The organism is Bradyrhizobium sp. AUGA SZCCT0158, assembly GCF_018130065.1.
In the GTDB taxonomy this organism is placed as follows: domain Bacteria; phylum Pseudomonadota; class Alphaproteobacteria; order Rhizobiales; family Xanthobacteraceae; genus Bradyrhizobium.
In genome coordinates, this window is sequence record NZ_JAFCME010000001.1 from 112923 (window position 1) to 170593 (window position 57671).

50 protein-coding genes and 3 pseudogenes (2 of these 53 cut by a window edge) are annotated in these 57671 nt (G+C 62.6%); 23 read left to right on the forward strand and 30 right to left on the reverse strand.

Annotated elements, in window-relative coordinates; translation table 11 throughout:
* On the forward strand, nt 1–3502 hold the 3' portion of the coding sequence (locus JQ574_RS00570; protein WP_212295486.1) for a BTAD domain-containing putative transcriptional regulator. 500 nt of this gene lie to the left of the window's left edge; 3502 of the gene's 4002 nt are visible here — the last part of the coding sequence; the start codon falls outside the window, past its left edge; its stop codon occupies nt 3500–3502.
* A 243-nt stretch (nt 3503–3745) separates the two neighbouring features.
* Here the strand turns inward: JQ574_RS00570 and JQ574_RS00575 are convergent, their stop codons facing one another.
* From JQ574_RS00575 to JQ574_RS00585, 3 genes are all read right to left on the reverse strand, one after another.
* Nucleotides 3746–4402: a nucleoside hydrolase gene (locus JQ574_RS00575; protein ID WP_212208360.1), complete on the reverse strand. Its 657-nt coding sequence runs from the start codon at nt 4400–4402 to the stop codon at nt 3746–3748.
* Nucleotides 4403–4667: 265 nt separating this feature from the next.
* Nucleotides 4668–6476: a cytochrome P450 gene (locus JQ574_RS00580; protein WP_212208359.1), complete on the reverse strand. Its 1809-nt coding sequence runs from the start codon at nt 6474–6476 to the stop codon at nt 4668–4670.
* A 25-nt stretch (nt 6477–6501) separates the two neighbouring features.
* Nucleotides 6502–6669 carry a hypothetical protein gene (locus JQ574_RS00585; protein ID WP_212208358.1) on the reverse strand — a complete coding sequence of 56 codons (168 nt, stop codon included), beginning with the start codon at nt 6667–6669 and terminating at the stop codon, nt 6502–6504.
* Nucleotides 6670–6820: 151 nt separating this feature from the next.
* Between JQ574_RS00585 and JQ574_RS00590 the strand changes: the two genes are divergently transcribed.
* A complete protein-coding gene (locus tag JQ574_RS00590; protein ID WP_212208357.1) occupies nt 6821–7045 on the forward strand; it encodes a hypothetical protein in 225 nt (74 codons plus the stop codon).
* A 286-nt stretch (nt 7046–7331) separates the two neighbouring features.
* Here the strand turns inward: JQ574_RS00590 and JQ574_RS00595 are convergent, their stop codons facing one another.
* The 8 genes from JQ574_RS00595 to urtA form a co-directional block, all read right to left on the reverse strand.
* The gene (locus tag JQ574_RS00595; protein ID WP_212208356.1) at nt 7332–8372 is read right to left on the reverse strand and encodes an aliphatic amidase; all 1041 of its coding nucleotides are present in this window, start codon (nt 8370–8372) and stop codon (nt 7332–7334) included.
* Between the two features lie 43 nt (nt 8373–8415).
* A complete protein-coding gene (locus JQ574_RS00600; protein WP_212208355.1) occupies nt 8416–8757 on the reverse strand; it encodes a zinc ribbon domain-containing protein in 342 nt (113 codons plus the stop codon).
* A gap of 90 nt (nt 8758–8847) precedes the next feature.
* On the reverse strand, nt 8848–10077 hold the full coding sequence (fmdA, locus tag JQ574_RS00605; RefSeq protein ID WP_212208354.1) for a formamidase: 1230 nt from the start codon (nt 10075–10077) through the stop codon (nt 8848–8850).
* A gap of 37 nt (nt 10078–10114) precedes the next feature.
* Nucleotides 10115–10804 (reverse strand): urea ABC transporter ATP-binding subunit UrtE, encoded by a 690-nt coding sequence (gene urtE / locus JQ574_RS00610; RefSeq protein ID WP_212383161.1) that lies wholly within the window; start codon nt 10802–10804, stop codon nt 10115–10117.
* 70 nt (nt 10805–10874) lie between these two features.
* On the reverse strand, nt 10875–11630 hold the full coding sequence (gene urtD, locus JQ574_RS00615; protein WP_212208352.1) for an urea ABC transporter ATP-binding protein UrtD: 756 nt from the start codon (nt 11628–11630) through the stop codon (nt 10875–10877).
* Between the two features lie 124 nt (nt 11631–11754).
* Nucleotides 11755–12903: an urea ABC transporter permease subunit UrtC gene (gene urtC, locus JQ574_RS00620; RefSeq protein ID WP_212208351.1), complete on the reverse strand. Its 1149-nt coding sequence runs from the start codon at nt 12901–12903 to the stop codon at nt 11755–11757.
* 18 nt (nt 12904–12921) lie between these two features.
* Nucleotides 12922–13848: an urea ABC transporter permease subunit UrtB gene (urtB, locus tag JQ574_RS00625; protein ID WP_212208350.1), complete on the reverse strand. Its 927-nt coding sequence runs from the start codon at nt 13846–13848 to the stop codon at nt 12922–12924.
* Between the two features lie 137 nt (nt 13849–13985).
* On the reverse strand, nt 13986–15245 hold the full coding sequence (gene urtA / locus JQ574_RS00630) for an urea ABC transporter substrate-binding protein (RefSeq protein WP_212208349.1): 1260 nt from the start codon (nt 15243–15245) through the stop codon (nt 13986–13988).
* A gap of 198 nt (nt 15246–15443) precedes the next feature.
* Here urtA and JQ574_RS00635 point away from each other — a divergent pair, with 198 nt between their 5' ends.
* Nucleotides 15444–18815: an ATP-binding protein gene (locus tag JQ574_RS00635; protein ID WP_212208348.1), complete on the forward strand. Its 3372-nt coding sequence runs from the start codon at nt 15444–15446 to the stop codon at nt 18813–18815.
* Nucleotides 18805–19734 carry a response regulator transcription factor gene (locus JQ574_RS00640; RefSeq protein WP_212208347.1) on the forward strand — a complete coding sequence of 310 codons (930 nt, stop codon included), beginning with the start codon at nt 18805–18807 and terminating at the stop codon, nt 19732–19734. Before JQ574_RS00635 ends, JQ574_RS00640 begins: the two co-directional genes overlap by 11 nt.
* A 3-nt stretch (nt 19735–19737) precedes the next feature.
* Here JQ574_RS00640 and JQ574_RS00645 read toward each other — a convergent pair.
* Together JQ574_RS00645 and JQ574_RS00650 are read right to left on the reverse strand one after the other, a co-directional pair.
* Nucleotides 19738–20078, reverse strand: a pseudogene (locus tag JQ574_RS00645) (PfkB family carbohydrate kinase); the annotation flags it as partial.
* 3 nt (nt 20079–20081) lie between these two features.
* Nucleotides 20082–20831 (reverse strand): annotated as a pseudogene (locus JQ574_RS00650) (FGGY-family carbohydrate kinase); the annotation flags it as partial.
* Between JQ574_RS00650 and JQ574_RS00655 the strand changes: the two are divergent.
* A pseudogene (locus tag JQ574_RS00655) lies at nt 20829–21032 on the forward strand (YciI family protein); the annotation flags it as partial. The pseudogenes JQ574_RS00650 and JQ574_RS00655 sit on opposite strands and share 3 nt — an antisense overlap.
* A 270-nt stretch (nt 21033–21302) precedes the next feature.
* Here the strand turns inward: JQ574_RS00655 and JQ574_RS00660 are convergent.
* Entirely contained in the window at nt 21303–21938 is a 636-nt protein-coding gene (locus JQ574_RS00660; protein ID WP_212208343.1) for a TetR/AcrR family transcriptional regulator, read from the reverse strand.
* A gap of 234 nt (nt 21939–22172) precedes the next feature.
* On the opposite strand from JQ574_RS00660, the gene JQ574_RS00665 reads away from it, so the two are divergent.
* Genes JQ574_RS00665 through JQ574_RS00695 form a run of 7 tightly spaced genes read left to right on the forward strand, consistent with a single transcriptional unit; the run spans nt 22173 to nt 30184 of the window.
* On the forward strand, nt 22173–23486 hold the full coding sequence (locus JQ574_RS00665; protein WP_212208342.1) for an NAD(P)/FAD-dependent oxidoreductase: 1314 nt from the start codon (nt 22173–22175) through the stop codon (nt 23484–23486).
* A gap of 5 nt (nt 23487–23491) precedes the next feature.
* Nucleotides 23492–24346 carry an ABC transporter ATP-binding protein gene (locus tag JQ574_RS00670; RefSeq protein ID WP_249119001.1) on the forward strand — a complete coding sequence of 285 codons (855 nt, stop codon included), beginning with the start codon at nt 23492–23494 and terminating at the stop codon, nt 24344–24346.
* Complete coding sequence (locus JQ574_RS00675) at nt 24343–25137, forward strand: ABC transporter ATP-binding protein (RefSeq protein ID WP_212208341.1); 795 nt, start codon at nt 24343–24345, stop codon at nt 25135–25137. Before JQ574_RS00670 ends, JQ574_RS00675 begins: the two co-directional genes overlap by 4 nt.
* A complete protein-coding gene (locus JQ574_RS00680; protein ID WP_212208340.1) occupies nt 25137–27071 on the forward strand; it encodes a long-chain fatty acid--CoA ligase in 1935 nt (644 codons plus the stop codon). Before JQ574_RS00675 ends, JQ574_RS00680 begins: the two co-directional genes overlap by 1 nt.
* On the forward strand, nt 27071–27943 hold the full coding sequence (locus JQ574_RS00685) for a branched-chain amino acid ABC transporter permease (RefSeq protein WP_212208339.1): 873 nt from the start codon (nt 27071–27073) through the stop codon (nt 27941–27943). Before JQ574_RS00680 ends, JQ574_RS00685 begins: the two co-directional genes overlap by 1 nt.
* Nucleotide 27944: 1 nt before the next feature.
* Complete coding sequence (locus tag JQ574_RS00690) at nt 27945–28991, forward strand: branched-chain amino acid ABC transporter permease (RefSeq protein WP_212208338.1); 1047 nt, start codon at nt 27945–27947, stop codon at nt 28989–28991.
* A gap of 32 nt (nt 28992–29023) precedes the next feature.
* Nucleotides 29024–30184: an ABC transporter substrate-binding protein gene (locus JQ574_RS00695; RefSeq protein ID WP_212208337.1), complete on the forward strand. Its 1161-nt coding sequence runs from the start codon at nt 29024–29026 to the stop codon at nt 30182–30184.
* A 195-nt stretch (nt 30185–30379) separates the two neighbouring features.
* Here JQ574_RS00695 and JQ574_RS00700 read toward each other — a convergent pair whose 3' ends face one another.
* From JQ574_RS00700 to JQ574_RS00725, 6 genes are all read right to left on the reverse strand, one after another.
* Nucleotides 30380–31573 carry an acyl-CoA dehydrogenase family protein gene (locus JQ574_RS00700; protein WP_212208336.1) on the reverse strand — a complete coding sequence of 398 codons (1194 nt, stop codon included), beginning with the start codon at nt 31571–31573 and terminating at the stop codon, nt 30380–30382.
* On the reverse strand, nt 31570–32508 hold the full coding sequence (locus JQ574_RS00705; RefSeq protein ID WP_212208335.1) for an alpha/beta hydrolase: 939 nt from the start codon (nt 32506–32508) through the stop codon (nt 31570–31572). The genes JQ574_RS00700 and JQ574_RS00705 overlap by 4 nt, the downstream gene beginning before the upstream one ends.
* Nucleotide 32509: 1 nt before the next feature.
* On the reverse strand, nt 32510–33268 hold the full coding sequence (locus JQ574_RS00710; protein WP_212208334.1) for an SDR family oxidoreductase: 759 nt from the start codon (nt 33266–33268) through the stop codon (nt 32510–32512).
* 3 nt (nt 33269–33271) lie between these two features.
* On the reverse strand, nt 33272–34066 hold the full coding sequence (locus tag JQ574_RS00715; RefSeq protein ID WP_212208333.1) for an enoyl-CoA hydratase/isomerase family protein: 795 nt from the start codon (nt 34064–34066) through the stop codon (nt 33272–33274).
* Nucleotides 34067–34153: 87 nt separating this feature from the next.
* Nucleotides 34154–34648, reverse strand: coding sequence for an aromatic-ring-hydroxylating dioxygenase subunit beta (locus JQ574_RS00720; RefSeq protein ID WP_212208332.1), 495 nt, complete (start codon nt 34646–34648; stop codon nt 34154–34156).
* Nucleotides 34648–35907, reverse strand: coding sequence for a Rieske 2Fe-2S domain-containing protein (locus JQ574_RS00725; RefSeq protein WP_212208331.1), 1260 nt, complete (start codon nt 35905–35907; stop codon nt 34648–34650). Before JQ574_RS00725 ends, JQ574_RS00720 begins: the two co-directional genes overlap by 1 nt.
* Nucleotides 35908–36073: 166 nt before the next feature.
* Between JQ574_RS00725 and JQ574_RS00730 the strand changes: the two genes are divergently transcribed.
* The gene (locus JQ574_RS00730; protein WP_212208330.1) at nt 36074–37261 is read left to right on the forward strand and encodes an enoyl-CoA hydratase-related protein; all 1188 of its coding nucleotides are present in this window, start codon (nt 36074–36076) and stop codon (nt 37259–37261) included.
* A 758-nt stretch (nt 37262–38019) separates the two neighbouring features.
* On the opposite strand, the gene JQ574_RS00735 is transcribed toward JQ574_RS00730, so the two are convergent.
* The 3 genes from JQ574_RS00735 to JQ574_RS00745 form a co-directional block, all read right to left on the reverse strand.
* The gene (locus JQ574_RS00735; protein ID WP_212208329.1) at nt 38020–39237 is read right to left on the reverse strand and encodes an ABC transporter substrate-binding protein; all 1218 of its coding nucleotides are present in this window, start codon (nt 39235–39237) and stop codon (nt 38020–38022) included.
* A gap of 148 nt (nt 39238–39385) precedes the next feature.
* Nucleotides 39386–39784 (reverse strand): hypothetical protein, encoded by a 399-nt coding sequence (locus tag JQ574_RS00740; protein WP_212208328.1) that lies wholly within the window; start codon nt 39782–39784, stop codon nt 39386–39388.
* A gap of 104 nt (nt 39785–39888) precedes the next feature.
* On the reverse strand, nt 39889–40884 hold the full coding sequence (locus JQ574_RS00745; RefSeq protein WP_212208327.1) for an amidohydrolase family protein: 996 nt from the start codon (nt 40882–40884) through the stop codon (nt 39889–39891).
* A gap of 207 nt (nt 40885–41091) precedes the next feature.
* Here JQ574_RS00745 and JQ574_RS00750 point away from each other — a divergent pair, with 207 nt between their 5' ends.
* The 9 genes from JQ574_RS00750 to JQ574_RS00790 all read left to right on the forward strand — a co-directional run bounded on the left by JQ574_RS00750 (nt 41092) and on the right by JQ574_RS00790 (nt 48438).
* Complete coding sequence (locus JQ574_RS00750) at nt 41092–42303, forward strand: NAD(P)/FAD-dependent oxidoreductase (RefSeq protein WP_212208326.1); 1212 nt, start codon at nt 41092–41094, stop codon at nt 42301–42303.
* Between the two features lie 31 nt (nt 42304–42334).
* Complete coding sequence (locus JQ574_RS00755; protein WP_212208325.1) at nt 42335–43606, forward strand: Rieske 2Fe-2S domain-containing protein; 1272 nt, start codon at nt 42335–42337, stop codon at nt 43604–43606.
* Entirely contained in the window at nt 43603–44109 is a 507-nt protein-coding gene (locus JQ574_RS00760) for an aromatic-ring-hydroxylating dioxygenase subunit beta (RefSeq protein WP_212208324.1), read from the forward strand. Before JQ574_RS00755 ends, JQ574_RS00760 begins: the two co-directional genes overlap by 4 nt.
* Before the next feature lie 14 nt (nt 44110–44123).
* Complete coding sequence (locus JQ574_RS00765) at nt 44124–44885, forward strand: SDR family oxidoreductase (RefSeq protein ID WP_212208323.1); 762 nt, start codon at nt 44124–44126, stop codon at nt 44883–44885.
* A gap of 8 nt (nt 44886–44893) precedes the next feature.
* The gene (locus JQ574_RS00770; protein ID WP_212208322.1) at nt 44894–45208 is read left to right on the forward strand and encodes a non-heme iron oxygenase ferredoxin subunit; all 315 of its coding nucleotides are present in this window, start codon (nt 44894–44896) and stop codon (nt 45206–45208) included.
* 2 nt (nt 45209–45210) lie between these two features.
* Entirely contained in the window at nt 45211–45894 is a 684-nt protein-coding gene (locus JQ574_RS00775; RefSeq protein ID WP_212208321.1) for a TetR/AcrR family transcriptional regulator, read from the forward strand.
* Nucleotides 45891–46787, forward strand: coding sequence for a VOC family protein (locus JQ574_RS00780; protein WP_212208320.1), 897 nt, complete (start codon nt 45891–45893; stop codon nt 46785–46787). The genes JQ574_RS00775 and JQ574_RS00780 overlap by 4 nt, the downstream gene beginning before the upstream one ends.
* Nucleotides 46784–47644, forward strand: a complete 861-nt coding sequence (locus JQ574_RS00785) for a VOC family protein (protein ID WP_212208319.1) — start codon at nt 46784–46786, stop codon at nt 47642–47644. The genes JQ574_RS00780 and JQ574_RS00785 overlap by 4 nt, the downstream gene beginning before the upstream one ends.
* Before the next feature lie 86 nt (nt 47645–47730).
* Nucleotides 47731–48438, forward strand: a complete 708-nt coding sequence (locus tag JQ574_RS00790; protein WP_409410578.1) for an SDR family oxidoreductase — start codon at nt 47731–47733, stop codon at nt 48436–48438.
* 29 nt (nt 48439–48467) lie between these two features.
* Here JQ574_RS00790 and JQ574_RS00795 read toward each other — a convergent pair whose 3' ends face one another.
* The 5 genes from JQ574_RS00795 to JQ574_RS00815 all read right to left on the reverse strand — a co-directional run bounded on the left by JQ574_RS00795 (nt 48468) and on the right by JQ574_RS00815 (nt 54687).
* Nucleotides 48468–49436, reverse strand: coding sequence for a tripartite tricarboxylate transporter substrate binding protein (locus JQ574_RS00795; protein ID WP_212208317.1), 969 nt, complete (start codon nt 49434–49436; stop codon nt 48468–48470).
* 62 nt (nt 49437–49498) lie between these two features.
* On the reverse strand, nt 49499–50704 hold the full coding sequence (locus tag JQ574_RS00800) for a CaiB/BaiF CoA-transferase family protein (RefSeq protein ID WP_212208316.1): 1206 nt from the start codon (nt 50702–50704) through the stop codon (nt 49499–49501).
* Between the two features lie 12 nt (nt 50705–50716).
* Nucleotides 50717–52915, reverse strand: coding sequence for an acyl-CoA dehydrogenase (locus tag JQ574_RS00805; protein ID WP_249119003.1), 2199 nt, complete (start codon nt 52913–52915; stop codon nt 50717–50719).
* Nucleotides 52916–52960: 45 nt separating this feature from the next.
* Nucleotides 52961–53770, reverse strand: a complete 810-nt coding sequence (locus JQ574_RS00810; RefSeq protein ID WP_312014616.1) for an enoyl-CoA hydratase-related protein — start codon at nt 53768–53770, stop codon at nt 52961–52963.
* Nucleotides 53771–53820: 50 nt separating this feature from the next.
* Nucleotides 53821–54687: a FadR/GntR family transcriptional regulator gene (locus JQ574_RS00815; protein ID WP_212208314.1), complete on the reverse strand. Its 867-nt coding sequence runs from the start codon at nt 54685–54687 to the stop codon at nt 53821–53823.
* Nucleotides 54688–54769: 82 nt separating this feature from the next.
* Between JQ574_RS00815 and JQ574_RS00820 the strand changes: the two genes are divergently transcribed.
* The gene (locus JQ574_RS00820) at nt 54770–55909 is read left to right on the forward strand and encodes an acyl-CoA dehydrogenase family protein (protein ID WP_212208313.1); all 1140 of its coding nucleotides are present in this window, start codon (nt 54770–54772) and stop codon (nt 55907–55909) included.
* On the opposite strand, the gene JQ574_RS00825 is transcribed toward JQ574_RS00820, so the two are convergent.
* A complete protein-coding gene (locus JQ574_RS00825) occupies nt 55910–57061 on the reverse strand; it encodes a CaiB/BaiF CoA-transferase family protein (protein WP_312014615.1) in 1152 nt (383 codons plus the stop codon).
* Nucleotides 57062–57077: 16 nt separating this feature from the next.
* Nucleotides 57078–57671: the 3' portion of a nitroreductase gene (locus JQ574_RS00830; protein ID WP_212208312.1), read on the reverse strand. 93 nt of this gene lie beyond the right edge of the window; 594 of the gene's 687 nt are visible here — the last part of the coding sequence; the start codon falls outside the window, past its right edge; its stop codon occupies nt 57078–57080.

The following is a 57671-nucleotide window of genomic DNA, read 5'->3' on the forward strand; positions in this document are numbered from 1 at the left end:
GCTGGCCGCCGGCCGCGCCGAACAGGCTCTGAAGGCCGGCCAGCGCGCCATCGTACTCAACGACATGCGCGAAGACGCCCATCGGCTGATCGTTCGGGCGCTGGCCGCCACGGGACGCAAGGCCGAGGCGCTCAAGCATTACCAGGACCTCGTTGCACTGCTCAGGCGCGAGCTGAACACCGAGCCCGATGCGGCGACCAGGTCGCTCGTCGCCGGGTTACGCAGCACGCAATCGGCAAGCGGATCGCCCGCCGTCAGGGAGATCGCCAATCCCCCGCTGCCGGCGGTGACGGAGCTGCCTATTGCCGATATGAGGGACAACCCCGAGCAGGAGATCGGCGCCGAGAGCGCCATACCGCTGAGCAATTCGCCATCGGCTGCGGCGGCGTTTGGCTCGGGCAGTTCCGAGCGACGACAGCTCACGATCATGGCGTGCAACATCGTCGATTCGATGGCTCTCTCGGCACGTCTCGACCCCGAGCACATGCGGGAACTGGTCACGGCTTTCCACGAGGCGATCGACGATGTGGTGTCGCGCTTCGATGGATTTGTCGCCCAGTATCTCGGTGATGGCGCGCTGGTCTATTTCGGCTACCCTGCGGCCGATGAGCATGACACGGAGCAGGCCGTGCGCGCCGGCCTTGCGATCCTGGACACCGTCCGCACGCTAAAGGCTGGTTCCGGCGTACCCCTTCAGGCGCGTATCGGCATCGCCACCGGATTGGTCGTCGTCGGCGAGCAGCTCGGGACTGGCGATATCGCAAAGCGCGTTGCGATCGGCGGGACGCCGAACCTGGCGGCGAGGCTGCAGGCCGCGGCACCGCCGGGCGAGGTCGTTATTGCGGCCAGCACGTGGCGGCTGGTCGGGCGGATGTTCGACTGCCACGCCTTGGCGGCGATCGACATGGAGGGCCTGCCGCAGCCGGTCGAGGCGTGGCAGGTGCGCGGCGAAGCCGCCGGCGTCAGCCGCTTCGAGGCGCGTCGCTCCCGTGCGCAGTCCGCACTGGTCGGCCGGCAGGAGGAGATCGAGCTGCTGCTGCGCCGCTGGGATCAGGCCAAGCTCGGCGAAGGGCGGGTCGTGCTGCTCTCCGGAGAGCCCGGCATCGGCAAGTCGCGGATTTCTGAAACCCTGCTGGTCAGGCTCGAGGGCGAGCCGCATGCTCGACTTCGCTATTTCTGTTCTCCACACCATACGCAGAGCCCGCTCTACCCGTTGATTACGCAGCTCGAGCAGGCTGCGGGATTTGAGCCAGGCAGCGACCCCAGCGCGAAGTTCGACAAATTGGAGGCCCTGCTCAGGCCGACGGCGAAAAACCTGCGCCGCGACGTGGCGCTGATCGCCGAACTGTTGGGGGTGCCAGCGGACGAGCGCTATCCGGCCCCGGAGGTCGGCCCGCAGCAGAAGCGGGAGATGACCCTCACCGCGATTCTCGATCAACTCGTCGGCGCCGCGGCGCAGGGCGCCGTGCTGATCCTCGTCGAGGACGCCCACTGGATTGATCCGACATCACAGGATTTGCTCGAACGGATGGTTGCCCGTGCCGCCGGCCTGCCGGTACTGCTGGTAGTCACGGGGCGGCCGGAGCTTCGGCCGAACTGGGTCGGTGAACCGCATGTGTCGATGCTGCCCTTGAACCGCCTCGGCCGTCGCGACAGCGCCGGCATCATTGCCGGCGTCGCCAGGGACAAGGCGCTGCCCGACGCGGTCGTCGATCAGGTCCTCGCGCGCGCAGATGGCGTGCCGCTGTTCATCGAGGAACTGACCAGCGCGCTGATCGAGAGCGGCGTCCTGCGCGAGACCGACGAGGGCTATGCGCTCGACGGGCCGCTGCCGGAACTCGCCATTCCAGCGACGCTGCAGGCATCGCTGGTGGCGCGCCTCGATCGCCTCGCCGCGGTCAAGGACGTGGCGCAGATCGGCGCCGCTATCGGAAGGGAGTTCTCCCACGAGATGATCGCCGCGGTGTCAGCCATGACCCCGATCGATCTCGACGCGGCGCTCGAGCGGCTGACGGCATCTGGTCTCATCTTTCGCAGCGGTTCGCCTCCGATAGCAACTTACTCGTTCAAACATGCACTGGTGCAGGACGCCGCCTACGCCACCTTGGTCAAGAACCGGCGGCAGTTGTTGCACGCGCGCATTGTTAAGGCGCTGGAAGACCGGCTCCCCGAAACTGCCGTGTCGCAACCGGAAATTCTGGCGCATCATTGCGCGGAAGCGCTCCTCGTCGAGCCGGCCATCGGATATTGGCAAAAGGCTGGTGAACGCGCGCTACGGGGCGCAGCCATGATCGAGGCGGTCAAGCACTTGACGCACGGGATGAACCTGATTCCGAGATTGCCTGCCGGTCCCGCGCGTGATCGCAAAGAGCTAGGAGTTTGCTTGGCGCTCGCGCGAGCCACTTATTCGGTTAAAGGGCCCTGTGAGGAAACGTTACGACTGTTCTCCCGCGCCCGTGATCTGCTCGATGAGAGCGCCACTCTGGACGAGCGGATGAGCGCTTTGACAGGCCTTTGGCGCGTCGAATCCAACAGGGGACGCCACGTTGCCGCACGCGAGTTGGCCCGGCAGTCTGTTGCGGCGGTCGTGCACTGTCAAAGCGACGAGATGCTGGGTCGCGCAAATCTAAGTACGGGCGTAACGCTGTGTTGGATGGGGATGTTCGCCGAAGCGCGACGCTGCCTGGAGCAGGCGATCGATCAATACGCAGTCGGTCGTGAGCCCACGACGAATGTTACCTTGTTTGGTGCGGGTAACGCACAGTCGATCCTTGGACTGACGCTTTGGCCGCTGGGATACCCGGAGCAGGCTCTCCAGGCCTCGGCCCATGGGCTCTCCATAGCTCGCGAAAGCGGACATGCGGCGGCCGTAAGTATCGCCCTGGTTAGCGCCGCGCAGTTGGAGGCAGCAGTGGCGAGCTGTTCAGAGGCCGCCCACGTCGACGAAGCCGTCGCTCACTGCGCCAAGCACTACAAGGCGTACGAACCTTGGGCGCGGTTCTATTCTGGCATCCTAATGTCTCGCCGAGGCGATCCACGAGACGGGATTGAGGTCATGCAAGCGGCCAAGACAGCCGAGAGAGAATTTGACGTCAAGCTGGGCGCGGCGATGCGTCTTGGGCATCTGGCTACCGCTCACGCAAGCGTCGGAGCATTGGATGGCTCGCTCGACTTGCTCGACCAGGCAATCATGATGGTAGAGAAGACACAGGAACGACTGTTCGAGGCTGAGCTCCATCGCCGGCGCGGTGAAGTGCTCCTTGAGCTGGGGATGACGGGAGACGGTGAGTCGGCGCTGTTGCGGGCGTTAGTGGTCGCGCGTAACCAGCATGCGCGCATGTGGGAACTCCGCGCCGCCACGAGCTTGGCACGCCTATGGGATAAGCGAGGCCGCCGCGCCGAAGCGCGTGAACTGCTGGCCCCCGTCTATAGTTGGTTTACCGAAGGCTTCGATATGCGCGATCTCATAGAGGCCAAAGTGCTGCTCGGCGATTTGGCGTAGGCTCAACTGGACAATCTCCACGACAGTACTCGGTATGCCATGTCGAGGTCGATGGACTCCGCATGAGTGCGGTCGGGCCCATCTGGTGCTCAGGTAATAGGATGACGCTGCCGTTGGAAGGGTCGATGCAAATCGGATGTCGCTCTGTGGTGAATATGCGAGGGGCGAGCACACACAGTGCGCCAAGCTGATCATAAAGACCCTCGGTCGCGCCTGGATTTTTCGCTGTTACTTGCTCTTCGATTAATCGGAATAAAATCTTGCAAAGGGCCCCTTATCCCTCAGGCCGGCCAGGAAACCTGGCGGACTCTTCGCCTGCTCGCATGTTTCCAACGGAATAAGAATTGTGTTCAAAAACGAATTGATCGTTAAGCCGGCGGCTTTTGGGTCGCTGCGAAAATTGAACTCGCCGGTCTTGAATGCTCCACCAACGACTAAGAGATGGCCGACCTTCCTCATATCGTCCGGGCTCCGCTGAACAGCTTTGGCGATGTTCGTCAGCGGGCCTGTCGCAAGGATCGTCAAAGACGGTCCAAACTGGTTCGCGGCTGACAGGATGAAATCGACGGCATTGTCCGGACTCAATGGCCCCATGTCGGGTAAATTCTGCAGGATTGAACTCGGTTGCGCGGGAGAAGGAAGTTTTCCACTCCATGGTGACATCGATTGATCGGAGCCGGAATAGACCTTGAGCGAAGGTTTGCCGCAATATGCGGTCAGGCGTCTCGCGTTCTCTGTGCTTTGACTGAGTGTGCCATTGCCGTATACCGTGGTTACGCCGATTACATTGGGACCGCCGATCTTAGCGAGCAAAAGGACCAGCGCGAGTGCGTCGTCCCAGCCCGGATCGCAATCGATCAATACTGCGGAAAGATTGATTTCAGGCTCATTGATAAGCATAAGCGGCTTTCCAGGCAAGACTGAAACAGGGGTTACATGCGGTGCGCGCATGGTAGCGCCCAAGTCAGCGAAACTTGGAACCAAGTCAACTGCGAAGTCAAACCCAAGAGCGTGAGCGGATTGGCCATCGGTGTGCTCTCATGAGGCTGAGTTGAACAGGACGTGATCCTGCCGATTGGATCGGATGCCTGCGTCATATGCCGCGACGCGCGCAGCTCCTGGACACCAACTTCCACCGTACGTGGGTGTCAGTAGCGCAATTAAGTCAAGGCGCGGCGCTGAGCCGTGCCGGGCATCCGATGGCGGGATCGCGATTGAGTCTCAACGCGCCATCAGCGAATTGGCTAATCATGTGCTCGATACCTGCTTCGCGCCTGCTCGCGACCTGCCGTGGAACGAGCCGCACCGGCACCGCGGAGGGCGTTACCGAGACCGTGGCCGAAAAGGTCACGGCGACGTCGGACATCGGGACCAGTTCGAACTCCCGAAGCACCGCGCTCAGGAAGTATGTCAGCAGGTACTCCGCCTGGTGGCGCCCGATGCAGTGACGTGCTCCCGCGCCAAACGGCATGGCACTCGCGATGGACTCTGCGGGCCGCTCGCCGCCTGGTCCCGCGGCGAAACGGCACGGGTTGAACAGGCGCGCGTCCGCGAAGAATGCCTCGTTCAGGCCCACAGCCGTCTTCATCCACATCACGTTCGTCTTGGCCGGGATACTGATGCCCTCCACCTCCATTGACCGGGTCTCGGAGATCTTCGAACTGAACGGAACAGGCGGAAAGAGGCGCATCGTTTCGTGGAGGACGTTCAGCACGAAGGGATCCCCTGCACGCTTGCCCGCGTCTCCTGCCTGAAGCACCCGGGCTCGGGCCTCGTCCTGCACATCCGGGTTGCGGGAAAGCAGATAGAGCGCCTGGGCCATCGTATAGCTCATGGCGTCGGTGCCGCCTGCGACGAGCGAGATCAACTCTTCGACGCACTCCTCGTGGCTCCAGCTGGCCTTGCCGCCTGACGGAGCGAGCTTCAGGTTGACGAGCCTTCCCAGCGCATCCTCACGCGGCCCTTCGCCCTCTCCCGGCTTCAAACGCCGTTGCAGCCGCCGCTCCAACGCAGCCTCAAGATGGTCGAAGAGGTAGCGATATGCGGTTCTCGCCCGGCCTGCCCGGACCGGGAAGAGCCCTCGTACGAAGAAAGGATGAAACGCCCGGAAGCTGATCGCTTCCTCGAGCTCTCCGATCGCCGCCAAATACGCCGAGAGGTCGGTCCGCTGCTCCCACTCCTCGCCGCAGAGGAAAGAACCCAGGCTATTGGCGCTCCAGTGATGCAGGTCCGCCTTAAGGCTGCCATGCCGCGTGTTGCCGGATCGCCAGGTCCGAAGGTAGAGCGTCGAAACCTCCTCCAGGCGGCAAGCCCCCTGCTGTACCGCCTTCGGCGTAAAGTGCGGGTTCATCTGCTGGCGATGCGCCGTGTGCCTCTCCCCCCGCTTCAGTCCCATCAGACTTCGGGCAAGCACGGTGTTGTCGGCGACCCGGTTCGAATCCATATCCTTCTGCCCGAGCTCCTTCGGCGCGACGGAAAGCGAGACGAACGGCGTGTTACCCCAAGCCATGTGGACCCTCACTACCGGACCGCACAACCGATGCAATTCCACCAGAGCCCGATCGCGGGCGCCATGTTCGTGGAGCAGCAGAGATCTGAGACTACCCAGGAAGAACGAAGGCTTCGGACCGGGAATGTGGGCGTATCGCCGAAACTCGCGCCACCGGAGAGCCACACAAAGAGCCAGCAGCCCAATTGGCGCCAGCGCTGCGAAGAACCAGGGTTGGCGAAAGGACAAGCCGGCCGCGATGGCTAAACCGGAGGCAACGAGCACGATGGCAACTGCGAAGCCATAGATGAATTCGTATGACTTCAGAAGGCCTACCGTGTTCTTCATTGCCGGGTCGCCGCAGCGAAGAAGCGCTTCAAGCCGATTCCGGCCGGAAGAATGGTCACGACAGCGACAGTGTGATGCGGGCGCATGATCGTCGTCCGATTTTTGAGACGGGATATCCGTCACATCGTCGGGCGACATCACTCGAAGCCTGTCGTTGCCGGCGTTAGCCCGGCGTGACAGCGGCGTTACTTTTTGCCCGGAAAACCGGGAAAAGTGCAGAACCCGCCTTCTGAGCATTCTTTCTGATTGAAGGCGCCAGAAATCGATCCACCACCGCCGGCGCAAGGCCGCGCCGTCGGCAGATCGATTGTGGCGCGATCGATACGCTCATCGCGCCTCCTACCCCGCCTTTTCACGGGGCTTCGGGCAGAAGTAACGCTTCCGTAACACCCGACTAACGTCAGCGACGACGGCGACAGGCTTCAATTGGTGTCACGCAATGATGTGCCGGGACGTCCCGGTCGCAAAATCGGAGTACCACCATGCGCGCCTATCTACAGTTCGAATCAGGCAACGATCATCTGCGCCCCGGTGCGATCTTCAGCCTGCCTGCCACGTGGTGGCAGCGAGTCTGTTTCAGGGCAGAGTTGCGCGCGGATCTCAGAGACAAGCCCGATTTTCTCCGAGATATCGGCATCGGCCTGCACGAAGCGCAAGCCGAAGCTTCACGGTTTTTCTGGGAACCTTTATTGCTGAAGCACCGATAGTTGGCCTGCTCGCGCTGGTTGTTGCTAGATATTCTTTGATCTCCCGGTGCACACATCGTGCACACGCGACCTTCTAACCAATTGAAAAAGCTAAACTCTCGTTCCAGTCCATCATGGGGAAGTTTGAGCTAGGTCCAGCCAGCGGGAGCCACTCAGATCTAACATCTTCACCCAACGTTCGCTTTGCGCACCGCTCGGACCTGTCAAAGCAATTGGAAGCTTTTGCCGCGAGCGTTAGAATCGTTGCTGATACTTAGTGATCTTGCATGCCGAGCACGCGCAAGGCCTAGTAATTCGTTGCAGTCTTCTCGTTCGGAATCCCCTCGATCGGACATTCGGAAGTGCCCGCGGTCGGGCGCGTCATTGCCTCGACCATTTCTCGTGTGCCTTCGGGATCGGCGATCCACTTCGAGTAGAAGTCGTAAGGACAGGCCGCCAGGCCCTTCGCGCTTTCGCCGGAATTGATCATGCCGGTGTAGCCCCGATGGACCAGCTTGTAGAGGTGGTTCTGCGACTGGTTGTTGCGGCGGGCGTCGCGGATCAGGTTCTTCGACAGCGCCGCGTACTGGATGCCGTATTCCTCTTCGCCGGTCTCACCCAAGGTGCGGCCGTCGAAGCCGATGATCGCGGAATGACCGAAATAGGAATATACGCCGTCGAAACCGGCGGCATTGGCGACCGCGACGTAGACGTTGTTCGCCCAGGCCATCGCCTTGGAAATCAACACCTGCTGCTCCTTGGCCGGATACATGTAGCCCTGGCAGCGCACGATCAACTCGGCGCCCTTCATGGCGCAGTCGCGCCAGATCTCGGGGAAATTGCCGTCGTCGCAGATGATCAGGCTGACTTTCAGTCCTTTCGGACCGTCGGACACATAGGTGCAATTGCCGGGATACCAGCCTTCGATCGGCACCCAGGGCATGATCTTGCGGTACTTCTGGACGATCTCGCCCTTGTCGTTCATTAGGATCAGGGTGTTGTACGGCGCCTTGTGCGGATGCTCCTCGTGACGCTCGCCGGTCAGCGAGAACACGCCCCACACTTTCGCCTTGCGGCAGGCTTCGGCGAAGATCGCGGTTTCCTCGCCCGGCACGACGGAGGCGGTCTCGTACATCTCCTTGGAGTCGTACATGATGCCGTGGGTGGAATATTCCGGAAAGATCACGAGATCCATGCCCGGCAGGCCAAGCTTCATGCCCACCACCATGTCGGCGATCTTGCGGGCGTTGTCGAGCACCTCGGCCTTGGTATGCAGGCGCGGCATTTTATAATTGACGACGGCTACGCCGACTGTGTCGTTGCTCGAGGAAATGTCACCGTGAAGCATGGGTTCGCCTCTCCTGTTCTTGTTCAACTCTGCCGTGGAGGCATCAGTGACTGATCATCCACGGCCGCGCGGTCGGGAAACTCTTGGCGCCGCTTCTGGTCTGCTTCATCGGCCGCGCCGGTTTCTTGCTCGAACAGCAGCCGCAGCCGGGGCCGTGCGAGGCCTTGTACTGGTCGAGCGTCTTGGGCGCGTTGGCGCTGCGTTCGTTGGTGGCGTGGGCCTTGCGCTTGTCCGACGGCATGCAGAAGAACGCCGGCGCTGTGAGGATCACGCGCGGCGACTCGGTTTCGCATTGCGGGCAGTCCTGCGGCGCGTCGCATTCGGCCATCGGCCGCATGTCGGTGAACGGGCCGCAATCGTTGCAGAGATATTCGTAGACCGGCATTGCACAATCCTTAGCGCTGGCTCGTCGAGGGTGCACGGCGGATACGGGGCGGCGAATACGCCGCCGTCCCGTATCCGTCTCGCGCAGGGATTACTTGTCCTGTGACAGCGGCATCTGGATGTCGCCCTTGATGTGTTTGATCGGGCCCACTGAGGACGGCATGATGTCGAAGTCGAAAATCTCCGTCGGCAGCCACAGGGTGGCGCAGGCGTTCGGCACGTCGACGACGCCGGAGATGTGGCCCTGACACGGCGCTGTACCCAGGATCGAATAGGCCTGCGCGCCGGAGTAGCCGAACTTCTTCAGGTACTCGATCGCGTTCAGGCAGGCCTGCCGATAGGCGATGTGCACGTCGAGATAGTGCTGCTTGCCTTGCTCGTCGACCGAGATGCCTTCGAAGATCAGGTAGTCCTTGTAGTTCGGCGTGATCGGCGACGGCTTGAACACGGGATTCTTGATGCCGTACTTGGCAACGCCGTCCTTGATCACATCGACCTTGATGTGCAGCCAGCCGGCCATTTCGATCGCGCCGCAGAAGGTGATCTCGCCGTCGCCCTGGCTGAAATGCAGATCGCCCATCGAGAGACCGCCGCCCGGCACATAGACCGGGAAGTAGATCTTCGAGCCGCGCGACAAATCCTTGATGTCGCAATTGCCGCCATGCTCGCGCGGCGGCACGGTGCGGGCGCCCTCGGCGGCAATCTTGGCCTTGATATCGCCCTTGGCCTGACCGGCATGCGTGGTCGGCGCGAAGGGCGGGTTGGCGAGGCCCGGTACGCGGGTCGGATTGGTCGCGATCAACTCGGCTTCACGCGCATTCCAGGTCGCCAGCATTTTCGGATCGGGCAGGCAGCCGATCAGGCCGGGATGAATGAGGCCGGCAAAGTTGACGCCGGGGATGTGGCGCGACGACGTATAGAGGCCCTTGATGTCCCAGATCGATTTCTGCGCCAGCGGGAAGTGATCAGTCAGGAAGCCGCCGCCGTTTTTCTTGGAGAAGAAGCCGTTGAAACCCCACAGGCTTTCCTTCAGCGGCCCGACGTCGAGCAGATCGACCACCAGCAAATCGCCGGGCTCGGCGCCCTTGACGCCGATCGGGCCGGACAGGAAATGCACGATCGACAGATCGATGTCGCGCACGTCGTCGGCGGAATCATTGTTCTTGATGAAGCCGCCGGTCCAGTCGACGGTCTCGATAATGAAGTCGTCGCCTGGGCTGACCCATTCGACGATCGGGATCTCGGGGTGCCAGCGGTTGTGAATCTTGTCGTTTTCGTAGGCCGACTTCGAAAGATCGACCTTGATCAGTGTATCTGGCATTGCAGGCTCCCCTTTTCTACAGACTTCAGGCTACGGTTCAGACGGACAGATATTTCGAGATCTGCGCGGCATCGACATCGTCGCGCGGATCGTCGCGGACGATCTCGCCGTTTTCGATGACGAGCACGCGGTCGGCGACATCAAGCGCAAAACTCAGCACCTGTTCGGAGACCACGATTGACAGGCCGCGCTCGTCGCGGATGCGCTTTAAGGTGCGCGCCATGTCCTTGATGATCGACGGCTGGATGCCTTCGGTCGGCTCGTCCAGCAGCAGCACCTTCGGCTTGGTCGCCAGCGCGCGGGCAATCGCGAGTTGCTGCTGCTGTCCGCCGGAGAGGTTGCCGCCACGGCGGTCCTTCATTTCCAGCAGCACCGGAAACAGCTCGTAGATATCTTCCGGCACGTTCCGCTCGCCGGACACGACCAGACCGGTCTCGATGTTCTCCTTTACCGTCATGGTGGAGAAGATCATGCGGCCCTGCGGAACGTAAGCCAGACCCCTGGCGACGCGTTCATAGCTGTGCAGCTTGCTGAGCTCGGTGCCTTGCATGGTCACCGAACCGCTCTTGGCCGGCAGGATGCCCATCAGCGATTTCATCAGCGTGGTCTTGCCCATGCCGTTGCGGCCCATGATCGCAACGATTTCGTTGGGAGCGACCGACACGTTGAGCCCGTGCAGCACCTCGCTCTGGCCGTAGGCGACATGCAGATCCGAAATTGCCAGCATCGACAGGAGCTCCTTGTTCCTTGCGCTTGATCTAGTCCGGAAACCGGACGCCACTTTCCGGGATCATGCGCTAATGGCCCAGATAGACTTCGATGACCTTCGGATCATTCTTGACGTGCTCCATGGTGCCTTCCGACAGGATCCGGCCCTGGTGCAGCACCGTGACCTTGTGGGCGATATCCTCGACGAACTTCATGTCGTGCTCGATCACCAGCACCGAGCGACCCTTGATGATGCGGTTGAGTAGTTCGGCGGTCTTGGCCCGCTCGCTGACGCTCATGCCGGCTACCGGCTCGTCGAGCATCAAGAGGTCCGGGTCCTGGATCAGCAGCATGCCGATCTCGAGCCATTGTTTCTGGCCGTGGCTGAGTTCATCGGCATAGGTGTCGAGGCGATCCTTCAGGAAGATCATCTCGGCAACTTCCTCGACGCGGTCGCGCACCGCGGCGTCGCGCTGGAAAGCGAGCGAGCCGAACACGGTGCGGCCGCGCGGGTAGGAAATCTCCAGATTCTCGAACACCGTGAGATCGACGAATACCGACGGCGTCTGGAACTTGCGGCCGACGCCGGTCTGCACGATCTGGTTCTCCTTCATCCGGGTCAGTTCCTGACCACGAAACTGGATCGAACCCGACGTCGCCTTGGTCTTGCCGCAGATCAGATCGAGCACCGTGGTCTTGCCTGCGCCGTTGGGGCCGATGATGACCCGGATCTCGTTCTCCTCGACATAGAAGGAGAGATCGTTGACCGCCTTGAAGCCGTCAAAGGACACCGTCAGCGCCTCGACCGCGAGCAGGAATTCCTTAGGCTGGTGACCGATGAGCATGATCTATCTCCTCATTCCGCCAATGTGGCATCGGCAACCGGGGTGACCGATGAGCATGACCTAGTTCCTCATTCTGCCAGTGCGGCATCGGCAACCGGGATGACCGATAAGCATGATGATTTCCTCATTCCGCCGGGGCGCCGTCGGCGACCGAACCGTCGGTCCATGCCTTGGCGGGTTTTGGCTTGCGCCACGTCAGCAGCCGATCGATGCGAGGCTGAACGTAGTCCGCCCAGATCCCGGACAGGCCGTTCGGGAACGCCAGCACCACCGCGATGAACAGTCCGCCGAGGCCGAACAGCCAGAGTTGCGGGAATGATTCCGAAAGGCCGGTCTTGGCGACGTTCACCAGCAGCGAACCCCACACCGCGCCGAAGATCGACATCCGTCCGCCGACCGCCGTGTAGATCACCATCTCGATCGACGGTACGATGCCGACAAAGGACGGCGACATGAAACCGACATTGAGCGCGAACATGGCGCCGCCGATCGCGGCGAAGATCGCCGCCATGCAGAAGGCAAAGATCTTGAAGTTGGCGACGCTGTAGCCGGAGAAGCGGACGCGGTCTTCCTGTTCGCGCATCGCTACCAGGATGCGACCGAGCTTGGTCAGACGGATGAACTGCGCGAGCAGGATGCAGCCGAACAGCAGGAACACTTCGAAGAAGTAGAGCATGACCTTGGCATGATCCGGCCGGATGTCCCATCCCTTCAGGGTACGCAGATCGGTCATGCCGTTGATGCCGCCGGTATAGCCCTGCTGCCCGACGATCAGAATGGTCAGGATGGCTGCAACGGCTTGCGTGATGATCGCGAAATAGGTACCGCCGACGCGGCGCTTGAACATCGCGGTGCCGATGATCAGGGCGAACAGGCCGGGCACCAGGATGATGGCGAGAATGGTAAGGGTGAGACTGTGGAACGGCTGCCAGAACAGGGGCAGCGAGGTGATCTGATTCCAGTCCATGAAATCGGGAATGCCGGGGGTGGACTGGATCTTGGTGTTTTCGACGCTGGAGGCTTCCAGCTTGAGGAACATCGCCATGCAGTAGCCGCCGAGGCCGAAGAACACCCCCTGCCCCAGGCTCAGAATGCCGCCATAGCCCCAGCAGAGCACCAGCCCGATCCCGACGAAGGCGTAGGTCAGGTATTTGGCGACCAGGTTGAGGCGAAACACATCCAGCGACAGCGGCAGGATCACGAACAGCAGGGCGGCCAGAGCAACGAAACCGATGAGCTCGGATCGATTGAAAAAGCGTGAGTTGATGATCATAACCGTGCCTGCTTTTTGTTATTTGCGGACCTTGAGGGCGAACAACCCCTGCGGCCGCAGCATCAGAATTCCGACAATGGCGAGCAGCGTCAGCACCTTCGCCATCGACCCCGACATGAAGAATTCGAGCGTCGACTGCGTCTGCGAGATCGAGAAGGCCGATGCGATGGTGCCGATCAGGCTGGCGGCGCCGCCGAACACGACCACGAGGAAGGTATCGACGATGTAGAGCTGGCCGGAGGTCGGCCCAGTCGAGCCGATCATGGTAAAGGCGCTGCCGGCGACGCCGGCGATGCCGCAACCGAGACCGAAGGTGTAGCGGTCGACCTTCTCGGTGTTGATGCCGACCGCGCCGGCCATGATGCGGTTCTGCACGACGGCGCGGACCTGGCGCCCCCAGCGCGACTTGTACATGATCCAGGCCACCGCGACCGTGATCATCACGGTAAGACACATGACGAAGATGCCGTTGATCGGGACTTCGATGGTGTCGGTGATCTGCTTGGAGCCGAGCATCCACTGCGGCAGCTCGACGCCGACTTCGCGCGCGCCGAATACCGAGCGATAGGTCTGCTGCAGGATGAGGCTGAGGCCCCAGGTCGCCAGCAGCGTATCCAGCGGGCGCTTGTAAAGGTGGCGTATCAGCCCCCATTCGACCAGCATGCCGAGCGCGCCGGAGGCTATGAAAGCGAGCACCATGGCGAGAAAGAAGTAGCCGGGAAACAGCGCCGGCAGGTAGTGCTGAAAGGCACTGGAGGTGAGCCAGGTAACGTAGGCGCCGAGGATCATGAACTCGCCATGGGCCATGTTGATGACGCCCATCTGGCCGAAGATGATGGCAAGCCCAAGCGCCATCAGCACATAGACGGAAAACAGGATCAGGCCCGCAAAGCCCTGCATGACGAAAATGGAGCCCAGATCGCCAATCGAGTAGTCGCCGAACATCGATGCTTCTCCGTCAGGGAAGTCCCGCGTCGCGAGCAGGTTCGCGACGCGGGGGTGTTGGGCGCGGATTGACGGTCCACGCCAGGGAGACTCGTGAGAGAGACTCTTGGGGAATCGCGGGAGGTGTCCGCGAGCCTTTATTGATAGCCCTTGGGGAACGGATCCGGCTGGATCAGGTCAGCGGTCTCGAACACCATGTCGAACTGTCCGTCCAGCTTGGCCTTGCCGACGCGGGTCTTCGACCACAGATGGTGGTTTTCGTGGATCCGGACATAGCCTTCCGGCGCACCCTTGAACTCGATGCCGGGCGAAGCCGCCGCGACCTTGTCGACGTCGAAGGAACCGGCCTTCTCGACCGTCGCTTTCCACAGCCACGGACCGAGATAAGCAGCCTGCGTCACGTCGCCGATGACCGTCTTGTCGCCCCACATCTTCTTGAACGCGGCAACGAACTTTTCGTTGTTCTCGTTCTTCAGCGACTGGAAGTACTTCATGCAGGCGTAGGCGCCGGCGATGTTCTCGCCGCCGATGCCGTCGATCTCGTCCTCGGTCACCGAGATGGTCAGAAGGGTCTGCTTCGACAGGTCGATGCCGGCAGCCTTGAGTTGCTTGTAGAACGCGACGTTCGAACCGCCGACGACGTCGGTAAAGATCACGTCGGGCTTGGTCAGCTTAAGTTTGTTGATGACAGAGTTGAACTGAGTGTGGCCGAGCGGGAAGTATTCCTCGCCGACGACCTTCAGCTTCAGGAAGTTCTCGATGTGCTTGCGCGCGATCTTGTTCGAGGTTCGCGGCCAGATGTAGTCGGAGCCGATGAAGTAGAACGATTTGGCATTCTTCTCCTTGGTGATCCAGTCGATGCCGGCGAGAATTTGCTGGGTCGCTTCCTGCCCGGTGTAGATCACGTTCTTGGACTGCTCGAGCCCTTCATAGAAGGTCGGGTAATAGAGCATGCCATTGTACTGCTCCATCACCGGCAGCACCGCCTTGCGCGACGCCGAGGTCCAGCAGCCCATGATCGAGGCCACCTTGTCGTTGACCAGCAACTTCTTGGCCTTCTCCGCAAAAGTCGGCCAGTCGCTGGCGCCGTCTTCCTGGATGATCTTGATCTTGCGGCTAAGCACACCGCCCATGGCGTTGATCTGCTCGATGGCGAGCTTTTCGGCCTGAATCGAACCGGTTTCGGAGATCGCCATCGTGCCGGTGGCGGAATGCAGGATGCCGACCGTCACTTCGGTGTCGGTAACGGCCAATCCCGTGGTGTTGACCGCCGCAGTCGGCGGCCCGGCGCCGAATGCTAAGCGCGGCAGCAGCGCCATCGCCGGCAAGGCTGCCGCTCCCATCAGCAGTTTACGTCGCAGCGGGGACTGCAGGCCCCGTTTGATTTCGTCTGACATCAGCACCCCATTTTGTTCGAGAACGCACTTGTTGGTGAGGCAAGGATGCTCAATTTTGTGCACTGCACAGATACGCAAGATTGCGTATACTGCACCGCAAAATAGCGACGTAGGTTTTGGTACGGAGTTTGCGGTACGCAATTTGCAGACGATTGATGAGCCCCGAAGGCTCGGTCGTCAGCGGTCAGGAGCAACAAAGTGGCAGGGCGGCAGCGGATTGACCGCGTCAGACGCCAATATAATCAGTGGGTTGCCAACCAGACGCTGGAAGACTACGCGCTGCGATTCACCGCCAAGAGCGCGCGGCGATGGTCCGCCGCCCGCGTCGCCAACACGGCACTCGGCGCCATCTCCTTCCTCGCGCTGGAAGCAATCGGCGGCACCATTACGCTGAACTACGGCGTCACCAATGCGGTCGCCGCCATTCTGGTCGTCAGCGTCGTCATCTTCCTTTGCGGACTGCCGATTGCCTATCACGCCGCCAAATGCGGCATCGACATCGACCTGCTGACCCGCGGGGCCGGTTTCGGTTATATCGGATCGACTATCACATCGCTGATCTATGCCTCCTTCACCTTCATCTTTTTCGCGCTCGAGGCGGTCATTCTCGCCAGCGCACTGGAGATGTGCTTCGGCATCCCGCGCCCGATCGGCTATCTCATCAGCGCCGTCGTCATCATTCCCCTGGTGACGTACGGCATCACTTTGATCAGCCGCTTCCAACTGTGGACGCAGCCGATCTGGATCATCCTGCACATCCTCCCCTTTGTCGCGATCGCCTACGCCAACCCGCAGTCGTTCACGGAGTGGCGGAAATTCTCCGGCGAGCATGGCGACGCCGCCGGGAACCTCGATCTGCTGTTGTTCGGCACCGCCGCCTCGGTGGTGTTTTCGCTGGTGGCGCAGATCGGCGAACAGGTCGACTTCCTGCGGTTTCTGCCGCGCGACCGTCGGACCTCGCGGACGTCGTGGTGGATCGCGATGCTCAGCGCCGGCCCCGGCTGGATCATCTTCGGCGCGCTCAAACTGCTGCTGGGTTCGTTCCTCGCCTATTTCGCGCTCAGCCACGGCGTTTCCACCGAGCATGCCGCCGAGCCCGCGCATATGTATCTCGAGGGGTTCCGTTATGTGCTGTCGCAGCCCGATCTGGTGCTCGCGCTGACCGGCACCTTCGTCATTCTCTCGCAGATCAAGATCAACGTCACCAACGCCTATGCCGGCTCGATCGCCTGGTCGAATTTCTTCTCGCGGCTGACCCACAGCCATCCCGGCCGCGTGGTCTGGCTCGTCTTCAACGTGCTGGTCGCGCTGCTGCTGATGGAAATCGGCGTCTACAAGGCGCTGGAGCAGACGCTGGCGCTTTATTCCAACGTCGCCATCGCCTGGGTCGGCGCGCTGGTCGCTGATCTCGTCGTCAACAAGCCGCTCGGCTTGCGTCCGCAGCACATCGAGTTCAAGCGCGCGCATCTCTACGACATCAATCCGGTCGGCGTCGGCGCGATGACGATCGCGACCATCGTTTCCATCAGTACGTTCTACGGCCTGTTCGGGCCGACGCCGAAGGCGCTGTCGCCTTTCGTCGCGCTAGCGGTCGCCTTTGTCACCGCGCCGCTGATCGCCTGGGCGACCGACGGCAAGTATTACATCGCGCGCAAGCCGAAGCGGAGCTGGCAGAACCTCGAAGCCATCCAGTGCTGCATCTGCGAGCATTCGTTCGAACCCGAGGACATGGCGTCCTGCCCGGCCTATGCCGGCCCGATCTGCTCGCTGTGCTGTTCGCTGGACGCGCGCTGCCACGATCTCTGCAAACCGCATGCGCGGATTCAGGCGCAGGTCTCCGAGGCGCTGGGCAAGGTGCTGCCCGAGCCGATCTATGCCCGGATCAACTCCCAGGTTGGGCACTATCTCGGCGTGTTCGCGGTTTCCGCAGGACTGGTCGGGTTGACGCTTGCGCTGATTTACCTGCAGACGTCTGCCACGATTCCCCTCGACGACCTCCAGCTATCCGATGTGCTCTGGAAGGTGTTCTTCGCGCTCACGATCATCATCGGCGTGGTGGCCTGGCTGTTCGTGCTGGCGCAGCAAAGCCGCCGCGCGGCGGAAGCGGAAACCCGACGGCAGACCACATTGCTGATTCAGGAAATCGACGCGCACAAGCGTACTGATGCCGAGTTGCAGCGTGCCAAGGAAGTCGCCGAATCCGCCAATCTGGCCAAGAGCCGCTACGTGGTCGGGTTGAGCCACGAGCTGCGCTCGCCCCTCAACGCCATCAGCGGCTATGCTCAGTTGCTGGAACAGGACTCCAGCCTCAACACAAAACCGCGCGATCAGGTGCGCGTGGTCCGCCGCAGCGCCGATCATTTGTCGGGGCTGATCGACGGTATTCTGGACATCTCCAAGATCGAAGCCGGCCGGCTGTACCTGTCGCGCGACGAAGTGCGGTTGAGCGATTTCCTCGATCAGCTGGTCGGGATGTTCCGCCTGCAAGCCACCGCCAAGGGTATCGATTTTGTTTTCAAGCGGCCGGCGGTGCTGCCGGTCGTGGTCTTTGCCGACGAGAAGCGGTTGCGCCAGATCCTGATCAATCTATTGGCGAACGCCATCAAGTTCACGCAGGCCGGCAGCGTGCTGTTCGTGGTGCATTACCGCAGTCCGGTGGCGGAGTTCGAGGTGATCGACACCGGCCCGGGCATACGGGCCGACGACCTCGAACGCATCTTCGCGCCGTTCGAACGCGGCGCGCTCGGCATCTCCCAGCCACAGACCGGAACCGGTCTTGGCCTGACCATCAGCCGGCTGCTTGCCGGCGTCATGGGCGGCGACATCAAGGTCACCAGCACGGTCGGGACCGGCAGCAACTTCCGCATGAAGATCCTGCTTTCGGAAGTCACCAACCCGACGCGGATTGCGCCGGTCGGGGCGCCGATCTTCGGCTATCACGGCCCGCGCAAAACGATCCTGATCACCGACGACGATCCAACCCATCGCGACCTCCTGCGCGAGGTCTTGACGCCGCTCGGCTTCATCCTGCTCAGCGCGCCCGATGGCCCCGGCTGTCTGGAGTTAGCGCAGCATTGCCGGCCCGATCTGTTTCTGCTCGACATCTCGATGGCCGGCATGGACGGCTGGACCGTCGCGGAAACCCTGCGCAAGACCGGCCATCATCAAGCGCGCATCCTGATGGTGTCGGCGAGCGCGCTGGAGGCACATGGCGCGCCGCTGGCGCAGCCCTTCCACGACGGCTATCTGATGAAGCCGATTGATATTCCGCGGCTGCTGGAAACCATTCGCCAACTACTCAAGCTCGACTGGGAATATGAGGTCGACCAGATCGCCGTTCCGAACTGGAAGCCCGAGACCGGTTCGCGGCCATCGGTGAAGCACGTCGAGGAACTCATTGGACTCGGGCAATTGGGTTACATCCGCGCCATCCAGGTCAAGCTCGACGAGATCGGCAACGATCATCCGGAACATGCCGATTTCGTCGCGCAAATGCGTTCACTGATCGACCGCTTCGATCTCGATCAATATATGGCGACCCTGAAGACGCTGCACAGCTATGATCATTGAGCAAAAAAAGCGCGACGTCGCCCTCGTCGTCGACGATTCCCCGGAAACCCTGCGGCTGCTCACCGACGCGCTCGACGGCGCGGGCATGACGGTCATGGTCGCGCTCGACGGCGCCTCGGCGATGCGGATCGTCGATCAGATCACGCCTGACATCGTGCTGCTCGACGCGGTCATGCCGGGCATGGACGGCTTTGAGACCTGCAGACGGCTGAAGCGCGATGCGGGCCTCGTCAACGTTCCCATCATCTTCATGACGGGCCTGGCTGAAACCGAGCACATCGTCCGCGGCCTGGAGGCCGGCGGCGTGGACTACGTGACAAAGCCGATCGCCATCGAGGAGATGCTGGCGCGAATTCGCGTTCACCTGGCCAACGCGCGGATGACCCAGAGCGCCCGGGCGGCGCTCGATGTGTCCGGCCGCTATCTGCTCGCGGTGAACAGCACCGGCAAGATCATGTGGGCGACGCCGCAGGCGCAGAAGCTATTGTCCGATACGCTTCGCGCCGACACCGACGACGATTTCGTGTTGCCGGATCCGGTGCCGCAATGGCTGGAACAGGTGCAGAGCGGCAAAGCCGGGTCGAAGGCGTCGGTGATGCCGGCGTTTCCCGGCAACGAACTGCTCAAGCTGCAATATATGGGCAACCTCGGCCCGAACGAATTCCTGCTGCGGCTCGCCAAGGATACCGGGGCCGACACGCCGGCGGAATTTTCCCGAGAGCTGGGCCTCACCACGCGCGAAGGCGAGGTGCTGTCATGGCTCTCCAAGGGCAAGACCAATCGCGACATCGCGCAGATCCTGGGCCTCTCACCCCGCACCGTCGACAAGCATCTAGAGCAGATTTATTCGAAGCTCGGCGTCGAGAACCGCACTGCTGCCGCGGCGATCGCGGTTAGGACCGGAAATCTGAAGCAGTGAGAGGATGGAGCCCTGCCGATAGGTCCAGTGTCGGGACGCCGTCGCCTCGTCATAGAACGCATATTGCGGCTCGCCCCCACGTGACGGACGAACGCAAGCGTCGTCTGATTCTCGCTGCGCGACGCATAGCGAAGGTCAACCCCGGAACCAAGCGCGTGGTCGGCAATGATGCGTCCGAAAAGATCGGTCGAAATGCCGCCCACGAACCCCGCCGGCGCGCCGAGGCGAGCCATGCCGGCGGTGTTGAGACAGGAGCCACCGGCAACCGGAACGCTCGCATCGCGTCCGTCAGTGGATGTGACGGGAAGGAAATCAACCAACGCACCTCCGCAAGTCAGCAGCATGGCTCAGCTTTTCGTTTCAAACCCGGCGATCGATGACGTCCCCTGCATGGTCGCGCGGCTCTCCCGATCGAAGGTTCGCATTAGTCCATGAACCTTTCGCTTGCTGCGATGGAAGTCCGTCATTTCGGACGCGGTCGGCTCGCTCAGCCGGCCGATCGCCGACATCGCGGCCATGGCCTCACCGATCGATCCGCGGGATTTGGCCGCCACCGCGCCCAGCATGGCCGCACCCAGCAGGACGGGCTCCGGTGTTTCCGGCACGGCAACGGCCAGGCCCGTCGTATCCGCCATGATCTGGCGGACCAGCGGGCTTCGTCCCGCGCCGCCGCTGATCACCATCATGTCGCTGTCGACGCCGAGCGCCCGAAAAGCATCGACCACATCCGCCAAGCCATAGGCAAGGCCGCAGAGCCCAGCCACGAACAGCCGCTCCATCGAACCAATATCGGCGTCGAGATCCATCCCGGCAACGACCGCGCGGGAATAAGGATCGGCGAAGGGTGACCGGTTGCAGAGAAATTCGGGCAGAACGTGGATGTCACGGGCGAACATTGCCGCCTCGCCCAAGCTTGCCACGCGCGAGACGACGCGCCGTTCGAGAAATTCCGGGATCTCCATGCCGACCGCACGCGCCGCTGCAATGGCCTCGCCATGGGCAGGATGCGACTTGACGAGTTGATCGATCGCCGCTCCTACAGCGGACTGTCCGCCCTCGTTGAGCCAGAAGTCCGGCACCATCCCCGAATAATAGGGGACACCTCACGCTACGGCGTCAAGATCGTGATGTCCGGCCCGCTCGTTTCCGACGATGGTCAGACCATGATCGGGAGCCTGTTCCTGATCGAGGCGCCGAGCCACGCCGAAGTCGAAGCCTTCAACGGCGCCGATCCCTTTGCCGCGGCGAGCATCTGGGAGAAGGTGTCGATCACCGGATTCAGTCGTCGCCAGGGTTGAGCGCGAGCGGATCGAACTGGACGATGCAGCTGGTGTTGGCTGGGAAAGTGCCGGCAATCCTCCTTTGTCCACCTGCACGACCTTGGCCCGACCGTTTACCCGAATTTGAGGACGCCTGCACAGCGAAACGCAAGGCGGACTTTGGCTACGCCGTTTTTGCCGTCCTGCGGCGAGTTGTCGAACGCATCGCATACCGATCAACGGTCGCTTCGAACCAGGAATAGTCGTTCATCCGTCGTGTATACAACCCACCGGCTACCGCGCCCAAAGCTACGCTTTCTCTCGCCGGTTCGTCGTGACGGCCTTCCCAGCCCCTCCCGGCACGAACCCGTGCAGGAACAATTCGACCGCCATATCAGCGAACTCCTGCGGACCGATCCCACCCTTGGGGTCGTACCAGGTGTAGGTGTAGTTGATGATGCCGAACAGGATCATCGTGTAGATCTTCTTGGTGCGCCTGACGATCCTCCCCTCGGCGTCGAGCCTGACCAGCAGATCGGTGACGATATCGACCAGCTGCCGCTCGAGATCCTTGATGGCCTGCTGTTCGTCCTCGTTCAGGAACGAGAGATCGTGAATCAGTACGCGCTGCTCATGCGGCGATTTGGCGTTGACCTCGACGATGGCGCGAATGACGTTTTGAAACTGCGTCAGCGTCGGACCGCCGGCGGCAACGGCGGTTTCGACATGCTGGATCATTTCCCGGATATGCGCGTCCAGGATCGCGAATAGGATCGCTTCCTTGGAGTCGAAATAATGATAGAGCGCGCCGCGCGACAGCTTGCAGGCATCGGCAAGGTCGGCGATCGAGGCGCGCATATAGCCCTGCGCCGAAAACAGCCGGGCGGCATTGGTTAAAATGCCGAGATGGATGCCGTTGTAGTTCTCAGAGCGTGTTCGCGCCATCGGATATTGTCCGCTTCCATTCAGCTTTAGCTCGTATTCCCAAGGACATGCTTAGCTGATTCAGCAGCCCTTTTTCACATCTCGATGCATCGGCCGGGCCTGCAAGGGCCTGCGGCCGATCGACCACATCCCCCTTATCGCAAAAAATTATTTGAACGGCCAGTCGGATTATAATAGAATGATCCAAATCAAGGACAGCCCGGATCAAACCGTGCAGTGGTTTTGGGAGGTGGAATGACGGTCGTTCGGGCGAATGCTGTCGTGATCGGGGCTGGTGCCGGCGGGCTTTGCGCCGCGGCTCGCCTTTCCCATGCCGGGCTTCATACAATCGTCGTCGATGACAAGGATCGGATCGGCGGGCGGGCTTCGACCGAACAGATCGACGGCTTCACAGTCAATATTGGCGCTATTGCCCTCGAACTCGGCGGGGTATTCGAGGAGACCTTTAATACCGTCGGTGCGCCACTCGATATCCGCACCCCCGAGCCCGCCAGTTCCTTCTTCATCGACGGCAAGCTGATCGATGTCGGACGCGGCGGCTGGTCGCTGCTGCTGGGGCAATTGACAAAACAGGCCTCGCGCATTCTGGAGAAATTCGCCGACGCCCGCTCCGGCAACCTTCCGGACGGTCGCCAATCGACCGAGGACTGGCTCAAGACCTACACCAGCAACGCCTCGGTGCACGCGATCTTTCGCAATCTTTGCGCGGCGATCTTCGCCTGCAATGCAGCCGAACTGCCAGCGCGCTCCTTCCTGACCTATTTCACCAGCAAGGGCGCTTTCAAGCGCTTTGGCTTCTGCCCGCAGGGCACGATCGGCGTCTGGAACGCACTCGGAACTGCGATCAAGCGCAATGGCGATATCTGGCTGTCGACCCCGGCGGTGCAGATCCATACGGCCGACGGCCGCGTTGAAGGCGTCACGGTTGTTCGCGGCGGTCAAAGGGTGCGGATCGAGACCGATCTCGTCATCAGCAATGCCGGCCCCAAGGCCACCGTGGCGCTCGGTGGCGAGGCCGCCTTCCCGCCCGCCTATGTCCAGCAGGTGCGCAGCGGCTTAAGGCCCGCCGCCAATATCGTCATCAATATCGCAAGCCAGGAGCCGCTGATCTCCCATCCCGGTATCGTGACCTTCGGCAAGACCCGTCGTCTCTGCAACATGGCCAATCTCACCGCGACCTGCCCCGAACTCGCGCCTTCCGGCTGGCATCTCTACGTCGCCTACGCCGTGCCAATCCCGGCGCTCGGTGATTTCGATTCCGAGGCCGAAGTCGAGCTGGCGCTGATGGATTTGCGCGAGCAATTCCCGAATTTTGCGCAGGCCAAAATCCTTTCGATCCGCGTCATGCGCGACGATTGGCCGGCCCAGCGCAGCTGCGCCGGATACGATCTGCCGCGCGAGACCGGCATTGACGGCCTGTGGTGCGTCGGCGACGCCGTCAAGCAATATGGCAATGGCGGCACGCAAGCCTGCGCCGAGACCGCAAAAATCGTCACCGATGCGATCCTGGCGCAACGGCCGCGCCTGCCACAATCGAGTCGGATGTGAGCGCGATGCCAACGACGAGTCCGGAAAAAGTTGATCTTGGGGGCGTTCACGCAGCACCCGATCCATCATGTCTGCTCGAATTCCGCAACGTCCGCATCGTCTACGACAACGCCATCGAGGCGATCCGCGACGCCAGCATTGCCGTTCCCGAAGGCGGCATCGTCGCCCTGCTCGGCTCCAATGGCGCCGGCAAGTCGACCTTGCTGAAGGCGATGTCGGGGATCCTCTACACCGAGGAAGGCGTGATCGAGAACGGCGCCATCCGATTCCGTAGCGAGGAAGTGCATCGTCTGCCGCCCGATGAACTTGTCCGACGCGGCATCGTTCAGGTACCGGAGGGTCGCCGGGTGTTTCCGGCGTTGACCATCGACGAAAACCTGCAGATGGGCGGCTACACCAGGACGACAGCCGAAGCACGCGAGCGGCGCGAGAACGTGTTCGCGCTGTTCCCGCGCCTGTACGAACGGCGCGACCAGATCGCGGGCTACATGTCCGGCGGCGAGCAGCAGATGCTGGCGATCGGCCGCGCCTTGATGACCGATCCCGTGCTGCTCGCGCTCGATGAGCCCTCGCTTGGGCTGGCGCCGCTGATCATCGACCGCATCTATGAGGTGATCGCCAAACTGCGCGACGAGATGAAGATGACAGTGCTGCTGGTCGAGCAGAACGCGCAGCGCGCGCTCGATATCGCCGACTACGCCTATATCCTGGAGACTGGCCGCGTCGTGCTCGACGGCACGGCGCAGAAGCTGGCGTCGAACGAGGACGTGCAGGAGTTCTATCTCGGCGTCTCCAATTCGGGGCGCAAGAGCCTCCGCGACGTCAAGCATTACAAGCGGCGCAAACGGTGGCTGTCGTGACCTCCCTGCTCAGTGTCAAAAACCTCAGCAAGCGTTTTGGCGGTCTGCAAGCGGTTGCCGATGTCAGTCTCGACGTGACATCAGGCGAAATCTGCAGCGTGATCGGCCCGAACGGTGCCGGCAAGACCACGCTGTTCAACATGATCTCCGGCGTGCTGCGGCCGAGCGGCGGCCACATCCTGTTCGACGGCGTCGATCTTGCGACCGTCTCGCCGTCGCGCTTCGCCGCGATCGGGATCGGCCGCACCTTTCAGAACCTTGCGCTGTTCAAGCACGGCACCGTGGTCGAGAACATCCTGACCGGCCGTCACACCCATCTGCGCTCCAACGTGCTCGATGCCGTGTTCTTCCTCGGCCGCACCCGGCGCGAGGAGATCGAAGCTCGGCAGCGGGTCGAGCACATCGTTGAATTCCTCGAAATCGAGCACATCCGCGACGCCATTGTCGGCACGCTGTCCTACGGCCAGCAGAAACGTGTCGAACTGGCGCGGGCGCTGGCCTGCGAGCCGAAACTGCTGCTGCTCGACGAAATGGTCTCGGGCATGAACCAGGAGGAGACCGAGGACATCGCGCGCTTTGTGCTCGATATCCGCGACGATCTCGGCATCACCGTGTTGATGATCGAGCACGAGATGCGGATCGTGATGGATATTTCCGACCGGGTGCATGTGCTGAATTTCGGACGCAAGATCGCCGAAGGTACGCCCGCCGAAGTGCGGCGCGATCCGGCGGTGACCGAGGCCTATCTCGGCGGGCATCGCGCGGAAGCCGCAGCACAGGCGGGCGCGTGATGTCTGTGATCGAAACCCTGCGAACCGAGCACTCCGCGACGCCATCAGATGCAGCGCGAACGTCGTCCGCGCACGACGCCGGCTCGTTGCGGACTGCGCTGAAGTCCGCCTCGATCACCATTCCGCAATTGCTGCGCCAGCGCGCCGCGATGCATGGCGCCCAGCTCGCGCTGCGCGAAAAGGAATACGGCATCTGGAATCCCTATTCCTGGAACCATTATTACGAGACCGCGCGTTCGGTGGCCCTCGGGCTGCTCGCGCTCGGGATCAAGCCGGGCGACCGCGTCGCGATCGCCGGCGAGAACACGCCGGAATGGTTTTACGCCGATCTCGGCGTCCAGATGATCGGCGCGGTCGCGGTCGGAATCTATCCGACCAATCCGTGGGTCGAGCTGCAATACATCGTCCGTCACTCAGGTGCGCGGGTGGTCATTACGGGTGATCAGGAACAGACCGACAAGGTGCTGGACGCGCTGGCCAACAATGACGGCCTGCCGGCGCTCGAAGCCGTGGTTTGTGTTGACATGAAGGGCCTCCGGCAATACCGGCAATCGCAGCTGATGTCGTTCGAAGCCCTGTGCCAGCGCGGCCGGGCTTATGCGCTGGAAAACTCCGACGCCAATGCGGTGCTCGATCGCCTGATTTCGCAGGCCTCGCCCGACGACGTCTCCATCCTGGTCTATACGTCGGGCACGACAGGCCCGCCCAAGGGCGCGATGCTGACGCACCGCAATCTGGTCTATGCCGCCTACATCTACGCCGAAGCCGTCGGGATATCAGACAAGCCGTTCGAGGCGGTGAGCTACCTACCGCTGTGCCATGTGGCCGAGCGTTGCTATGGCGAGGTGACACATCTGGTGCTCGGCGGCGCCGTCAGCTTTGCGGAATCGATCGACACCGTCGCACTCAATATCCGCGAGATCGCGCCGACGTTCTTTGTGGGCGTTCCCCGCATTTACGAAAAGCTGCAGCAGGGCTTTCTGTTCCGGCTCGGCGAGAGCGGCCGGCTGCGCCAGCGCTTTGTCAAAGCCTGCCTGGCTTGGGGTCGCAAACTGTCGGACCGCCGGCAGGCCGGGACCACTACATGGCTCGATCGCCTCAGCTATGCGCTGCTTTACGTCCTGCTGTTCCGCAACATCCAGCGCCATCTCGGCTTTGCCCGCAGCCGCCATCGTCTGTGCGCCGGCGCGTCGATCTCGCCGGAGACGCTACGCTTCTTCGACATCGTCGGCCGCCCGGTGTCGCAGGGCTATGGACTGACCGAAAGCGGCGGCGTCGCTTTCATCCAGACCGGGAGCCATCACCGGCTTGGCGGCTGCGGCCTGCCCTTGCTTCACACCGAATGGAAACTCGACAGCGACGGCGAAATCCTGTTGCGCAATCCCGGCGTGTTCAAGGGCTATTTCCTCGACGAAAAGGCTTCCACCGCAACGCTCGATTCCAGCGGCTGGCTGCGTACCGGTGATATCGTCGAAGTGATGGACAATGGCGAAATCACTGTGGTCGACCGCAAGAAGGCAATCATCATCACCGCCGGCGGCAAGAACATCGCACCTTCAGAGATCGAGAACGCGCTGAAGGACAGCGAGTTCATCAAGGAAGCGATCGTGGTCGGCGAGGCCAAAAAATATCTCGGCGCCATCATCCAGGTCGATTTCGACAATGTCGGCCGCTGGGCCCGCGACAAGGCGTTGGCCTACACCAACTACAAATCGCTGTCGCAGCTGACAGAGGTGCATGACCTAGTCGAGCGTATCGTCAACGAGACCAACAAGCGCTTCGCCCGCGTCGAGAATATTCGCCGCTTCGCCATCCTGGAGAAAGAACTCGATCATGACGACGGCGAACTCACCGCCACGCAGAAGGTGCGCCGCGCCATGATCGAGAAAAAGTTCGCGCGCGAACTCGCCATCATCTACCAGGCGGAGGTCTGATGCAGTACTTCATGCAGCTCCTGATATCCGGCCTGGCGATCGGCGCCATCTATGGCCTGATCGCGATGGGCTTTGCAGTGATCTACAAGTCAACCGGCTTGGTCAATTTCGCGCAGGGCGAAATGACCATGATCACGGCCTATATCGCCTGGACCATCTCGACCACGGTCAGCGGCAATGTGTTTGTCGTGGCGCTCGGCGCGATCGTTGCCGCCGTCGTGCTCGGCCTCGTCATCGAGCGCGTGGTGATGCGGCCGATGCTGGGCGAACCGGTCTTTGCCACCGTCATGGTGACCATCGGCCTGGCCGTGATCCTTCGCTCGTCGATCAACTTCATCTGGGACGCGTATCCGCATGGCCTGGATGTCGGTTTCGGACGCACAATCGTGCGGATCGGCTCGATCGGCGTGCGGACCGGGCAGATTGCCGTCATCGCCACGCTCCTCCTGCTGCTCGCCGCAATCTGGGCGTTTTTCCGCTACAGCAAGATCGGCGTCGCGATGCGCGCCGTCGCCGCAGATGACCGCACCGCGCTCCTGATGGGTATCAGCGCGACCCGGGTCCATGCGCTGGCCTGGGCCGCCTCGTCCGTCATCGCCGGAATCGGCGGCGTGTTCTTTGCGCTGTCTTATGACCTGTCGCCGGCGATGTTCCAACTCGGGCTGAAGGCGTTTCCGGCCACTATCCTCGGCGGTCTCGACGCCGTGCTTGGATCCGGTCTCGGCGGCCTCCTGATCGGCATCACCGAGAATCTCGCCGGCGGCTATCTCGGCTCCGGCATGAAGGAAGTTGCGGGCTTTGCCATGATCATCGTGGTGCTGATGGTCCGCCCGTTCGGCATCTTCGGCGAACGCGACATCGAGAGGGTTTGAGATGCGGACCGGCGATTTCAAACAGACCTACGACGAACTCGTTACCCTCGTCGACTCCCCGCCGGTGTGGCTGTGGTCGGCGCTACTGGTTGCAGGCCTGGTCGTCACCCCCTTTGTGCTGAACTCCTATGCGCTGTCGTTCCTGATGATCATCCTGATCACGGTGGTCGGCGCATTGGGGCTGAACATCCTGACCGGGTATACCGGCCTGATCTCGCTCGGCCATGTCGGGTTCCTCGTCACCGGCGCCTATGCTTACGCAATCCTGGTTTCCAAATATCACATGCATCCACTGCTCGGTTTCCTCGGCGCCGGCGTGGTGCCGGCGCTCGCCAGCCTCATCGTCGGCGCGCCGTCACTGCGGCTGAAGGGGCTCTATCTCGCGATCACCACCCTCGCCTTCTCCTTCATCATCAACACCGTGATCCTGGAAGCGCGGTGGCTGACCAACGGCGCCCGCGGCATTTCGGTGCAACGGCCGGAGATTTTTGGCCTCAGCTTCGACAGCGACGCCGCGTTCACCTATCTCTGCCTTGGCTTTGCAATTCTCACACTGTTCGCCACGCTCAACATCCGCCGCAGCCGCGTCGGCCGCGCCTTTGTCGCGATCCGCGATAACGACACCGCCGCCCGCGTCATGGGCATCAATCTGCACGCCTACAAGCTGTTCGCCTTCGTCACCTCGGCCTTCATCACCGGCCTCTCGGGCGCGCTGTACGGCATCTATTTGTCGTTCGTCAGCGTCGAAGGCTTTCCGTTCCTGCTCTCGATCGAGGCGCTGGCGATCCTGATCGTCGGCGGGCTCGGCTCGGCGCTCGGCGCCGTACTCGGCACCATCCTGATTGTGCTGTTGCCGGAAGCGACGCGGTTCGCGTTCAGCCTGTTCAGCGCCCAGATGGACGCGATGTTCACGACCGGCGCGCAGGAGCTCAAGAGCATGCTCTACGGCCTCGTCATCATCCTGTTCCTGCGCTTCCAGCCGCGCGGCCTGGTCGGCGCCTGGCACGACATCAGGCGGATGTGGGTGAACTGGCCGCTGCGTTACTAACCGGAAAAAGCAATCGAACAGAGGAGGAAACAATGATCAAATATCTGGCGACCGCGTCGCTGTTGCTCGCGGGTGTGTCTCTCTCGATCGGCGCGGCGCTGGCCGCCGACCCCGGTATCACCGACACCGAAATCGTGATCGGCGACGTCGAACCCCTGACCGGCCCGCCGGCGCTGCTCGGCGTCGCCGCATCGATCGGCCACAAGATCGCGATCGCGGAAGCCAATGCCGCTGGCGGCATCAACGGCCGCAAGATCAAATACGTGCTGGAAGACGACGGCTACGTCACCGCCCGCACCATCCAGGGCGTCAAAAAAGTGACCGACGTCGACAAGGCCTTTGCCCTGCTCGGCATCTCCGGCTCGGGACAGTCCATCGCCGTAATGCCGCTGCTGGAGAAGTCCGGTATCCCCACCGTGATCGATGTAGCGCCGGTCAAATTCCTCTGGGAGCCCCCGCGCAAAAACGTGTTCGTGGTCGGGCAGTCCTATGAGGAAGGCATCATCCATCTCGTCAACTATCTCGCCGAGAAGAACCCCGGCAAGAAATGGGGTCTGATCACGCAGGACGATGACTATGGCATCACCGTGCGCGACGGCTTCGACACCGTGGTCAAGGCCAGGAAACTCAACGTGGTCTACAGCGGCAACTACAAGAAAGGCCAGCAGGACTTCTCGTCCGACATGCTGCAGCTGAAGGATTCCGGCGCCGAGGTGTTTCTCGCCGGCGGCATCATCGGCGAGAACATCGCGATGATGAAGGAGCTGGAAAAGCTCAACATCAAGCCTGTGGTCGGCATCTTCTGGCCCGGACGGGTCGAGCCGGTGCTGAAGCTGATGGGACCGGCCGGCGACGGCATCTACGCGGTCGACTATGTCGAACCGTTCGCAGGCGCTGCCGGCAAGGCCTTCCTCGAGAAAGCCAAGGGTCTGCTTCCGGAAGCCGAGATGAAAGGCATCAACCGCTATTCCATGACCGGTTACGCCGCCGCCAAGGTGCTGATTTCTGCAATCGATCGATGCGGCAAGCAACCGACCTGGGCCTGCACCATCGCCGAGCTGGAGAAGACCAAAAACGTCGAGACCGGCATCATGGCACCGATCAGCTTCGGCCCCGGCGTCCGCTTCTCGAACCAGAAGCTGCAGATCATGCAGTCCGAGTTCTCGACGCTGAGTTTCAAGCCGGTGAATTGAGAGTCGGCAGTGGTGCTTCCCCTCTCCCCTTGTGGGAGCGGGTGGCTTCGCGAAGCGAAGACGGGTGAGGGGTTCTCTCCTCACGGTAAGACTCGAGCTTGAGGATAGAGACCCCTCATCCGACGCGCTTCGCGCGCCACCTTCTCCCACAAGGGGAGAAGGAAGAGGAACACAGCCCGCGTTTCCGATACCGCCTCACATCCTTTTGGCGACTTCTTCCAGCATGACCTCGGTGGCACCGCCGCCGATGGTCAGCACGCGGGCATCGCGCACCATCCGCTCGATCGGGGTACCGCGCATGAAGCCGGTGCCGCCATGCAGTTGCAGGCAGCCATGCACGACCTCGTGCAACACCTCCGGTGACAACGCCTTCACCATCGACACTTCGCGCGGACAGGGCTTGCCGGCTTCGACAAGCTCCGCCGCGTGATAGGCGAGCGCCCGGGCAGCGGCGGCCTTGGTCGCGAGCGAGGCGAGTTTGAGTCGCACTGCCTGCTGGTTCCACAAGTGGCCGCCGAATGCCTGGCGGCTCTTCACATAGTTGGTGGTGAGTTCGATGGCCTTGGCGGACTCGCCGGCGCAGATGCCGCCGATGCAGATGCGCTCGTTCTCGAACGTTTCCATGATCCCGTAGAAGCCGCGGTTCTCCTCGCCCAGCAGATTAGCGGCGGGGATCCGAACATCCTGGAACGCGATCTCAGCGGTGTCGGAACAAAGCCAGCCGTGCTTGTCGAGTTTTGTCACGGAGATACCCGGCGTCGTCCGCTCCACAATGAAAAGCGAAATGCCACGGCTGCCCTTGGCGGCGGGATCGGTGCGCGCGGCGACAATCAGGATGTCACCATACACAGCGTTGGTGATGAACATTTTTGAGCCGTTGATCACCCAGCAATCGCCATCGCGGCGGGCCCGCGTCTTCAGCCCGGCAACGTCGGAGCCGGCATCGGGCTCGGTCACCGCGATCGAACAGATCGTCTCGCCCCGGATAATCGCGGGCAGATACTGCTGCTTCTGTTCGGGCGTGCCGCGCAGGGTAATGTGGACGGCCGACATGTCGGTATGAACAAGCACCGACGAGGTGAAGCCGCCGAAGGTCGAGCGCCCGAGCTCCTCCGCCCACACCATCGACGCCAGCGGGCCCATGTCGGTGCCGCCATATTCGGCAGCGTGGCGCATGCCGAGAAAGCCGAGCGCCCCCATGCGGCGATAGATTTCGCGCGGGATCTTGCCGTCGCGCTCCCACTGCTCGCCATACGGCACGACCTCCTTCTCGACAAAGCGGCGGACCTGCTCGCGCAGCATCCGCAACTCCTCGGACAGATGCGGCTGCTCCGAGAAATGGAACTCGCTGTCGGCGTGGCTGCGCGGGTCGGCGGGCCTGATGTTCATGATGGAGCCCTCTCGGCCTTGATATGAAGGTGTTGGTTGAGAAATTGCGCGATCGACGCGATGGCCCGATGCGCCTCAACAAGCTCCGCGCTGAACATCTGGAAGACATGGATCATGCCGTCCCAGACTTCCAGATTGACATCGACACCGGCGGCGCACGCCTTGTCGGCGAGCATGACGGAATCATCGAGCACGGTTTCGCGGTCGCCGACCTGGATCAATAGCGGCGGCAAACCGGCAAGGTCAGCATACAGCGGCGATACCAGGGGATCGCGGGGATCACCCTGTCCGCCCAGATAATTCTTGGCCAGCGCCAGGATCATCGGACGCTGATGGATGGGGTCCGCTTCGGCACGGCTGACGTAACTCGCGCCGGTCGCTGCCAGATCGGTCCATGGCGACATCAGCACTGCCGATACCGGCAGCGGAAGCCCGCGTTCGCGCAAGGTCAGCATCGCGGCGAGCACGAGATTGCCGCCGGCGGAGTCTCCGGCAAAGGCGATACTGGCGGGCTTTAGCCCCTCATCAAGCATCCAGCCATAGGCCGCGAGCGCATCGTCCAGCGCAGCCGGGAAACGATGCTCCGGCGCAAGTCGGTAGTTGATGGCGAGCACCCGGCAGCCGCTGGCAAGTGCGATCTGCGCAATCAGGTCGCGGTGCGAGGCTACCGAGCCGATGCGGAAGCCGCCGCCATGGAAATAGAGAATGGCCCGATCCACGGGCGCATCAGCGGGCGATATCCATTCGCCCTCGACGCCACCGGCAAAGATACGTTCGCAGTTCACGCGTGCGGCGCTGCCTCCGAAGGCCGCATCCCAATCCTCGCGCATTTGGGTCACTGACGTGTCGCGGTTCCAGCCACGGTAAACTGCGCGAATGCGCGCGATCGCAAGATCGATCGGCGCCGTTGTGATATCTTCGCCTGCGCGCGCCATCTCAGCCGCCTATTCCCATGCCGCCGGAGACGCCGATGGTTTCACCGGTGATATAGCCCGCCTGATCGGATGCCAGAAACAATACCGCGGCGGCGATCTCTTCGGGCTCGCCCAAGCGCCGCAACAGGGTGGCATCGGTCATGGCGCGCAAGATCTTGTCGCCGCCCTTGGCGACGGCCGCCTCCAGCATCGGCGTGCGGATCGGCCCCGGCGCGATGGTGTTGGCGGTAATTCCGAAGCGGGCGTTTTCACGCGCAATGCTCTTGGTGAAGGCAATGACGCCGCCCTTGGCGGCGGAATAGACTGCGCCGCCCTTCGAGCCAAGCCGCGCCGCTTCCGAGGTGATGTTGATGACACGCCCGAAACCGGCCGCCTGCATCGCCGGGAGCGCGGCGTGCGTGCATGCAAAGGCCGAGACCAGATTGACCGCGAGCAGCCTTGTCCAATCTTCCGGCGTCGTGTCGGTGAAGAAGGCGTGCTGGTCGACGCCGGCATTGTTGACCACGATATCGAACGGCCCGTGCTGCGCCATGATCGCCTGCACCATAGTGGTATCACCGACATCGAGGCGGGCCGCGGTCGCGCCGAGCTGCCCGGCGAGGTCCGATGCCTTGGTGATATCGAGATCAGCGATCACGACGTTCGCGCCGGCACCGGCAAAACTTCGCACGATCGCAGCACCAATGCCCTGCGCACCGCCCGAGACGAAAGCGCGACGGCCGTCGAGCCGCCCGAATGCGCGCGTGCCAGAGGCAGGCACTGACTAGCGTCCCGTAAAGATAGGCTTGCGCCGCTCGATCACGGCGGCGAGCCCTTCCCGCGCGTCGGCCATGCCAGACAGCTCGGACACGGTGCGCGCTTCCTCGGACAGGCATTGCTCGATGCTGGTACCGGTCCCGGCCCAGACCAGCCGCTTGGTCGCGGCCAGCGCTTTCGGCGCGCCCCCCGCCAGTTCCCGCGCCATGGCGAGCGACGCCTCGGCCAGCTCGGCATCCGGAACGACCTTGGTGACGATGCCGATTTCCAGAGCTTCCGCCGCCGATATCACCGGATTTGTGAGTAGGATCGACATCGCCCGGCGCAAACCGACCAGCCGCGACAGCGTAACGGAGACGCCCGCGTCAGGCGCCATCGCGACTCGCGTCGCGCCTGCGAGGAATTTGGCGGATTCGCCTGATATGACGATGTCGGACGCGCAGACGAGGCCGAAGCCGCCGCCACCTGCCGCAAATCCCTGCACTGAGGTAATCACCGGCGCCTCCAGCCGCAGCAATCCCGTCACCGCGTTCTGCAGATATGCCGTGGCTTGCCTGATGTAGTCAGGAAGCTTTTCGCCCTTCGATGCAAACGCTCTGATATCACCGCCCGCGCAAAAATTCGTGCCCTCCCCACTCAGCAGCAGCACGCGCAAATCCGGCTGACTATGGCAGACCATGATGGCGTCGCACAGCGCGCTGAGCAATTCAGCACTCATGCCATTGGCGGCATCGGGACGGTTGAGCCGCAGCCGCGCGATGCCGCCTGAGATGTCGAGCAGAACGGGGCCTTTATCGATCATGGCAATTTTCCGCCTTTGGCTAGATTCTTTTTTTGACGCATTTTCTTCACGCGAATCGGATTCCACTTCGCTTGAAAACGCTCCGCTCTAGATGAGGAACGAGAGCGTAAACAGCGCTTTCTCGTTGTTGACCAGGATCACCTTCTTGTACGCCATCCGCAGCTCGCCATCGACGTAACGCAGCCGGTATTCGTTGCGGGCGGCCCAAATCGTGTCGTCGCGCAGACTGGATTCGAACACCATGCTGTTGCTGGCGACCGAGATATCGCCGCCGGCCTGCTCGTCCAGCAATTCGATGTTGGAGACGAGCCGCCGCAGCCGCGATTGCGGCGTCTGGGTGTGGCGCTTGCCGGTCAGCAACTGCTTGATGCGGAGCGAAATGCGCGAACGATTGTCGTAAATGATCGACATTTCCTTTTCGGGGTCGATATCGTCGCCATTGGCCGGAACCCAATAAACGCCGTCATCGGTCCAGAGCGCCTCCCAGGCCTCATACGCGTGCTCGTCCTGCAGCCGCGCCTCCTTGTAGATGAAGGCCGTTACCGCGCTCGCCAGCGTGGCGCTGCTGTCACGCGACAGCATCACACCGCCTCCATCAGACTGCGATAGTGCCGCCAGATGCCGCGCGACGGGATTTCATCGGTGACGTGGCCGACCTTGAAGCCGAGTTCGTCCTGGCGCTCGCGCTTCGCGCCGCGGCCGAGGAAAATCCATTCGGGGTTGCGCGCCAGCACGCCACGATGGCAGCGCTCGTACATCTCTGAATCGTCGGCGAGCAGCAATCCAGCGGGACCGACCGATCCCATGGTCTGCTGGCGCAAACGCCGATTCATGTCCGGCGCCCCCTTGAACTGCAACGCGGTGACATGCTGCACGCTGTCGTCGACCGCGAGCGGCTGGATCACGAACATCTGGATTTCGGCGATGAACAGGTTCGGAAAGATCATCACATGCGGCGTGCCGTCGATCATGATCTCGCGCGCCTTCTGGTCGCCATAGGCCGCCTTCATCCGCGACGTATAATCCGGCAGCCGCTCTTCGGTGGTGCCGAACCAGCTCATCGGCGTGTCGCGCTTGCGAAATTCAGGCCGCAAATCGATCTCGGTATGGCCGTTGCCGTAGTCACGCGTCACCGCCGTCGAGGCGCCGCCATAGAGCTTGCCGATCGCGCTGTCGGCGACACCGAAGATCGAGGAATGCACAAAGGCCGGATGATAGCCGTCGCATTCGTTCTCCAGGATGAATTTCCAGTTGGCCTTGACGCGATGCTTGAGGAAGCCCGCGGTAACCTCGACCTCCCCCTCCGGCGAGAAACGAACCAGACGATCGATGGTTTCGGCCGCACCGCCGAGATGCTCTTCCAGATCAGGGCCTTCGGCGGCAAACGAGCCGAACACAAAGCCGCGATAGGATTGCACCCGCGTCACGCGCCCCAACGCCAGCTTTGACTTGTCCTGGCCTTCATAACCGTCGGGAAAGGCGTAGCCGACCAGACGGCCGTCATTGGCGAAAGTCCAGGAATGGAACGGGCATGTGAACGAACGCGCGTTGCCCTTGTCATAGGAGCAGACCTGATTGCCGCGATGCGAGCAGCGATTGAGCAACAGATTGACCTTGCCCTGTTCGTCGCGGGTCATGATAACCGATTGCGGCCCGATCGACTTGACGACGTAGTCGTTCGCGTTCGGGACCTCGCTCTCATGCCCGACATAGACCCAGGTGCGGTACCAGATGTTCTGCAATTCGGCTTCGAAGATCGCGGGGTCGCTGTAGAGCGAGCCATGCACCCGATCCGGCCGGATCAATTCGCCCCACTGCGACGCGCGCGGCACGACGTTCATCGCTGCACCTCCCGTTGGCTGCCCAGGGCTTCTCTTGCGGAAACCTGCGGCTTGGGCTAAAAATAATCCGACTGACCGTTCGAATAATAGCACCGGCGCTTGGCGGCTTCAAGGGAATTTTCCGTTCAGCCGCGAGAACAGCGAATTTGCTAGGAGGATCATCGGGATGGAAGAAGTCAGCCCAGCCGATCTGGCCCGCGCGCTCTACGCCGCGCTCGCCGCTGGCGACCGCGATCAGCTCGACGCGCTGTTGCATCCGGAATTCACCGGCCGCACCGCCGAGGGCATGCCGTTCGGCATCGGCGGCGATCATGAAGGACCCGCGGCCATGCGGCGCAATGGTTGGGGAGCCATCGCCCGGCATTTCGAGGCGCGCGCCGAGCCGGAACGGTTTCTCGATCTCGCCGATGGCCGTCTGCTGGTGACCGGCCGTTACCGCGGCCGCGGCAAGCAAGGCGGCGCCGCGCTCAACGCCGCCTTTGCCCATCTAATCGCGATCGACCAGGGGCGCATCAAGTCGCTCGAGCAGTTCACCGACACCGCGCGCTGGCATGACGCCGCGGAGCCGCTACGGACCGTGCTGCTTGATTTCGAATTCGGCGTTGCAACCTTGCGGCTGAACCGTCCGGACAAGGGCAATGCAATCGACGAAAGCATGGCCGCGGATCTCGCCGAAGCTGCAACACAGATTGCGGAAAGGCCGGATGTCCGCGCCGTGCTGATCGCCGGCAACGGGCCGAATTTTACGGTCGGCGGCGACCTCGGCCTGTTCGCAGGAACCGCACGCGAGCAATTGCCAAACCGGCTGCGCCGCATGATCGACAGCTATCATCTGGCCATCGAGAGACTGACCAGCATCGACGCGCCTGTTGTCGCCGCAGTGCGCGGCGGCGCGGGTGGCGGCGGATTGGGCCTGCTCTACGCCGCCGACATTGTCGTGGCCGCCGACGATGCGCGATTTGCGCTGGGTTATGGCGCGCTCGGCCTGACTGCCGATGGCGGCAACACCTGGTTCCTGCCGCGCATGGTCGGGATGCGACGCGTCCAGGAGCTGTTCCTGCTCAACCGTCGCCTCACCGCTCAGGAAGCGCTCGACTTCGGACTGGTATCGCGCCTGGCTCCTGATGATGCCGTCGAGAACCAGGCAGCCGCCCTCGCCGCGACACTTGCCGCAGGTCCGACACGCGCCTTCGGCGCCGTCCGCCGCATGCTGAGGCAGTCATTTGAAACCGGCCTGTCGGATCAGCTCGAAGCTGAAAAAGACTCTATCGTAGCGGCCAGCCGCACGGATGACGCGCAAGAGGGAATCGCCGCCTTCATAGCCAAGCGTCGCCCGCAATTTCGCGGTGGATGAGCAGACCGAACGAACGACAATTCAACATCAGCCCACCACTGACGCCGCAGCGCGTTCAGTTCAGCCCGCTCATATTGGTTGTTGCAAGTTTTTTTGATCTCCCGGTGCACACATCGTGCACCCGCCGCCTTCTAAGCAATTGAAAAACTTGAATTCTCGTTCTCATCCATCATGGGCGCGACGGAAAAGCGATAGTCTTGATATTTCAATATCTTATCTTGCTCTCTCAATGTGATGAAGCACGAACATGTGCGACTCCAAACTGGTCGAAATTCATGCTGGACGGGCGGTTATATTATTTTCGCGAGAATAATATAACCGCCGAGAGGCCCGTCGCCGGCCGCGCGCGAGCCGCGGTCCCTTTTCAGCTGACGGGGCGCACAGCGATCAATTGAGGAGGAAGTCGCTCGCAAACGTGATGTGGCCTGGCATGATGCCCTCGACCAGAGCTCGGAAGTACCAAACCGTACCAGCACGCCGCCCTCAGTATGCTCCGTGATCGTGAGTTTTGTGCGGCGTTCGCGGGGGTGATGCCGGACGCTGAACGACCACGAGATTCCCCGTCACGAGATGAGCCAGCCGGGCGACATCGCCCAACTGGTCGAAACCGCCCTCATGCTGCCGAACAACGTGTCGGTCTCCGAACTGCTCGTCCACTGCCAGTTCGAGCCGATGCTGTAGCGATCGCTTCGACCGTTGCACTTGGGCCGCGCTATACCTTGAAAATGCGATCCAACCGACTGATCAACCGGACGTCATCATTTCGCCGACGCTGACGTTCCAACCTCATCGATCAGCTTCCAGGACGAACCTTCAAATTTCGCCATGCGCAGCGATTCATAGGGTGCGTAGTCCTGCGGCGTGGTGTTGAGCTGAATTCCGGGCAGCATCATCTTGAGACGCGTGCCCTTCATGTTGGTCGCCTGTTTCAGGAGATTTTCCCGCGTCAGGTCGTCTCCGCACTTCGTAATCGCCTTGACGATACCCTGCACGTTGACATAGCCCGACAGGGCGACGAAATCGCCGGGATTGTCGTTCGGCGCCCACTTCTTCATGAACTCCACATACTCCTTCACCTCGGCGTCATCGGCCCAGGCCGGATCACCAGCCTGCTTGGTGAATTGCGTCGTGATGATGCCTTGCGCGTTATCGAAGCCGGCCGGCTCCAGCACCGTCTTGACCGAATTGGTCGGGCTGGCAAGGAACTGCAGCGGCGTCCAGCCCGTCTCCTTCACCTTGCGCAGGCCTTGCGCGGTGAATTTCGGCGTCGAGAAGTACAGCAACGTGTCGGCGCCGGAATCCTTCAGGCGAACGATCTGCGAGTCGATGGTCGGCTCGGTTATTTCATAGGTCACTTCGGCAACGATCTTGATCTTGTCGCCGAGCCCAGCCTTCAGGCCGACCAGAAAGTCCTTGCCGTAATCATCGTTCTGATACAGCACGCCGATTTTGGCCGCCGGCTTGTGCTTGAGGATGTACTGCCCGAACGTCTTCCCCTCCATCTCGAAGCCCGGATACATCGGCACGGTCCAGGGGAAGTTCTGCGGATCGGCGAAACGCCGGCCGCCGGCAGACACGAAGATATGCGGCACCTTGGCGCCGTTCAGATATTTCTGGATCGCGACATTCGGTGTGGTGCCCACGGTACCGACATCGGCCAGCACCTCGTCATTCTCGACCAGTTTTCGGGTCTGTTCGATTGCCTTCGGCGGACTGAAGGCGTTGTCGAGCGAGATCATGTTGATCTTGCGGCCGTTGATGCCGCCCGCCTCGTTGACCATCTTGAAATAGCCGGTCATCACGCGGCCGTAGCTGGAGAACGCCGATGCCGGCCCGCTATAGGGCACGGTCTGGCCGAGCTTGATCTCGGTATCGGTGACGCCGGGCCCGTATTTCTTCTCGGCGGCCGACAGATCACCGGTCGTTGCGACGGCCATCACGGCAACCGCGGCTATCAATCCAAATTTCCGGATCATGCTTCCCTCCCGTTTAGCCCGCTTGAACGGATCTCAATTTAACGGTACACTAGCATACTAATTTTTACCTTACAAGCAAGTTAGCCGGTTTCTTTTGTCGCGGGCCCGTAGGTAGCGGTGTCGGCGCGCATCAGCACGGCCTACCCTTCTACTCGCACGCCCTGGATTCGCCTTTGGTTTCCTGCAGTTCAATCCGGTCGATCTGCGCGAACAATTCATCCGCAATATCAAGATCGGCTGCGAAGTTCATGGGATCGGCGTGGCCGCAGATCACGTCGGCGAAATGCCAGGTCGCCACAGCCACCACCCGGTCCTTTGCCATCATCGCGATCTTGAGCGGATGCCTGGCGCCGACACCGCGTGCGGTCTGGTAGCCGTCAGCGATGCAATAGAGTTCGACCCGCATTTTCCCGGTCGCTACCGCCTGGATCGAAACCTCGATGTCGCAAAAGCCGAACGCGGGATCGTCGCGCGAGCCCTCCGCATAGAAGTAAAATGCACCGATTTTGCCATGCGCGCACGGACCCAATGCGCGGTCGCGCGGCACCTGCGGGTCCGGCCTTGCCGGCGTACGCGGCGGGAGAAGCCCAAGCGAACAGAATTGACGATAGGAATAGCAGGTAGCCAGAACAGCCTCCCCTCACATTCGCTTCAAGCCGGGGCCCTGATGTCGAGACCCAACAAGCCCTTTGCATTGCTCATAAACGTTTCACGCGCGAGGCCCAGCGCCCGCTCGGCAAACTCGACCGGCCGATCCTGTTTGATCATGAACGGATAGTCCGACCCGGCCACAATGCGGTCCTTGCCGACCTTGGTCACCAGATAGTCCAACGCGACATCGTCATAGAGGATGGTGTCGTAGTAGAACGACTTCACCATCTCGCCGGGATCGCGCGGAAACAGGCTATTTAGCGGCGGTCCGATACTCCGGGCGTGCCGCAGCCGTGGCAGGATCCAAGGCAGCGCGCCGCCGCCATGGCTGAGCAGGATCCGCAGATCTGGGAAGCGCTCAGTCACACCGTTGGTCATCAGCGACACGGCGGCAAAAGCGGTTTCGAGCGGAAATGCAGCGACCGCCGCCAGCTCGGGCCGGCCACCCATGCGGTCGAGACCGAGCGGGTGCAGCGGATGGACCATCACCAGCAGCCCCGCCTGCTCGGCCGCGGCATAGATATCGTGCAGCCTGATATCGCCGAGCGGAATACCGTTGATGTGGCTGCCGATCTCGATGCCGCGCAGGCCGAGAGATTTGATCTCTTCCAGCCGTTTGACGGCGAGAGACGCATCCTGCATCGGCGCCATGCCGATGCCGATGAATTTCCTGGGGTTCGCATGGCAGAGTTCAGCGATGCCCTCATTGATACACCGGCACAACGCGTCGGCATCCGCGGCCGGAAACCAGTGCGACAGCAGTTCCGGCATTGGCGAGACGACCTGCACGTCGACATCGTCGGCCGACATGTCATGGATGCGGCGGTTGGCGTCCCAGCTTCGGGAATCGATGACGCGGAACACCTTGCCGCCGACCATCACCGCGGCCCCATCCGCGCCCTTGCGTTCGATCGACGGCCAGAGCGGATTGCGCCCGGCGTGCTGCGGAATGCTGCCGGGAACGAAATGAGTATGGGTATCGATGGCCTCGGCCACAACGCGCTTCCTCGATATTGTCATGCACCGCACTAATTCCGCACATTCTCCGGGCGGAACCTGCGATGTCACTTTACAAGCAGGTTGGACTGTTTTTAATATGGATGCAATCGAAAGAATGGACGGCAGGGTTTTGCGAACCTCGCTCGACCGGCTTCATGAAAACGGCGCGACGATCAAGATCGCGTCAGGGAGCGAAAGCGGAAATTGTCGGCGCCAATCGAAAACATCGTGATTGCAGGAGCAGGCCAGGCCGGGGGCCGTGCGGCGGAAGCGTTGCGCGCCCGCGGCTTTCAGGGCGCCATCACCATGCTCGGCGAAGAGCCCCACCCGCCCTACGAGCGGCCGCAATTGTCCAAGGCGATGCTGCACAGCCCGGGAGTGGCGGTTGCCTATCTCAAACAGACCCAGGATTGGAGCGACGTCCTGAACGTTCGGCTCGAAACCGGTGCGGCAGTAACCGATTGCGACGCCGACCGCCGCACGGTTACCACGGCCGATGGCCGTTCGTTCGCCTACGATCGCCTGCTGATCGCAACGGGAACGCGGCCTCGCCGGCTTGCTGCACTGGAAAACCCGGGCCTTGAAATTCAGTACCTGCGCAACGTCGAGGATGCGCTGCGCTTTCGCAAATCCGTTCAACATCAATCCCGGATCGTGATCGTCGGCGGCGGCGTGATCGGGCTGGAGGCGGCCTGCGCAGCGGCCAGGAACGGATGTCGTGTCACGGTGATCGAGAGCGAGCCGCGCTTGCTGGCCCGGGCATTCCCGCCGCTCGTCAGCGACATCGTCGCCGCCAGCCATCGCAGCCATGGCGTCAACTTCATCTTTGGCGCGACCGTCACCGGAAGTACGCCTGATGGCGTTCAGCTCAGCAATGGCGAAGAAATCGAAGCGGATCTGGTGCTGATCGGCATTGGCGTCGAACCGGTGCCGACGGTCGCGGAACGGCTTGGTTTGCCGTCGCAAGTCGGAATCGCCGTCGATGCCTGCGGCCGCACCGCGGCCTCAGGCGTATTCTGCGCCGGCGATGCCGCCCTGCAATGGAGCCGATGTCACGGCCGCGCGATCCGTGTCGAGACCTGGGCCAATGCGCAGAACCAGGCGATTTCGGTGGCGGCGAACATGATCGGCGAGGCCAGAGAATACAGCGACCCGCCCTGGTTCTGGACCGACCAGTATGACCTGAACATTCAGGTCGCCGGTGACATGCTCGACAGCGACCACATCGTCCGCGGCGATGAACGTTCTGGAAAATTCTCGGTTGTAGCGATGCGCGGCTCGGAAGTGGTCGGCGCGCTGTCGGTCAATGCCGCCAAGGAGATGGCCATGCTCAAGCGTGTAATCGCAGCGAACGCCAAGCCGTCACGTGCCGACCTTGAATCGCCCGCCTACGATCTGCGGGCCGCCTTGAAATGAAAAGCAAAGAAATTTCCAGGGAGAAACAGCAATGAACGCGTTCCAACGGATGAATACCGCGCTCATGATCGATGAAGGCAAGAAGATATTCAAGGTTTCGCGCCGGGCCTTTGTCGATCCCGATATTCTGGAGGCCGAGCGGGCGCAGATCTTCGACAAATGCTGGCTCTACCTCGGCCATAGCTCCGAACTCGCCAAGCCCGGGGATTTCGTCACACGCTCGGTCGGGGGGCGGAACATCCTGTTCGCGCGCGATGGCAAGGGCAATCTCAAGGCGATGCTCAACACCTGCCCGCATCGCGGTGCGCAGGTCTGCCGCGAAAAGCACGGCAGCGCCAAATCCTTCCAATGCTTCTATCACGGCTGGGTATTTGGGCTCGATGGAACGCTGCGCAGCCAGCCTGGCGAGTCCTCCTACGCCGAGGATTTCAAGGAGCGCTCGACCTCCAACATGCAGCAGGTGGCTCGGTTCGAGAGCTACCGCGATCTCAATTTCCTCTGCTTCGACAAGGGCGTCGAAAGTCTCTCGGACTATCTGGGTCCGGTGAAGGAGTATCTCGATGTGATCTGCGATCAGGCCGAGATGGGAATGATCATCGTCGGCGGCACGCAGGAATACTCGATGCGGGCGAACTGGAAGCTGCTGACCGAGAACAGCATCGACGGCTACCACGCGTTGACGACGCATGCGACCTATCTGGACTATCTGAAGTCGGCGACCGGCGCGCTGGCTCAGGTCGCCTTTGAGGGCTCGGCGCGCGATCTCGGCAAAGGACATGCCGTGCTCGAGTACAAGGCGCCGTGGGGTCGCCCCGTCGCGCAATGGATTCCCTCATGGGGCGAAGAAGGAAAACGCGAGCTTACCCGTCTCTATGATGGCCTGGTGAAGCGTTTCGGCAAGGAACGCGCCGATCGCATCGCCACCTTCAACCGCAATCTGTTTATCTTCCCGAACCTGGTGATCAACGACATCATGGCCGTGACGGTGCGAACCTATTATCCCGCCGCGCCCGACTTCATGAACATCAGCGCCTGGGCCCTGGCCCCCAAGGAAGAGACCGAATGGGCGCGGAAGTACCGGCTGTTCAACTTCCTGGAATTTCTCGGGCCCGGCGGCTTTGCAACACCTGACGACGTCGAGGCGCTCGAACAGTGCCAGCGCGGTTTTCGCAACTCCGCCGAGGCGCAGTGGAACGACATTTCGAAAGGCATGGGCAAGGACAACCCGTCCTACGACGACGAATTGCAGATGCGCGCGTTCTGGTCGAACTGGAACGAGCATATTTTCAAGGTGCCGGCATGAGCGACGGAGTAACCGCGATGCACACCATAGCCCGTACCGACGTCGAGGATTTCCTGTTCGCCGAAGCCGAACTGCTGGATGAATGGCGGCTTCCGGAATGGCTGGAGCTGTTCACCGACGACGCGATCTATTATGTCCCGGCGACGGATCTGGCCGTCGACGCTTCGCCCGACAACAACCTGTTCTATGTCGCCGACGACCGCTTCCGTCTCAGCGAGCGGGTCAAGCGCTTGATGAAACGAACCGCGCATGCCGAGTTCCCGCATTCGCGGACACGACACCTCGTCAGCAACGTCCGTATCAGAAAGCATATCGGCGACGATATCGAGGTGAGTTCGGCCTTTATCACCTACCGCACCAAGGATGGCGTCACCGACACGTATTTCGGCAGCAACCGGTATCGTCTGGTGCCCGGCAACGGCACCTTCCGGATCAAGGAAAAGCGCTGCCTCTTGGACAGCGAAGGTCTTCGCGCCCAGGGCCGCGTCAGCATCATTCTGTGAAAGCAAGGCAGGCAATGGATCAAAAGCTCAGGGATAATGTCGCCATCGTCACCGGTGCGGCCAAGGGCATCGGCCTCGCGATCGCCGAGCGGTTGGCGCGGGACGGTGCCAAGCTCGTGCTCGCCGACCTCGACGAGGCCGGGCTGAAACAGGCCGCCGCCCATCTCGGCAAAGAGTTCGGCGCCGAGGTCACCAGCCATGCCGGCGATCTCTCCGATCAGGGCACGGCGGAAAAAACCATCAATCTCGCGAGCGAGCGCTTCGGCCGCCTCGACATCCTCATCAACAACGCCGGCGGCGGCATCATCAGGGCATTCGTCGAACAAACGCCGGAAACCCTGAAAACCACCATCGACCGCAATCTCTGGACCGTGCTGTGGTGCTCCTGGTACGCGGTTCCCAGGATGCGCGAGCAGGCGTATGGCCGCATCATCAACCTCGGCGCCGATTCAGTCCGCAACGGCCTGTGGGATCATGCCGCCTATAACGCGGCCAAGGGCGGCGTTCATGGCCTTACGACAGGCATGGCACGTGAATTCGCCAAGGACGGCATCACGGTCAATACGGTCGCCCCCTGCGCGGTCAACACGCCGCAGATGGTGGCGATCACCAAGAGCAACCCCGCGCTCGCCGCCAAGTTCGTCAGCGTCATTCCCATGGGCCGTCCGGCCGAAATGGAAGAAGTCGCCTCGATGGTTTCCTATCTCGCTTCCGCCGAAGCGTCGTTCGTGACTGGACAGGTCATCAGCGTCAACGGCGGCAGCACCATGCTCTAGGTCTTGATATGGGTGAAACAGTCGTTCTCTGCGCGGCCAATGAAGTGGTCGAAGGTGAAATCAAGCAGGCGCCGCTGCCAGATGGCTCCAACGTGGCGCTCTACCGGGTCGACGGCGCGATCTACGCCACCGCCGACATGTGTACCCATGGCGAGGCGTCGCTTGCGGAAGAAGGCATCATCACCGGGAGGACCGTCGAGTGCACGTTCCACTTCGGCACCTTCGACGTGACCACCGGCGAGCCGACCGGCATGCCCTGCGAGATCGCACTGAAAACATATCCCGTCACTATCGTTGACGGCAACGTTCAGATCGAGGTCTAGAAATGGCGAACCGTCCTGACCGTGTCCCCGCCCCGCTGAAATCCGCGCGCCGCCCGCTCGGCACCGCCCGGCGAAGAACCCAGGCCGAGCGGACCGAGGAAACCCGCACGCGCATCCTCAAGGCCGCTTCCGAACTCATTCGCCGGCGCGGCTACGCCCGCTTTCGGACCGCCGACGTCGCCGCCGAAGCGGGACTTTCCCGTGGGGCGCAGCTTCATCATTTCCCGACCAAGGATTCGCTTGTGGTCGCCACCCTCGAGTACGTCTTCGAGCAAGCCCAGATCCAAAGCCGCCGCCGCGCGGCGGCCGTCAATCGGCCGCGTGACCTGATCGAAGCCGTGATCGAGGACGCGCGCGAGTTCTTCTTCAGCGAGCATTTCCTGGTGGCGATCGACATCGTGCTGTCGACGTCGACCGATCAGGCCGTGCGCAAGCAGATCCTTGATATCTCCCGCAAGGCGCGCCGGCCGGTCGAGACGGCCTGGACCGAAGCGCTGGCCGCGAGCGGCGTGCCGCCGTCGCTGTCAGCCGACATCGTCGCCCTGACGCTCAGTCTGGTGCGCGGCATGGCGCTGCGCACGCTGTGGGACAACGACCCCAAATGGTTCGACGAGCTGTTCGCGGTGTGGCGGCGGATGATCAAGATTTTCCTGGAATCCCAGCATCCGAAGGCGCGGGCGCGATGAACAACGGCCGCACCACCCCCCTGATCACCTCGGTCTGCTACGTGCGCCTCGCCGTCAGCGAGCCGGGCGCCAGCGCACGCTTTGTGTCCGATATTTTCGGCCTGCAACGCGTCGCCGATCAGGATGGCGAAATCGCCTTTCGTTCCGACGACCGGTTTCGCACGGTGAGCCTTGGCCAGAACGCCGCAGATGGCGCCAGCGTCGGGATCGAGGTCTGGGATGATACGGCGCTGGCAGAAATCGGCGGGCGATTGCGCGAACTCGGCTTCACGGTCCAAGAGGCGTCAGCCGGCGAGTGTCGGCGCCGCTATGTCCAGTCGGCGCTGCTGACCGAAGACGCATCAGGCAACCGGATCGATCTGGCGGTGCGCCCGACGCGAAGCGGACGGCGGTATTTTCCGCCGCGCGATGCCGGCATCGTCGCGTTTCATGGCGTCGGCCTTCGTAGCACCGATCACGCACGCGACCTCGCATTCTGGCGCGCGCTCGGCGCCGAGGTCAGCGACTGGGTCGGCGAGATCGCCTATCTGCGGATCGACGGATTGCACCACCGCATCGCGCTCTATCCGTCGAACCGCAATGGGCTGCTCTATGCGGCGTTCGAGGTCGAGGCGCTCGATCAGATCATGCAGAACAGCTACTTCATGCAGGAAAGCCAGATCAGGATCGTGCAGGGCCCGGGCCGCGAGGCGGCGTCGCGCCAGATGTTCCTGCATGTCGAGGGACCGGACGGCCTGGTCTTCTCCTACGTGAACGGCATGGCCGAACTCGACGGCAAGCCGCGGCTGGCGCGGCAATTCCCGCTTGCTGCCTCCTCGCTCTGCGACTGGGGCAGCGAAAGCAAGGACGTACCGGAACTGAGCGCCGGGCCGATGAACAGGAGAACAACATGATCCAGCTGAAGGATGTGAGCTACGTCCGCCTCGGTTCGCCCGATCTCGAATCGGCCGAGCATTTCGCGACCGCCTGTCTCGGCCTGCAGATTGCCGAGCGCGGCAAGAAGGACCTCTACCTTCGCTCCGACGAGCGTGCGCACACGCTGTGCTACATGGAAGGCGACCCTGATGACCAGACCGTCGGCTTCGAGGTCGAGGACGAGGCGAGCCTGCAGGAAGCGGCCTCAACGCTGGAAGCGCTCGGGCATGCCGTCCACGCAGGGACCGCGCAGGAAGCCGAGCGGCGCAAGGTAAGAGCCTTCATCGGCTTTCGCGATCCGACCGGCAATCACATTGAACTGGTGGTGCGGCCGGAGCGCAGCGGCCGGCGCTATTTCGCCAGCCGCGATGCCGGGATCACCGGCTTCAGCCATATCGGCCTCAACTCCACCGATCCGGCGCGCGACGAGCGGTTCTGGACGCAAGTGTGCAACGCCCGCGTCAGCGACCGGATCGGCGACATTCCGCTGATGCGCGTCAATGCGATCCACCACACCATTGCGCTGGTGCGTGCGCCCAAGGCCGGCATCCAGCACATCAACCACCAGGTCGGGACCAGCGACGACGTGCTGCGCTCCTACTACTTCCTCAATGAGCGGCGCGTGCCGATCGTGTTCGGCCCCGGCCGCCATCCGACCTCAGGCGCGCGCTTCCTCTACTTCATGGGCCCGGACGGCATGATCTTCGAATATTCGGTCGGCGTCGACGAGATCGAAGACGAGGCGACGCACCGGCCGCGGCAATTCGGCTTTGAGCCGACCAGTTTTTGCATGTGGGGCTCCAAACCCGCGGGCATGGCCCTGCCGAACTCCTGATTGGAACAGAACACATGGATCTGGGATTGAAGGGGCGCACCGCGATCGTGTGCGCGGCAAGCCAGGGCCTTGGCAAGGCGAGCGCGATGGCGCTCGCCCGCGAAGGAGTCAACCTCATCATCGCGGCCCGCCGCGGGGATGTGCTGGAGAGCGCCGCCGGCGAGATCGCGGCTGCGACCGGCAACCAGCCCAAAACCGTCATTGCCGATGTGACCACCAACGAAGGCCGCCACGCCATTCTCGCCGCCTGCCCGGCTCCCGACATTCTCATCAACAATGCCGGCGGACCGCCACCCGGAGATTTCCGCAAATTCGAGCGTGAGGACTGGATCAAGGCGCTCGATGGCAACATGCTGGCGCCGATCGCGCTGATCAGGGCGACCATCGACGGCATGATCGCGCGCAAGTTCGGTCGCATCGTCAATGTCACCTCACATGCCGTCAAAGCGCCGGTCGCGATGCTTGCGCTTTCCAACGGCGCGCGCACCGGCTTGACGGGTTTTGTCGCGGGACTGGCCCGGTCGGTCGCCGAGCACAACGTGACGGTCAACAACCTGCTGCCCGGCACGTTCGATACCGACCGCCTCAAGTCCAATCTGGCGGCGCTGGCCCGGAATTCGTCGCGCGAGGTCAGCACCGTGACCGAGGAGATCAGAACGGCCAACCCGACCAGGCGGTTCGGCCATCCCGATGAATTCGGCGCGACCTGCGCGTTCCTGTGCTCGTCGCAGGCCGGTTACATCACCGGGCAAAACATTCTGATCGACGGCGGCGCCTATCCTGGCACCTTCTGATTCGAGCAAGCCCGATTATCTTCGAGCCACTACTCGGTCTTGACGTTGCGATCCTCGATGACTTTGCGCCAGGCGGGAATTTCGGCCGCTATGATGGCGGACAGTTCGGCGGGAGTACTGGTCGCGGCCTCGACGCCGTAGGCCAAGAAGCGGTCGCGCAATTGCGGCATCGCCAGCGTCGTGTTGATGGCAGCGTTGAGTTTGCTGATGATCTCGGGCGGCGTACCCGCGGGAGCCAGCAGCCCGAACCAGGTTTCGACTGAGTATCCCTTCAAGACGTTACCGATGGGCGTGGCACCGGGAGCAACGGCGGAGCGCCCGGGCGATGAGACGCCGAGCAGCTTCACCTTGCCGGATCGGATATGCTCGTTCAGCGTGTCGGATGTTGTCGTGAGCAGGATGTCGACCTCGCCAGCGAGGATCGCGAGCGTTGTCGGTGCCTGGCCGCGGTATGGGACGTGGACCATCTGCAGCCCGGCCTGGTTGAGAAAACGCTCTGTGCTGAGATGTCCGAGCGAGCCCGGTCCGGCAGTCGCGTACAGCATCGGCTTGCCCTGCGCCTTGGCGTAGGCGATCAGGCCGGCGGCGTCGTTCACCGGCACCTTTTCGCTCGCAACCAGGACCAGCGGCGCTTTGGAGACCAGCGAGACCGGCGCAAAGCTCTTCAGCGGATCGAAATCGACGCCCTTTTGAAGCAGTGGGGCGATCGAGATCGGACCGTTGTTTGCAAACAAAAGCGTGTAGCCATCCGGATCCGACCGGGCGGCTTCGTTGGCGCCGGTGGTGCCCGCCGCGCCCCCGCGGTTGTCGATAACGAGCGGCTGGCCGAGGATCTTGGCCATCGGCTCCTGCAGCGCGCGCGCCATGATGTCGGTCGAACCGCCGGCGGGATATGGCACGATGAGCCGGATCGGCCGCGACGGGTAATTGTCCGCGGCGGCCGTTCCGGCAAGGACCACAAGCCCGAGCGCAAGAGCGAAGAAATGAAATCGTTTCACGTCGATCCTCCCATCAGGTCGTCTCTTTTGCTTTTTGATGCAGTCTTTCTCTCCGGCCGGCTCTATTCCGCTGCCGTTCTGGCGAGCTTTCCGAACGCGCCGGAGGCGGCCAGTTTTGCTATTTCATCCGCGGACAGGCCAAGCACGCGTTCGAGCACGTCGTCGCGGTGCGATCCTATGGACGGAATTCCCCGCCCGATCGCACTACGCGCACCCGACATTCGCCACGGCGCGTTGACACCCTTGAACTCGCCGGCGGCGTCAGCGATCGGCGCGAATGTGCCGCGACCGGCAAGATCGGAATCGTTCAGCGCTTCGGCCGGGTCTCGAAAGCGCGCGCAGGGAATGCCGGCCCCGTCGAGCATGGCAAGGCATTCGTCCATTGTGTATTGCATGGTCCATTTTTCGATGACCTGCATCAACGCGGTCCAGTTCGCGCCGCGCGCCGGCACCGATGCGAACCGCGGGTCGGACGAAAGCTCCGGCAGGCCGGTCAGCTCGCGAAGGGCCGCAAAATTGCGCGCCGACACCGGCGCGATCAGGATGTCGCCATCCCCAGTGCGCACGGGCCCGTAGGTCGGCCGCGGCATCGGCCTGGAGAACTGCGCTTCCTGCAGCTCATACACCAAGAGGTTCAGCATGCAGTCCATCAGGGCGACATCGATGCGCTGTCCTTCGCCGGTCCGCGCGCGCTGCACCATTGCCGTCTGAATCGCCGAGAAGCCGAAAATGCCGCCGAGAACATCGGCGACGAACACCGCACCTGCCGCCGGCCGGTCGCGGTCGCCGGCATACCGCATCAACGTGCGATCGAAGCCGCTTTCGGCATGAACGATCATCGCATAGGCGGCGCGCTCGGCCTGCGGGCCGGTCTGGCCGTAGCCGGAGATCGAGCAATAAATCAGTCCCGGATTGATCTTTCGCAGCGCCTCATATCCGAGACCCAGGCGCTCCATCACACCGGGTCGGAAATTCTCGACCAGGATGTCGGTGTCTTCGACCATACGATGGACGAGCCTGATCGCATCAGGTGATTTCAGGTCGAGCGCGATGCTCCGCTTGCCGGCATTGAGCTGGCCGAAATAGGCGCTGTGGCCGTCCCGCACCGGCGCGCGCAGGCGCATCTCGTCGCCTTCCGGCGGCTCGACCTTGATCACTTCCGCGCCGACATCCGCCAGCAGCCGCGCGCAATAGGGCCCGGCCAGCATGATGGAGAAATCCAGCACCCGCACACCCTCGAGGGGTGATGTCGATGTTTCATCCTGCATGCTGCCTGCCTCCTATCTCGGTAGCCCGAGCCCGCGCTGGGCGATCAGGCTGCGCTGTATCTCGTTGGTCCCGATGCTGATCACCCACATCAGCGAATGCCGCAGGTTCTGTTCAAACCGTCCATTGTCGATCGCGCCCGACATCTGCTCGGAAATCGCGGCGCGCATGCCGAGAATATCGAGCGCCGCCTCGCCGAAGCGTTCCATCAGTTCGCCGGAATAGACCTTGCTGATCGCGCCGTATTCCGGCGGCGTCACGCCGTCGGCCGCGAGTTCGGCGCAGCGCATCATCAGTTGCCGGCCAACTTCGATTTCGCAGGCAAGAGTCGCCATCTTGTCGCGCACGACCGGATCCTGAGCGAGCGGCGGCCGATCGCCTTCGGCCGCCATCACATGCCGGCGCAGTTGCTCGAAGGCATGAGCCACCTTCAGCACGATGCCGCCGCCGACCAGACCGCGCTCGAAGGCGAGCGCGCCCGTCAGGACTTTCCAGCCGCCATTGACCTCGCCGACGATGTTTTCCAGGGGAATGCGAACGTCATCGTAGAAAATGTTGGCAAACGTGCCGTCATACATCGTGCCCGCCGGCCGGATCGTAATGCCCTGCGCATTCATCGGGATGATGAACATGCTGATGCCGGCGTGCGGCGGGTTGGCATTCCGGTCGGTCCGGGCCGCAAGAAACATGTATTTGCCCCACCAGGTCGTGGTCCAGATCTTCTGGCCGTTGATGACCCAGTTCTCGCCGTCCCGCACCGCGCTGGTACGCAGCGCGGCGAGATCGGAGCCGGCCTGGGGCTCGCTGTAGCCCATGCCGTGCATGGCCTCGCCCCGCAGGATTTCCGGCAGATACTTCTGCTGCTGCGCCGGCGTGCCGAACATCATCAGCGCGTTGGCCTGGATCGACGCGCCGATGCGCGGTGCTTCGCCCTGCTCCATCGTCTCCATGAATGCGATCTGCTCCAACGGAGAACGCCCCTGCCCGCCGAATTCCTTTGGCCAACCGAGGCCGATCCATCCGGTCTTGCCGATATCGCGCGCGAAGCCAGCGTCGAACTCACGCTTTTCAAACGGCTGTTCGTCGAACCTCGCCTTCCTGTCTCCCGACCAGTTCTGATCGAGCCATCGCCACACCTGGTCGCGGAGCTCGTTGCCGGCCGGACCGAGATCGTAGTGCGGCAGCGGCGCGCCGCCGCGATCCAGCAAGTACGAAGCCAGCCGCCGCCGCGCCTCGGGCGCACCGCCGAGCGCGACCGTGTCCAGGTGCACGCGCTTGAAATGTTGCGCGGCCTCGTGCTCTTCGGCATAGCCGATGGCGCCGAAAGTATGCTGGGTCTCGAGCGACACGCGCCGCAGCGCGTCGCCGCCAAAGGCGACCGCGCAGTCGACGAAATACCGCCAGTTGCGGTCGCCAATGTCATGCAGCCTGGCCGCATGATCTAGGATGAGGCTGACGCCTTCGAGCGCAATGAGGCCATCCGCAAGCTTGTGCTGGATCGCCTGGAACTTTGCGATTGGTTGCCCGAACTGGTGACGCTCCTTGGCATAGTCCACGGCCAGCTCGAACGCCCGCCGGGCCGCGCCATATGCCCGCCCCAGCAATGCTACCTGGGCCTTGAGGCTGATATCGTCGAGATTGGCGCCCTCAAGCGGAAGCAGCGTCAGCGGCGCCGAGTCCAGCCACACCTCGCAGAGCCCCCAAGCGCCCATGGCGCGCGTCGGCGTGAGGACAATGCCTGATGCATCCAGTTGAACGAGGGCAAGATGGCAGGCGTCAACGGCCACGAGAAGATGTGTGGCACCGGCCGCCTCGACGAAACGAAGCACGCCTGTTGCGCACGAGCCGTCAATCCGGATCGATCCTGCGCCCACATCAGGGTCGCGGGCGCCGAAGGAGAAAGCAGCCACCGCCGTGCCGGCATGCAGCTTTTGCAGCAGCTCCACCGCGGCATCCGCGCGCGTGCCCGAGAGCGCAAGGTTGGCCAGCGCGGCGGACCACATCGGCGCCGGACACACGGCGCGGCCAAGTTCTTCCATCACCACCAGGATTTCGCGAAGGCCGCCTTCGTCAGGGCCAGACCCGAGCGCAGCCACCCCCTGCCCGATGAGCTTGCCCCAGATCGCCGAGATATCGTCCGGGGCCGGGCGTTCCTTGCCGCCGCCTGCGGCCCAATGCGCCTCGAGAAACCCGCGCAGGGAATCCCGAAGCATTTTGGCGATGTCGTCGTTCGGAGGCCCGGCCGCATCCATGAGAGATTATGCCTTGCCGTATTTCGGCTTGCGCTTCTCCTTGAACGACATGGTCGCCTCTTTGTGGTCGGCGGTCTCGAACGTCACCTGCTCGAGCGCCATCGAGGCCTCCAGCATCATATTCACGCGGTCCTTGATGACCTGGTTGATCGACAGCTTGGTCCAGCGAATGGCCCAGGTCGGGCCGTTGGCTAGCTCAATCGCGATTTCGCGGGCCTTGGCGAGCACCTCCGCACGCGGCGCAACGTGGTTGACCAGCCCGATCCGCTCAGCCTCCGCGCCTTTCAGGAGCGTGCCGCGGATCAGGTACTCCTTGGCCTTGTTGATGCCGATCAGCAGCGGCCAGATCACGGTGCCGCCGTCGCCGGCGACGAGCCCGACGCGCGAGACGTGGGTATCGCCGATGCGCGCGTCTTCCGCCATCACCGTGATGTCGCAAAGAAGCGCGTGGGTCGCGGCAAGGCCGATGGCGTCGCCGTTGATCGCTGCAATGATCGGCTTGTCGAGTTCGAGCTGGCGGGTCACGCCACGGCGGCTGATCATGGGGTCGTGGACTTCGCCCTCTTCGAGGACGTCGCCGCCCGGCCGCTCCGACATCGCCTTCACGTCGCCACCGACGCTGAAGAAGTCGCCCGCGCCGGTCAGCACCACAACGTTGACGGCATGATCGTCGGCCAGATCGTCCCAGATGGTCCGGAGTTCGCGGATCAGCTTCTGATTGATGGCGTTGCGTGCTTGCGGCCGGTTCAAGGTCACGGTCGCGACCTTGTCCGCAACCTCGACCGACAGGCATTCGTATCTGGCGTAGTGGGACACATTTTCCTCCGTTGTTATAGTTGTTCGAGCGTGGATCGAGCCACTCTCGGCTATCTGCGCATTCCGGGCTGCACCTCCGCCAACGCGACGTGAAGCGACATCGCGCCGGGGTCCTGCTCCAGCATCCGCTGGACGGATTCCAAATGGGCACGCATCAGGCGCGTCGCCGACGCAACGTTTCGTTCACCGAGCGCCGCCAGGAATTGCCGCCGCTTTTCCGCCAGCTGCGCCATCGCGACACCGCTCGACGAGACCTTGGCGTAGACGAAGCGCATGTGAATCTCGGTGACCGAATCCATGATCATGGCAATCACCTTGTTTCCGGTCGACGCAGCGAGCAGCTTGTAGAACTCGCGCGAGCACTCGACGCGGTCCAGCAGCCGCCCCTCCCGCGTCGCATCCTCGGTGCGCCGGATATTGGCCTCTAGCGCGTCGAGATCGGCTTTCCGCGCGTTGGCACAGGCCAGCCGCACCACGAGATCGAGCACGTGAACGCGTGCTTCGGACAATTCCCGGACCGAAATCGTGCCGAGAGACAGCATATCGCGCATGACGCCGTTCATGCGGCTGGTATCGCCCTCCTGAATGAAGGCCCCGCCCTTGACGCCCTTCTGCAGCCGAAGCACGCCGGCCATCTCGAGGCTGCGCAAGGCCTCGCGCAGGACGTTGCGGCTGACGCCGAGCTGCTGGGCCAGATCGCGCTCGGGCGGCAGCTTGTCGCCCGGCTTGAGGACGCCGAGCGCAAGCTGCTCGCGGATTCGCTCGCAGATTTCCTCGAACGCACGCCGCGTGTGGATCGGGCGGAATGCCGGCGCCGCCGGCGCTCCAGCCGCGCGGTGATCGGGGGTGCGCTCCCGCCGGTTGGGCGTCGATGACCTGGGGCGGGCGGGCGTGCGAGGGCTTGACTTGGTGCTCATGCGATGAATTATTAAATGGATCACCCATTCAATGGAAGTCCCTTTTTGGCTTCCGGCAAGAAAAGATGACCCAGGGATCAACATGAGCTTCACCGAGGAGCAGATCGCGTTTCGCGACACCGTGCGGAAAATGGTCGCAAAGCACGTCGCGCCGATCGCGGCCGAGATCGACGAGACCGACCGTTTCCCGCTCGAACTCGTAAAGCTGTTCGGCGAGATGGGGCTGATGCAGCTCTGGGTGCCGGAACGCTATGGCGGCCCGAACGGCAACCTGACCATGGCCTGCCTCGCCCGGGAAGAGATCTCCAGGGTCTCGCCGGCCTGCGCCTCGATCGCGGCGCTCAACACCATGTTCATCATGCCGCTGCTTCACTTCGGCTCCGAGGAGCAGCGTGCCAAGTACCTGCCCATTATCGCAAGGGGCGGCGTCGTCACGGCGATCGCGATATCCGAGCCTCAAGCCGGCTCCGACGTCACCGCGATCAACACCCGCGCGCGCAAGGACGGCGACAGCTACGTCCTCAACGGCCGCAAGCAATGGTGCAGCTATGGCGTCGTCGCCGACTACATCGTGGTGATGGCGCGGACCAGCGACGCCGCGGGCGCCGACGGAATCAGCGCCTTCATCGTCGAACCGAAGACGATTTCGGGGGTCTCGTTCGGACGCCACGAGCGCAAGATGGGTTTCCGCGGCGCGCCGAACACGCCGATCTTCTTCGACAATGTCCGTATCCCTGCGGAGAATTTGGTCGGGGAAGAAGGCAAGGGTTTTAGGGCATCGATGCGCGCGCTCGACCTCAACCGGCCGACCATCGGTGCTCAGTCCGTCGGGTTGGCCCAGGGCGCGCTCGACGCGTGCGTTGCCTACGCCAAGGAGCGCAAGCAGTTCAAGAAGGCGATCTCGGAGTTCCAGGGCGTGCAATTCATGCTGGCCGACATGGCCATGCAGATCGAGGCGGCGCGTGCCCTCGTCTATGAATGCGCTCGGGCCGGCGACGCCGGTGACTGGAAACGCCTCAACGTGCTCGCCAGCATGGCCAAATGCGTCGGCAGCGACATGGCCATGAAGGTAACAACGGACGCGGTCCAGATATTCGGTGGTTACGGCTACACCATGGACTATCCCGTCGAGCGCATGATGCGCGACGCCAAGCTGACCCAGATATTCGAAGGCACCAATCAGATCCAGCGCGTGGTCATCGCGCGCGAACTGCTTCGATAGTCACCCTTGCGCCATCGCACCGGTCGCTTCCAGCGCTGTGATCTGGTCAGGCGAAATGCCCCAGTCCGCGAGCGCCTGCCGGCTGTCGCGCCCGGGCGCGGGCGTCGGCGTGCGAAGCATGGAAGGCGTGCGGGAAAACCGTGGCGCCGGGCTTGGATGCCGCACTCCGTCAAACCTTGCATAGACCTCACGGATTTGCATCTGCGGATGGCCGGGCGCTTCGTCGATCGTCAATACGGGCGCAAGACAGGCGTCGCGCCCCGCCGCTATCGCCACCCATTCGTCGCGCGTATGCGTTGCGAAGACTTTCGCGAATCGCTTGCGCATCTGTGGCCACGCCGCGCGATCGTTCTGATCCGGCAGATGTTCTCCATCGATACCCATCACCTTCAGGAGACTGGCGTAGAATTGCGGCTCGATGGCGCCCACCGCGATAAACTTGCCGTCGCTTGTGGCGTAGCTGCCGTAGAACGGCGCGCCACCATCGACGATGTTATCGGCACGCCGCCCGGTCCAGCTGCCCTGCTGCCGGAAAGCCTGGAACGCCGACATCAAATGCGTGACGCCGTCGATCATGGCGACGTCGATCGTTTGTCCGCGGCCCGATTGGCGCGCTTCCATCGAAGCCGCGAGCAGGCCCACCACCAGATACATTGCGCCGCCGCCGAGATCGGCGACCAGATTGAGCGGCGGCGGCGGTGGCCGATCGGCATCACCAAGACAATGCAACGCACCCGTCAGCGCAAGGTAGTTGATGTCGTGGCCTGCTTCCTGCGCCATCGGCCCCTCCTGCCCCCAGCCCGTCATGCGCGCGTAGACCAGCCCCGGATTGATCCCGTGGCAAATGTCGGGACCGAGCCCGAGCCGCTCCATCACGGAGGGACGAAATCCTTCGATCAGAGCGTCCGCTCCGGCCACGAGATTCAGCACGGCCGTCACGGCCTGCGGTTGCTTGAGGTCGAACGCGACCGAGCGCTTGTTGCGATTGTAGAAGTCGAAGCGCGGCGGCAAATCCGGCTCGACGCCCGGTTTGGCGATGCGATCGATCCGCAGGACGTCGGCGCCGAGATCGCCGAGCAGCGCTCCAGCGAATGGCGCAGGCCCGATCCCGCCCATCTCGATGACGCGAAAGCCGTTCAGCGGTCCCGTCACGGTGAAATCTCCTCTTTCAGCGGTGGAACCGGACGGCAGCGTCGATATCAGCGCGGCCGACGCGCGCCGCGTTGGCCTTGATACTGCGATCCTCGTAGCCAAACGAAACGCCGAACAGCAGTTTGTAATTGGCGGGAATGCCGAGCTGTTCGCGGATGATTTCTGGGAACAGTCCGAGCGCGCCCTGCGCGCAGGACGCGATGCCGCGCGCGGTCAGCGCCAGCATCAGGGTCTGCGCATACATGCCGATATCGGCCGCCTCGCGGGTATCGAACGGCGCCGGCATGAAGATCAATACGGCATGCGGCGCGTCGAAGAAGGCGTGATTGCGGATATAGGCCATCTTGCGGCCAACCACGTCGCTCCGCTCGACTCCCATCGCGCCGTATAGTTTCTGCGCCGCGTCCACCTGCCGCTCGCGGTAGATGCCGGTGAACTTGCCGTCAGCCGGCCAGTCCGGCCTGATCGGCTCGTCCCGCATCCCGGCCGCGACCAATGCTTCGCGCAGCCGTTTCAAGGCCTCGCCGGATACCACATGCGGCGTCCAGGGCTGCACGTTGCAGTTCGATGGCGACCATTGGGCAAGCTCGAACACCTCACGCAACGTCGC

Coding starts and splice junctions, on each gene's coding strand:
- JQ574_RS00575 (WP_212208360.1), bottom strand. CDS start 4,402: ATGCTTATCAATGAGCCTGAAATCAATCTTTCCGCAGTATTGATCGAT.
- JQ574_RS00580 (WP_212208359.1), bottom strand. CDS start 6,476: ATGTCGCCCGACGATGTGACGGATATCCCGTCTCAAAAATCGGACGAC.
- JQ574_RS00585 (WP_212208358.1), bottom strand. CDS start 6,669: ATGAGCGTATCGATCGCGCCACAATCGATCTGCCGACGGCGCGGCCTT.
- JQ574_RS00590 (WP_212208357.1), top strand. CDS start 6,821: ATGCGCGCCTATCTACAGTTCGAATCAGGCAACGATCATCTGCGCCCC.
- JQ574_RS00595 (WP_212208356.1), bottom strand. CDS start 8,372: ATGCTTCACGGTGACATTTCCTCGAGCAACGACACAGTCGGCGTAGCC.
- JQ574_RS00600 (WP_212208355.1), bottom strand. CDS start 8,757: ATGCCGGTCTACGAATATCTCTGCAACGATTGCGGCCCGTTCACCGAC.
- fmdA (WP_212208354.1), bottom strand. CDS start 10,077: ATGCCAGATACACTGATCAAGGTCGATCTTTCGAAGTCGGCCTACGAA.
- urtE (WP_212383161.1), bottom strand. CDS start 10,804: ATGCTGGCAATTTCGGATCTGCATGTCGCCTACGGCCAGAGCGAGGTG.
- urtD (WP_212208352.1), bottom strand. CDS start 11,630: ATGCTCATCGGTCACCAGCCTAAGGAATTCCTGCTCGCGGTCGAGGCG.
- urtC (WP_212208351.1), bottom strand. CDS start 12,903: ATGATCATCAACTCACGCTTTTTCAATCGATCCGAGCTCATCGGTTTC.
- urtB (WP_212208350.1), bottom strand. CDS start 13,848: ATGTTCGGCGACTACTCGATTGGCGATCTGGGCTCCATTTTCGTCATG.
- urtA (WP_212208349.1), bottom strand. CDS start 15,245: ATGTCAGACGAAATCAAACGGGGCCTGCAGTCCCCGCTGCGACGTAAA.
- JQ574_RS00640 (WP_212208347.1), top strand. CDS start 18,805: ATGATCATTGAGCAAAAAAAGCGCGACGTCGCCCTCGTCGTCGACGAT.
- JQ574_RS00660 (WP_212208343.1), bottom strand. CDS start 21,938: ATGGCGCGAACACGCTCTGAGAACTACAACGGCATCCATCTCGGCATT.
- JQ574_RS00665 (WP_212208342.1), top strand. CDS start 22,173: ATGACGGTCGTTCGGGCGAATGCTGTCGTGATCGGGGCTGGTGCCGGC.
- JQ574_RS00670 (WP_249119001.1), top strand. CDS start 23,492: ATGCCAACGACGAGTCCGGAAAAAGTTGATCTTGGGGGCGTTCACGCA.
- JQ574_RS00680 (WP_212208340.1), top strand. CDS start 25,137: ATGTCTGTGATCGAAACCCTGCGAACCGAGCACTCCGCGACGCCATCA.
- JQ574_RS00685 (WP_212208339.1), top strand. CDS start 27,071: ATGCAGTACTTCATGCAGCTCCTGATATCCGGCCTGGCGATCGGCGCC.
- JQ574_RS00690 (WP_212208338.1), top strand. CDS start 27,945: ATGCGGACCGGCGATTTCAAACAGACCTACGACGAACTCGTTACCCTC.
- JQ574_RS00695 (WP_212208337.1), top strand. CDS start 29,024: ATGATCAAATATCTGGCGACCGCGTCGCTGTTGCTCGCGGGTGTGTCT.
- JQ574_RS00700 (WP_212208336.1), bottom strand. CDS start 31,573: ATGAACATCAGGCCCGCCGACCCGCGCAGCCACGCCGACAGCGAGTTC.
- JQ574_RS00705 (WP_212208335.1), bottom strand. CDS start 32,508: ATGGCGCGCGCAGGCGAAGATATCACAACGGCGCCGATCGATCTTGCG.
- JQ574_RS00715 (WP_212208333.1), bottom strand. CDS start 34,066: ATGATCGATAAAGGCCCCGTTCTGCTCGACATCTCAGGCGGCATCGCG.
- JQ574_RS00720 (WP_212208332.1), bottom strand. CDS start 34,648: ATGCTGTCGCGTGACAGCAGCGCCACGCTGGCGAGCGCGGTAACGGCC.
- JQ574_RS00725 (WP_212208331.1), bottom strand. CDS start 35,907: ATGAACGTCGTGCCGCGCGCGTCGCAGTGGGGCGAATTGATCCGGCCG.
- JQ574_RS00730 (WP_212208330.1), top strand. CDS start 36,074: ATGGAAGAAGTCAGCCCAGCCGATCTGGCCCGCGCGCTCTACGCCGCG.
- JQ574_RS00735 (WP_212208329.1), bottom strand. CDS start 39,237: ATGATCCGGAAATTTGGATTGATAGCCGCGGTTGCCGTGATGGCCGTC.
- JQ574_RS00755 (WP_212208325.1), top strand. CDS start 42,335: ATGAACGCGTTCCAACGGATGAATACCGCGCTCATGATCGATGAAGGC.
- JQ574_RS00760 (WP_212208324.1), top strand. CDS start 43,603: ATGAGCGACGGAGTAACCGCGATGCACACCATAGCCCGTACCGACGTC.
- JQ574_RS00765 (WP_212208323.1), top strand. CDS start 44,124: ATGGATCAAAAGCTCAGGGATAATGTCGCCATCGTCACCGGTGCGGCC.
- JQ574_RS00770 (WP_212208322.1), top strand. CDS start 44,894: ATGGGTGAAACAGTCGTTCTCTGCGCGGCCAATGAAGTGGTCGAAGGT.
- JQ574_RS00775 (WP_212208321.1), top strand. CDS start 45,211: ATGGCGAACCGTCCTGACCGTGTCCCCGCCCCGCTGAAATCCGCGCGC.
- JQ574_RS00780 (WP_212208320.1), top strand. CDS start 45,891: ATGAACAACGGCCGCACCACCCCCCTGATCACCTCGGTCTGCTACGTG.
- JQ574_RS00785 (WP_212208319.1), top strand. CDS start 46,784: ATGATCCAGCTGAAGGATGTGAGCTACGTCCGCCTCGGTTCGCCCGAT.
- JQ574_RS00790 (WP_409410578.1), top strand. CDS start 47,731: ATGGCGCTCGCCCGCGAAGGAGTCAACCTCATCATCGCGGCCCGCCGC.
- JQ574_RS00800 (WP_212208316.1), bottom strand. CDS start 50,704: ATGCAGGATGAAACATCGACATCACCCCTCGAGGGTGTGCGGGTGCTG.
- JQ574_RS00805 (WP_249119003.1), bottom strand. CDS start 52,915: ATGCTTCGGGATTCCCTGCGCGGGTTTCTCGAGGCGCATTGGGCCGCA.
- JQ574_RS00815 (WP_212208314.1), bottom strand. CDS start 54,687: ATGAGCACCAAGTCAAGCCCTCGCACGCCCGCCCGCCCCAGGTCATCG.
- JQ574_RS00820 (WP_212208313.1), top strand. CDS start 54,770: ATGAGCTTCACCGAGGAGCAGATCGCGTTTCGCGACACCGTGCGGAAA.